This window comes from Gilliamella bombi (genome assembly GCF_900103255.1).
Taxonomy (GTDB): domain Bacteria; phylum Pseudomonadota; class Gammaproteobacteria; order Enterobacterales; family Orbaceae; genus Gilliamella; species Gilliamella bombi.
This window is the reverse complement of the sequence record NZ_FMWS01000032.1, coordinates 1-55,982: the sequence shown is the minus strand read 5'-3', so window position 1 is coordinate 55,982 and position 55,982 is coordinate 1. Positions and strand designations below refer to the sequence as shown.

Genomic DNA, 55,982 nt, shown 5'->3' with positions numbered 1-55,982 from the left:
TCTTTTGCGTTTAATCTTATTCATATTTGTTCCTTTTTTAGTTGTGATAAGTTTACCTTACCCCTTAAAAAAGTTGTATGAATTAGTGTAGCCGATCCAGCATTAAATGAATAATTGACCGAGCATCCGTCACCTTTAACTTTAAAATACACAAAATTTAGGAAGAGGGCGTTTATAGCTTATATTTTAAATTAACACTAAAAATAAGAATAAGGTTTAGGTATACGGCGTTTTTTCGGCGTTTTCTTTTTATATGCTTTGGGCTTCCATTGAGAATAATCCGTGACATAAAGTTCATTAAGTTTTAAATCATAGGGGATGTCTTTTATATTATCAGCGATTTCATCGTAAGGTGAAGGTAGTGTGAAAGATAGACCATAATCATCATCAACAATCAGCATGCCAAGTAAGATAGCTCGAAACTTAGTTAGATAGCACAACTCTTCCATGGTAATGCCAGCATATAACTCGTTTTGATATTTATTTATATATTTGCCTTGGTAATTTTGGTTACATCCTATTCCAATAATGTCTCCGTCAAAAGTGGTAGTGATTGTCAATGTGCCATCGTTTAACGAATAGAAGCACCATCTATTTTGCTCACCAGGTGGAGAATACAATTCACATTCTTGACATTTAACATCAAAACGTTGGTACATTTCATCCAAATAAGTGAGAATGTTATCACCAATTTGAATGTTTCCTATTGATTTATAGCTAATAATGTTAGCATTCAATGCGATCATGACTTACCATCTTGATATTTGCCCATCGTCGTCTAATATTTTAATCTCAGTCTGACTTCTTATCCATGTAAATAACTGCGCTAAATCTTTTTCGATCCTAGGCGGATGAGCACTTATTTCAATAAAAATTTGAGTATCTTCCAAAAATAGTCTGACATCGAACAATCTACTCTTACTATTATCCCAATATGGTGAGCCTGATAAACAGTATGCGCTATTTTTAGCAATATAAGTGGGTAATGATAAAATTTCATTGGCGATATCACAGGCATTTTGCTGATACCATGTGTGATTTATAAACACTAATCTAAACTCGGCTGACATTGAGTGGTGTTATCCCTATCATAATAAGTTTTATTACTAAAACGTATGGCTAAGTATTTGATATCCATTATTCAATAACTAAATAGTTAATCACCAGTAACACGTAATTGTTTAATATTTTTTTGTTTGAGCGTGATGATGATCCGTTGCAGTTCAGGAGTAAAATTTTCAATTTGTGACATAATTTGCGTTAAATCAGTTATCAATATTGCCAAATTGCTAGCATTAAACACAACATTAACGGTGTAATAGTCACGAATTCTTTTTAATTGTTTAAGACTTTTCCAGCAGGTTGATGTACTAAATATTTTTCCATGAAGATCTTCGCTCATGGTAAATATTTCTGATTGCTGATTGTCAAAGTTGATAATAAAATCTAGCGCCATAAATTTAAATACCTATTAGGTAATGAATAGTAAGATATTATCTTACATATTTACAAGATTACTGGATTAATATCTTTGTTTTTACCATAATTATCAGACAGATTAGAGGCTGTTAGATAAAAAAGGTTTATTCAGTTTTTTAGCTAATTTTTCTACACATTCTCTAGCTGCGATTTTGTAATTGATTGCATTTTCATAGGATTCATTTTTATCAACATATTCTTCAAATGTTTTAAGTGCACCTAAAAAACGAGCGGCAACAATAGTAAATTCATTATTGATCCAACAAGCGAAAATTGTTGAAGCAAACCCTTCAAGATTTTTATAATAAACAATATTTTCGATTTTTTCGATATCTAAAATCAGTACATGATTTACCTGTAAACTTTCTGGTAATCGTTTAATCTCTGTCTCATCAATGTATAAAGTTCCGTTTACGGATAAATTTTCGGGCAAGGTGTTAATTTTTTGATTTTGTAAACTTAGATAACCTCCAACTGATAAATTTTCTGATAATTTATTGATTTGCGTGTGAAATAAATCTAAATTACCACCTATAGTAAGATTACGTGGCAATGTTTGAATCTCAGTATATTCAAGTTCTAAACTTCCAGAAACAGAAAGGCCTTCAGGCAGGTTTGTTAATTTAGTGCCACTTAATGCTAAATTACCATTAATAGAGAACTTTTCTGGTAAACTTGTGATATTTGTATAGCTTAAATCTAATCCCCCACCAATTGATAAATATGTTGGTAATACTTCAATTTGAGTATCGTATAAATTTAAATTTCCCTTAACTGTGATATGTTCAGGTAATGCTTTTATCTTAGTATATTGCAAAATTAAGTTACCAAGTACGGTTAAGTTATCAGGTAACGATTCTATTTTTGATGAGTCTAAATCTAAATTTCCTCCACAAAAAAAAGTGTTAGGTAATGTTTTAATATCGCTGTAAGCTAAATATAAATTACCACCAACTGATAGATTATCAGGCAATGTCTGGATATGGGTATAATTTAAATTTAGATTGCCACCAATCGTTAAATTTTGAGGTAATTCTTCTATATGTGAATGAGCTAAATTTAGATGCCCACTAATTGATAAATTATTAGGAAGTGTCTTAATATTTGTATGATATAAGTCCACATTACCATTAATGGTTATTTTATTGTTTTTAATAAAATAATTTATTCCCTTTTTTTTAAGTAATATGAAAAATTCTTCCACCACTTATTTCCTTTTTTGTCAATGCGTTAATGGATTGTTGTGTACATAACTTGGCTTTTTTCTATACAGAATAGTTTTAATGATTAGTAATGTTTTAGTGCTATTGCTGTTGTCCTGCTTCAAAATGGTAGTGTTCCATTGAGGCACAGGTAAAAGATTCAATAAAGGCAGGTTTTGTATGCCACGTTTGTTTGGCAGTAAACAAATCATTAGCAATGGCCCAATCATACACCCCAGTATTCACAGGATAACGGGTTAATACACCAGATAATTGATGTTTTTCAATCCAAGTTTTAGCTTCAGTTAACGAGGTGAATATACCAGCAGGAAAGTTTGCTCCTTCACCATTAAATACCCATATTTCTTTCATTTTTGCTATCCTATTTAATCAATTCTGGTTGCAACATGGTATTATGCTATAAAATTAATATGTGATTTAAAACATGACAGTAGTTTAAGAGAAATGTTGTCGAAAATAGATAATTCAAAATTATTAAGATTATCTTGATATTCCATTACTTTATCCACACCATAATTTGAATAGACAAGGCAAGTTATATGTATCATATCGTTTGTGATGCAAATATTAACAATATCATTATCAAATAGTTCCATACTGTTAATTGATAATTTGAAACGCAGATAAATTTGTTGTTTCAAGATATTAACATGTACATAACTAGCCATATCAGTTAATTTAAACTGCCTAGCAATATTCGATTGTAATAAAATACCTAATTGATTGAGTTTATCAGATAAGTTTGATATCAAGTCAACTGTTTTTTTATTGTTATAAATCATCATACTGTAAAAAAGCATCGTTTTTAAAATAAAAGACAAAAGAGCTAAATAAATCCTCTAATGTTGGATTATCTAATTCATTGTTAGCTACGCTAATAATATCTTCAATTTCGGCTTTTTCTAGCGTTGGTATCCAACCTTCTTCTATAGCTTGTTTAGGCAGGTTTGAATCATCATCATCTAAAATATCTTCATCCTCAAGACTAAAAACTCCTTGGGTATCAAGTGTCCAAGATGAGTGATCAGCGGGAAGATAAAAAAAACTGTATGGCATGTCTTCTATGTTAGAAAGCATATCTCGTATAGTAATAAAATTCATCATTTTCAAAAAAATTAAAAGGTTAAGATACTTTCAATATTCAGACATCAGTATAATGGCATATTAAATGATTGTCAGTATATTTCAATAAGCAATGTATTCATTTAATCACCATCGGCAATAATCACTTCGTCTTCACTCACAGCTTGCTTAAGTAGCATAATTAGTTTTTGGATTTCGCTGTCGTTATGTTTTTGTAACAAGTTGATTAATATTTTTTGATGATCGGGATAGATTCTGTTTCGCCCATAGACATCAATCATGATGCCTGTTTTCCGCTTTAAATCGATAAAAGCTTGCTCAAGTAATTGCACTTTTTTATCACTTAAAACAAGAGATGGCTTACTGTCTTTTTGATCTGATAAGTAGGAAAAATCTAGCATCTTTTATATTCCTTGATATTGGTAATGCGTTGATTATTCTTGGTTACATAAATTAAGAATATATTGAGGTGTCTTTTTTCGATAACGTATGCTCTGTTTTAAACCGATGGAGCCTTGCCTTACACATTTTAGCAGATCCTCATCACTAATAATAAAATCACTATCTTCCAGAAAAATATCAATCACTGCTTCGGCAAATGAATCTGGAATATGATTTAAGACAAAGTTAAAAATACGATTTTTTGCATCGTTGTGTTGTAATATTGATTCAATGATGATCGATGCATTTTGCTGCCAATTTTCGGCAAACCGTAGAAAATCTTGCTCATTGAACGTATCTTGCAGAATGATTTTAGCTACCATTTCGCCTCTTTAGTAATATTGTAAGGTAAATATAATTGTTATTTAAAGATAAATCCTAACTCGCAACAACGATCATCGCTATATTGATTACCAATATTCAAAAAATATATAGATAATTTATTATAAACAATTTTTCATCTTAACAACTATCTAGTATTTCAATACAAAGATTTTAGTTAAGTGATATTTTATTCTTTTTAATCAAAAAATAGCGTTTGGAAGAAATTGGACGGGAAATGTAAGGTAGATATCTAAGTGCAAACGGAAAGGTTTTTATAGGTTTGTTAAAAAGTTCGAGTAACCAACCATCAGAATCCTTAAACGACATAAATTCAAAACTTATCGTATTATCGGATAAAATTTTAATATCATCAATACCATTCCCAGCAAACCAAGAAGAGTAGCCACCACCAATTCTAGCTCGATCGACAAATTTATTCCTTTTTAAATCAAGTAAATAAATAGATAAAATCTCTTCCCAAGCGTCACCATTTTGTGACAAAAAAAGTAAGATATAATCATCATTATAACTAAAAGCCGCTTCTAAATAGCCCCCTTTCAGTTTTTCATTACAGCAAACACCATCAACTTCAACAAGTGAATAGATTTCGCCAGGTTTCCTGAGAGGTAATCGCTTTACTACAACATTGGATATCATTTTTATCATACTTAATCTAAAAAATGTTATTTAAAATATCAATAGAAAGCCTATCAACACTAAACTTAATAAAATCACCACTTAAGTAAGCAAAATCATAAAATAAATCATCTTGAAAAACAAGATTCGATAGTATTAATCTATTTTCAAATAGATAACCATTAATATGATGAACAAAAGTATCAGCTTGTTGCATAATAGAAAAATGCTTATCTCCAGATAGTTCAGGCTTTATCTTGTCAATAAAACACAAATTAAGTTCTAATAGATAAATATTGTCCTGATTTAGCGCACAAGCGGAAGAATTGATAAAACAGCAAAGTTGATATTGACCAAAATCAAAAGTAGCCTGCTCCTCAATATATGGATCTATAGCAACTAGCTTTGCGTAATATTTCATTGTTTTTTCCATGTTTGATTGTGACTAGTGAGTGATCGCATAATTAGGGGATATAATAACAGAACATCCAGATGCATAAGATCACTAAAATTCAGTTGTATTATCCTATAATTATCTTGGTTTGTAATTGTATGATATTGATGCATTATTTCGTGAAATGAATGATTTGATATAAAAAATGAATTTAATAACCTTAACACTTTTCCCAAATCAAAATATTATCTTTGATCCTTTTGCTGGCCCCAATTGATCTATATCAATACCAATAGAGCCTAAATAATCTATCATTTGTTGATACAAATTGAATTCATGAATTTCATCAATAATCGTTTCATGTTCGTCGAAAAAATCCACACCATCGACTAGTTTTATAACTTCGTAAAGAACCCTATACTTTTTATTTTTAAAATTTATAGCAATAGTAGTAAATTGTGAAGCATTATTGGGAAGATCATCAATAATTGTTGTTTGTAATGTTCGCCCTAATCGAATATATTCATTTTTAGTATATTTCATATAACCATAACCTTTTTATTCAATATGATTTTAGAGCCTAATAGGTTTGTCATGCACTAAAGCATAAAAACAAATCATTTACTCAGTCTGATACGTTTTATACAATGCTATTTCAGCCGATATACATTGGCTAAATTTGCAATTTAAATTTTTTATTACGTCACCTTCTGTATAACAATAGACCATAGGATCATCATGTCTATCCATAAAGAATAGACTTGAATAACCTTGATGTAATAAAAAAGCAAAGAAATTAGTGGGAATAGAAATATTGTTCTCGACCAGTAAAACTAAAGAGCCTTGGTTTATATCATCAATTTCATGAAATAATATAGCTGTACCAAGTTTAAAATCACCTGCATTAATGCCTAGTTTTGACAAAAAAATTTTATAATATACAGGAAGCCGACCATATTGGTGTTCAAGTTGAGCCAATTGTTGGTCATTACAGCCTTTGGTAACAAAACCTTTGGAAGTCAATATAGCAATTAATTGATTGAGTTGATGATTAAACTCCCATTTATTCAATGTGATTTTACCTTTATTTTTCTAGTTGGTAGATGTTTTTAGCTTGTAATTGTATTTTAAGACAGTAATTAAAGTACTTCAACAGTTGCCACTTGTTTAGGTCCCTCATAAATAATTATTTTAAACCCTTTATTGAGTAAGTAACTGGGCGCATTTTTCATTAAAAAATGGGCTTCACCAAAACCTATTCTTTCATGAGTATTAATGTCCTCATTATTTTTAACATTTATTACCAATGACCAACTTGTCATATCACCCTGCTTATCTTTAAGCGGTTCAGTGATCGGATAGTATTTTGTATTTATAGGAAGCGTTTTTTTTCCACCTTGTTGTATGGATCGCCAATAAATTTTGACATTAACTGTCGAATGTAGCATTTTTAGATTCCTATTTAGTCATTTGTTATTCTGTTATTTTTTAATGTGTTTACCAATTTATTTAATAGCCTTCTTAATAATAAATTATCAAATTTTATTTAGCCATAAAGATTGTTTTTTGTTTAAAAAATCAGATTTTACATACTTTCATTGTGATAGGAAAATTTATATAGAAAATTACACTTGCTTCAATTTTAAGCTGGTAGGTGAATACCTTCTTATAAATACATCACTGTATTGCTCAATCAATTCTTTTGTGACGATATTATTTTTATAATCTGTTAAGTAACTTTTGTTTAATTTGCTATAACCATTTTTATCCAATGTATCCGTCTGCCAATTGCAAACAGGGCATATTTCAAAAATAGCATCTTCAGCATTTTCGAACACCACAAATTGGCAACAAGCACAAGCTACCCCTGATATTCCACTATCTGGGTGATCTATAATCTTTATTTTATTACCGGTAATTTGCTCTATTTTTGTTTCGAGATAACGATTTTTTAATAACGGTGAGGGTTTATAATTATCAAAAATATCATTATTAAATATTGCTTGTTTAGCATGCTCGCAAGATTGCTGGTTTATTATGCCATTTTCAAACAAATATGTTGTTCTAGCTTGTAAGCTTAAACTAAATAACGCATGATAACTTAAAAAATTGATGACCTCATTACGCAAAAAAGATATACACATAATGTTGCTATGCCTCTATTAAGCTCATAGTTAAATGAACGCTATAATGCTAATTATCTATTTAGCAAAAATATAATTATCACAAACGGTTATTTTTTGAAATAAATGTAAAGCGCAATTGAAGCAATAACCCAAACCCATATAAGAATATCTAGCTGGCGATCTTTCTTATATTTTTTGTCAAGAGATTGTAATACCTCATCCAAAAATAAAATAAAACAGTTAAATGATTCAAATTGCAGTGTTAATTTTTGCTCTACGACTGACCAGTAGTAAACACAACCATTATCTTGAGGCCTTAATGAAAGCAGGTAACAATTCAAGTATAGATCAGAAGCAAAAGGGAGCATATCTTGTAGCTGCGGGAAATCTCGTTTAAACTGCGCATAAATATTTTCTATTGTAAGGCCATATTTTATGCTAAAAAAATTAATCAAAAACTTGTCATCAACATAATTACTCATTTTACTATCAAGTTGTATAAAAGTTCCTCCGTTAAATTGGCGGTAAAAGTTGATAAAATCATCGGGAATTTTATTCCCAACGAATTGGCTAAATTCGTTGAGTTCTTCATCAGTTAATTGTTGTTGTGTTTCTTCAAGTTTCAATATCATTTGTTTTTTCTTTTTCACCCAAACCATATTAACTAAAAAGCATGACTTATTATTTTTTTGTTTAATAGCTTCATTATGGACTTTTTATTATTTGAGTTATAAATTGATTTCGTCGATAGTTTGCATTACTCGTGCTGTAATTAGAGGCTTAAGTATTGTATTCATGGTTTCAATTTTTCCTAAGTTGGTATCATTTTGATCATCTAAATAACCTTGCTCTCGTAGTGATGCGACTAATGTTGAAAATACACCTTTGTCGAAGAATTCTGGAGCATTAATACCATGCAAAACAGATAACCGTTCAGCAATGAGACGCGCCTCTTTTTCTAGTTTTGCACGGCTAATAGTTGGATCTTTTTGCAATAAAGAAAACGCAATAGCATAACGTTGTAAAGTATCTTTAGAAGATGAAGCAATTAATTGTAATCCCGAAATTTTTAAAGAATTTACTGTCAATTTATCTGTCGAGTCGCTAATTAAATTCAATTTGGCATAAGTTGCTATGATTTGTTGTACATATACAGTTAGCTGTTCATCATTATGATAAAGGAATAGTTCTGATTTTATTAAAGGGAAAAACCGTCTTACTTGTTCTAATATTTCGCCAGATGATATTTGGTTATATTTGAGCACAATTCTAGCTACGATTGCAGGAATAATCAGTAAATGCTGAATATTATTTCGGTAATAGGTCATTAATACTGCTTGTTCAGTTGTAAGTCCAACCATTTCACCAACTTCATCGGTAGTAATAATGAATTTACCCATTTGTTTGGCGTGTTCAAATAATTCTTCAGGTGTTTGATCTGGAATAGTTATCAAATCTGAATAAGGAATATTTTTTAATAATTTTAAAAAATAATCGATATGTTCCAGTAACCTTACTTTGGTTAGTGCGCGTTGGTCTGCGGCCAATAATATTGAACAGCATAAGTTCATCGCATTAATTGCAGCTGAAGAGTTAATATGCTCCATAATTTGTTTAGCAAGTAAATTGGTTGTTGGTGTTAACCAACTAGGGCGCTGTGTACCAGTTGGTTCTATTTCATTTCGCCAATCAGGAACTTGTTGGTTTAAAAATTGATTTAAAGGTATAGGTTGGCCAAAATTAACATAGCCAAACCCTAATTTTTTTAATTTGAAAAATGCTTTAATTGTGCGTCCTAAACTCTCTTTTTCTTTTTTTGCACCACGGAGTTCATTGGCATAAGTTGCAACTTCTAAAACATGTTCATAACCAATATAAACAGGAACAACAGTAATTGGGCGTGCATCACCACGCAATAATGTTTGGATTGTCATCATCAACATGCCTGTTTTAGGATCGAGTAACCGGCCTGTGCGTGAGCGTCCACCTTCAATAAAATACTCAACAGAATAACCACGGATAAATAGTTCAGCCAAATATTCACGAAAAACGGCAGTATAGAGCTTATTTCCTCTAAATGAGCGGCGAATAAAAAATGCACCTAATCGCCTAAAAATAGGACCTGCTGGCCAAAAGTTTAAATTAATGCCAGCAGCAATATGAGGAGGAACTAAACCTTGTCGATAAAGCACATAGGATAATAAAAGGTAATCCATATGACTACGATGACAAGGAGCATACACAATTTCGTGTCCGTTTTGCGCAAGCTCACGAACTGGATCTGCGTTTGTCACTTTAAGACCTTGATAGAGCCTATTCCATGCCCAAGTGAGAACAAAATCAGTTATTCTTAACATACGATAAGAAAAATTTGCGGCAATTTCGTTTAGCATTGCTAAAGCATTTTTTTTCGCTTTGTCAATATCAATATTTTTGCTTTTAGCCTCTTCTTGTATTGCTTCTGACAGTCCAGGATTATTTAATAATTTATTAAGCATTTCTTGGCGAATGGGTAGTTTGGGGCCGACAGAAGCTATCCTTTGCTTTGCAAAATGAATACGCGCAACGCGAGCCAATTTATGTGCTAACACTGAAAGATCTTGTTTATCGACATGAATATCTTTAAACGAAACAGTACGAGAAAAGCGTGTATAACAGTCTCTGCCTGATGTCATTATTTTTAATAATTTACTGGGTGCACCAAGTACTTGCAGTGAAAGTTTTTTTTCTCCTTCTTTATCAGGGCGGCGACCAAACATGACCGAAATAGGTAGCATCTGAATATCAAGATCATGATTATGTTGATGTGCAGAAATATAATCCCTTAAAATTTCAATCGCTTTACTTTTTTGTTGATTGGATGCAAAAATACCAGGTCCTTTATCAATATAGATATAAGCTGGAATAACTTTACCATTAATATCTATGCCAACTAATGGATCAGGTAAACTATATTGCAAACAAAGAGATCGAACCACCATCAAATCAATTTGAGAGTTATAAGGAAGTACGTATAAAATTGGCTTGTTGGTATCGAGGTCTAATTCTGTTATTGGATCGGTAGGAATTGGTTTGCTTTTAACAAAAAGCTTCACCAAAATTTGGATTAGAAAAAAATAAACTTTAGTCCACCAAGAAAACATAAAAAAATAAACCTCATACGTTTTTATTAATTATCCATTTAACTAACTTAGATTCTGCACTTTCTAACTAAACTGAGAAATGAATGTTTAAATTAAAAATTTAAAGCAGTTTTGTTTTTAGTCTGCAAAAGCATTTAATAGTTAATGCAGTATATACTTCTTACTGCTTATCTGTTAGTAAATTTGCACAATCTTTAGTCCATGTAATTAGCTGATAAAAACAACTTATATAACAATATCCAAGTCTAATATAAAGGTTTATTGATATCAACTACATGGCTCTCTCTGTTTTTTGCTTTCTTTAGCTAATTGATTAATAAAATAGTTTCAGTTGAATTAACTACGACTTTGGTATAATGCGTCTAAAATATATCGTAATTGTTTAACATCTAATTGACCTGGTGCCGATGCATTCTTAGCCGCTCCAAAAGTCATTGCTGAACCAAATGTCGAACCAGAAATACGACTAACAGTTCCAAGCCCAGCCATTGACATGGTAATAATCGGCGTGGTTGAGTGTTTTTTGTTCATTTCTGTGGTGGCAGCTAGTAAGGTTAATACATCATCCTCGGTGTTGGGCATAACTGCAATTTTGGGAATGTCTGCGCCAAGTTCTTGCATTTTTTTTAGTCGATAGACAATATCGCTCTTAGATGGCGTTTTTTCAAAATCATGATTTGATACCACAACAAATATCTGATGTTTGTGTGCGACATCGATAATATCTTTTACATAGTCATCACCAATAAACATCTCAACATCAATCAGATCGATAAGCCCACTACAAGCCATTTCTTTATTCAATTGGATATAAGATGTTAATGGCCATGGCTTAGCTCCACCTTCGTTTGCGGTTCTAAAAGTGAATAAAATAGGTTTATTTGGTAGTAAATCTGCTATTTTTTTAGCGACTAACTTTACAGTATTAAGATTATCAACGTGGATAAAGTGATCAACACGCCACTCTAAAACGTCAAAATCAATTGATTGTAAAAACTGTACTTCATCAATTAATTCTGCCTCAGTTTTACCGATAATTGGCACAATAATTTTGGGTGCGCCTGAACCGATTTCAAGTTTTTTGATGGTAAGTGTTTTCATTTTGTATCCTGTTAGCTAAAAATTCCGTTAATAGACCATAATTTTATCTGGTTTTAATTTTGTATTAAATAAAACAGTAGAATGAAGTCATTAGCATAAGAAATTATTTATTAATCATTAAAACCCATTTGCTCTTTCACATATTCAATAGGGGCATCTTCACCTGTCCAAATTTTTATTTGAGCTGCACCTTGCCATAACATCATGCCAATACCATTTAATATTTTACAACCTTGTTGCTCAGCTATTTCAAGTAGTTTTGTTTTACGCGGACTATAAATACAATCTGTAACAACAAGATCGGGGGGGAACATTGTTGGATCTGTAATTAAGCTTTTTCCTTCTAATGGTTTCATTCCTACACCTGTAGCATTGCAAAGTACAACACTATCTGAAATTTCTTTGCGTAGCTTATCTTTATCGGCCAGATCGATAACGCGTACATGACATTGAGTATTTTGATTTAATTTTTTTGCAATGGCCTCTATTTTTGTATAGCACTCATCCTTTTGATTAAAGACAGTGATCTCTTTTACGCCATCAAGAGCAGCTTGCACAACAATGGCTGTTGCAGCCCCTCCAGCGCCTAGGATGGTTATTTTTTTGCCTATCACATCAATGTTGGCTTCTTTGAGCATGCGCATGTAGCCCATTCCATCTGTGTTATAGCCTGTTAAAACACCATTATCGTTTGAAATAGTATTACACGCACCACTCATTTCCACAGCAGGTGTTAACTTATCAAGGTATTGGCAGACTAGTTGCTTGTTGGGCATGGACACGGCACTGCCGCGTAATCCTAATGCTCGAATTCCTTTAATTGCGTCAGGGAGTTTTTTTTGGTCAACTTCAAATGCTAAATAAACATAAGGTATCTTTAATTTAGAATAAATGGTATTTTGCATTTGAGGGGATAAGCTATGGCGAATAGGGTAAGCCATTAAACCAATCAATAAAAAATGTCCGTCGATATTATTTCTCATTAACAACTCTCCACAATAGCCCTACAGTTTAGTTAAGGGTTCTATTTTTAGAATTTTTTATTAACATATTTTTAATTTTATATATATTTATATATAGATGAAAGAGTGAGTATACACTATCGATTGCACTTTCAACATCTATCGCCTAAAATAATAAGTTTTCTTCTTAAATAAGAATTTATTTTATGAATACAGTGCTTGATTTGTTTTCTTCAATAAATGCGGTTGTAGTTGCGGTAATTTGCATGTTAATTTTATCTCTTTGCCGTGTTCATGTCGTTATTAGCTTAATAATTGGCGCATTTGTTGGTGGACTATTTAGCCATTTATCGTTAAAAGAAACCATTGATGCATTTAATACTGGGATCAGCAATGGAGCTAATATTGCACTTTCTTATGCTATGTTAGGTGCGTTTGCAGTGGCAATATCAAAATCTGGCTTACCCGAATTATTGGCTGATAAAGCTATTAAGCAACTTACATCAAGCGATGCCAAAAAACGTATCAAGTGGATTTTGATTGTTATTATTGGGTTAGTAAGTATTTCATCGCAAAATGTTATTCCTATTCATATTGCTTTTATTCCGCTTTTAATTCCACCGCTTTTATACGTGATGTCCCGCTTACAGCTTGATAGAAGAATGATTGCTTGTATTATGACATTTGGATTAATTACGCCTTATATGTTTTTACCAGTAGGATTTGGGAATATCTTTTTAAATCAAATTTTATTAAAAAATATTACCGCATCAGGAATGGATGTTAGCCATGTAAATGTAATGCATGCAATGGCAATTCCTGCATTAGGCATGTTTGCTGGTCTATTATGGGCTATTTTTGTTAGTTATCGTAAGCCTAGAGAATATAAAATTATTCGTGGAGAGGCAAATCAAGATGCTTTAAAAGATGTGAGTAAGCGCTCTCTTATTGTTTCATTATTGGCGATTATTCTATCTTTTACTGTTCAACTTTATACTGGTTCAATGATTTTAGGTGCCTTAATTGGTTTTATTTGCTTTATTGTGTCGGGTTCGATTAAATGGGGCGAAGCTGATGGCGTTTTTACGGACGGCATCAAAATGATGGCTATGATTGGGTTTGTAATGATTTCAGCGCAAGGTTTTGCCGAAGTGTTAAAACAGACTCATGAAATAGAACCTTTGGTTAACAACAGTGCAGCATTATTTGCTGGTAATAAAGTGATTGCCGCTTTTGTGATGATGCTAATTGGGCTGGTTATTACATTAGGTATTGGATCTTCATTTTCGACAGTTCCTATCATTGCTGCAGTATATGTCCCACTTTGTGTACAACTCGGTTTTTCACCAATTGCCACCGTATGCTTAATTGGTGCATCAGGTGCAATTGGTGATGCGGGATCGCCACCATCAGATACTATTTTAGCGACCTCTTCTGGGCTAAATAGTGATGGGCAACATGATCATATTCGTGATAGTGTTATTCCAACATTTACCCATTTTAATATTCCATTATTTATTGCTGGTTGGGTTGGCTCGTTAATTTTATAAGTTAATCCAATTAAATGAATTAAGGTCGTTATTCATTATGAATAAAAAATCATCCCAAAATATTAGAGCTATTTGTGCGCAAGCTATTTTTAATGTGCTAGAAGAAGGACAGTCATTAGGCGCTACATTGACAACTTTAAACCACAAAATAGCCGATAAAGATAAGGCGTTAGTACAAGAAATCTGTTTTGGTGTGATGCGAGTATTACCAGAACTCAACTTTTATATTCATACCTTGATGAGTAAAGTGTTAACGGGTAAAAATAGAATTTTACATGACCTATTGTTAGTGGGTATTTACCAGATTCTTTATACCCGTATTCCTGCACATGCTGCAGTTGGTGAGACAGTTAATGCGGTCAATACTCTCAAAAAAACACAGCTTAAAGGGGTTGTAAATGGTGTATTGCGTGAGTTTTTGCGCCAACAAACATCATTACAGCAACAATTTATGCAAGACAGCAAGCAACAAAACCAGCAGACATTACACCCAAGTTGGTTATTAACACGCCTTAAGCAGGCCTATCCAGAGCAGTGGCAAGCTATTGTTCATGCTAATAATCAAAAGCCACCAATGTGGTTGCGAGTTAATCTTAACCAATATTCAGTAAGTGATTACCAACAACTACTTGCTGAACGACAAATTGAATCTGATAGCTTTCCAGAGTTACCTAGTGCTCTGCGATTATTGTCGCCTGTCAATGTAAATAAATTACCCTATTTTGATGAGGGTGCTGTCACGGTACAAGATCTGTCTGCTCAATATGCCGCTTATTTGTTAGCACCGCAAAATGGCGAGCTCATTTTGGATATGTGCGCAGCACCTGGTGGTAAAACCACACATATTTTAGAAGTTGCTCCAAAAGCACAAGTTTTAGCGGTGGATATTGAGCCTAGCCGAGTGAAGCGCATTCACGAAAATTTAACTCGATTAAACTTACATGCCGAAGTTAAAGTTGGTGATGGATTAACCCCAGAACTATGGTGTGAAGGGCAACAATTTGATCGCATTTTACTTGATGCGCCTTGCTCAGCAACAGGCGTTATCCGCCGTCATCCAGATATAAAATGGTTACGCCGAGATAGTGATATCATGCAGTTGACCGAATTACAATACGCCATTTTAACTAAAATCTGGGTTTATTTAAAAACTGGTGGTACTTTGGTTTATGCTACTTGTTCAATCCTACCAGACGAAAATAAATTACAAATTGAGCGTTTTTTGCATGAAAACACCAGTGCCAAATTACAAGGTGAAATTAAACAATTTTTACCTACTGAAAATGGTGGTGATGGTTTCTTTTATGCAGTATTAAAGAAAGTATAATTTTCCCTTTTATTTTTGTTAAAAAGTTTCAGGTAACTATGTGTTTAAGTATAAAAAACTAAAAAAATCACACAATCCTAATTTGGACAATCTTTAGTAGTTGTGATAAATTTTGGGCTTGTTTTATCTTATAAAGATGTTCAGATATGGCTTATACTCTCACCTACAATGATTTACCTGAAAATATCCAACATTGGCAAGGTTTACCGCTGTCATTAAATGGCTGTGAAGTGGTTCCTTTAGATTATAATGCAGGTAAAACAGGCTGGATTATTTATGGTAAAAAGTTAAATAAAACAGTCTTATCAAAGTTCCAAGATCAACTTGCTATGCCAATGGTGATTGTTTCATCATGGAAAATCAAAACTTATCAGATTGTTCGTATTGCAGGGGTGATACCTAAAAAAGCTAAATCGATATCATTAGCATTAGGTATTGATGTTGCCCCAATCGATAATTTACCCACGCTACGCTCCCCGGGGTTACTTGTTATGGACATGGATTCGACAGCGATTGGCATTGAATGTATTGATGAACTGGCCAAATTGCATGGTGTAGGGCAGCAAGTTGCAGCGGTAACTGAACAAGCTATGCGTGGTGAACTTGATTTTGCCACAAGTTTGCGAAAACGTGTGGCAACCTTAAAAGGGGCGCATCAAGCTATTTTAGATCAAGTTAAAGATAATTTACCACTTACTCCTGGGCTTACTTATTTAGTAAAAGAACTGCATAAAAAAAATTGGCATGTAGCTATTGCCTCAGGCGGTTTTACCTATTTTGCGGATCATTTAAAGCAAAAGTTAAAATTAGTTGACGTTTATGCTAATGAATTAGAAATCAAACATGGAAAATTAACTGGTAAAGTTTCTGGTCAAATTGTTGATGCAAAATATAAAGCAAGGACATTACAACAACTAGCAGCATCGTTGGAAATTCCCATTGAACAAACTGTCGCAATTGGTGATGGAGCCAATGATTTGATGATGATTCGTATTGCTGGTCTAGGTGTTGCTTATCATGGTAAACCTAAAGTTGTCGAAAAAGCACGAATTAGTATTAATTATGCAGATTTAACAGGTTTATGGTGTATTTTATCCACTAGTTTATTAAGTGAAGGTTAGGAGATTAAATTGGCAAAAGCAGTAAAACGTGCTTATGTTTGTAATGATTGTGGAGCAGATTACCCACGTTGGCAAGGGCAATGTAGCTCATGCCATGCTTGGAACACCATTACCGAAGTTAGGCTTGCAAGCACCTCTTCACGTAACGACAGATTAACGGGTTATGCAGGTAGCGGGATTGGGCAAGCTAAAATTCAAAAATTGTCCGAGATCAGTTTAGAGGCACTGCCAAGATTTTCAACTGGTTTTTCAGAATTTGATCGTGTGCTTGGTGGTGGTGTCGTACCGGGGAGTGCCATTCTCATAGGAGGGAATCCCGGAGCAGGTAAAAGTACGTTGTTACTGCAAACCATGAGTAAACTCTCATCACAAATGAATACACTTTATGTTACAGGTGAGGAATCCCTCCAACAAGTTGCAATGCGTGCCCATCGATTAGGGTTACCTGCGGATAATATTAATATGTTGTCCGAAACCAGTATTGAGCAAATCTGTTTATTGGCTGATCAGTCCCAGCCTAAATTAATGGTGATTGACTCTATCCAAGTGATGCACCTTACTGATATCCAATCTTCGCCTGGTAGTGTTGCACAAGTACGCGAAACAGCGGCTTATTTAACTCGTTTTGCTAAAACAAAAGGCATTGCTATTATTATGGTGGGGCATGTTACTAAAGATGGCTCTCTTGCTGGCCCAAAAGTACTTGAGCACTGTATTGACTGTTCAATTTTATTAGATGGTGATGCTGATTCTCGTTTTAGAACTCTACGCAGTCATAAAAACCGTTTTGGAGCAGTAAATGAGCTGGGTGTATTTGCTATGACAGAACAAGGTTTAAAAGAGGTTAGCAACCCATCAGCAATCTTTTTAAGCCGTGGAGATGAAATGCTACCGGGTAGTTCGGTAATGGTATTGTGGGAAGGTACTCGCCCATTACTGGTTGAAATCCAAGCACTAGTCGATCACTCGATGTATGGTAATCCAAGACGTGTGACTGTAGGATTAGATCAAAATCGGCTTGCATTATTGCTTGCAGTATTGCATAGGCACGGGGGATTGCAAATGGCCGATCAAGATATTTTTGTTAACGTTGTTGGTGGTGTAAAAGTTACCGAAACAAGTGCGGATTTGGCATTGATTGCAGCACTTGTATCAAGTTTTCGCAATCGCCCGTTGCCACAAGATATCGTTATTTTTGGTGAAATTGGTCTTGGTGGCGAAATTCGACCAGTACCAAGCGGACAAGAACGAATCTCTGAAGCGGCTAAACATGGTTTTAAAAAAGCAATTGTACCTATTGCCAATATGCCGAAGAAGAAGCCCGAAAATATGCAGATTTTTGCAGTTAAAAAAGTGTCAGAAGCACTAGATATTTTAGGTGATTTTTAAAAACCAGATAAAATAGTAATAGTTAAAATTAATCCGCCAATAAGATTATCGGCGGATTAAAGTTGGATTCAATTTCTATTAAATGGGTTAATATTATTGTTTAATAACAAATTTCATAACAAGGTTGATAAGCGCTTCCTCCTGGCAATTTCATTCGGTTTTGTTTAACAAAACTACGCAATAAATTATCAAGTTGCTGCATAATTTCAATATCACCTTGTAATTTGTATCGACCATTTTCGGCAATTTGCTTCATACCAAATTCTTTAACATTTCCTGCAACAATACCAGAAAACGCACGACGCAAATCAGCGGCTAACAGCTCGACAGGTTGCTCACGATGAAGATTTAATGAGGCCATATTAGCGTGAGTAGGTTCGAAAGTATGTTGTAACGATTCATCAATTTTTAATAGCCAATTAAACCCATAAGCATCGCCTGTTTTTAAGCGTGAAGCTTTAACATGCTTAACACCCTCTTTCATAATACGAGCTACTTGTTCAGGTGAATCGATAATAATTTGATAAAGTTTAGTGGCCTCATCGCCTAATGTGCTACGAATAAAATTATCTATTGAAGCAAAATAATCTTCGCATTCTTTAGGTCCAGTCAGAATAAGAGGTAGGGTTTGGTGTTTATTTGCAGGGTTTAATAAAATACCCAGAATATAAAGCAACTCCTCAGCGGTGCCTGGTCCACCAGGGAAGATAATAATGCCATGAGCCATTCGCACAAACGCTTCAAGGCGTTTTTCGATATCGGGCATAATAATCAATTCATTGACTAATGCATTAGGCGGTTCTGCTGCAATAATTGACGGTTCGGTCATACCAATAAAACGGCTTTCTTTATAACGCTGTTGCGCATGACCAACGGCAGCTCCTTTCATTGGTGCTTCCATAACACCTGGACCACAACCAGTACAAATATTAAGTTCACGCAAACCAAGTTGCATACCTACTTGACGGGCATAATAGTATTCATTTTCGTTAATCGAATGTCCACCCCAGCAGACAACCAAATTTGGCTCTTCACCCACATGGAGCGCATTGGCATTGCGTAAAATAGAAAAAACAAGGTTTGTAATATAAAACGAATGATCCCTTTCAAATTTGAAATCGGAAATAAGCTCTTTAACTGCACTGATTTGACTATTCAAAAAAAGGATATCGCGTAACACTGCAAACAAATTAGCTTGAATTGAACGAATAATTCGACCATCAACAAAAGCGCTTTCTGGAGCATTAACCAACTCCAACTTGACGCCTCGCTCTTTACTAATCACATTAATTTCGAAAGACTGGAATCTATCTAATAGATCTTTCGTATTATCGGTTTTACTACCTGCATTTAGTGTTGCTAACGAACAATTTCTATATAATTTATAAAGTTCGCTATTGGCAGATTTTTTCAGAATATCGACTTCTGCCTGAGCAAGTAGATCCATTGATCCTAATGGGCTAATATGGGTGATCATTACAACCTCCATTTGACTATTTTATCAGCAAGGCGACTATTATATACTTAAACTGACTGAATAGGTAAAGTTGATAAATCTTCTTGATAACAGATTAACAGTTTAAAGTGATACAACAAAATCCAAATAGAATTAAACTCACTAAAGTCTTTACCACTAAACTATGAGTAGATTAAATTAGACTACCTATAATGAATAGAGTAAAGAAAGAGACTTTTATCTTATATCTTTATTAATTTTTTACTAAAACACATAGTAACCTGAAACTTTTTGACAAAAAGTCAATTTATCTTTATCCAATGCTTATTATTAATCAATTCGTTTAATAAAGTGTTTTATCTTAAATCCCATGGCAATCAATGATGCAAAATAGACTAAAATACCCACAATAACCAATAAAAATAATCGCCCGATACGAATCAACATTGAACCAGTTGACCAATCAGGTAATAACTGTGAACCGAACCACAATATTGCAGACATTAGAATTACCGCAATGACGATTTTACTCAAAAAGCAACGCCAACCAGGTTGGGGTTGATAAAGCTGTTTTTTACGCAACTGCCAATATAATAATCCAGCATTAAAGCAAGCGGCTAAGCCAATTGATAGCGAAAGACCAGCATGTTGTAATGGACCAATAAAAGCAAGATTCATTAGCTGTGTTAAAATTAATGTAATAATTGCAATTTTAACTGGTGTTTTAATATCCTGACGTGAATAAAAGGCTGGAGCTAGCACTTTAATCAAAATCAACCCAAGTAGACCTATAGAATAAGCAACTAAAGCTCGCTGGGTCATTAAAGTATCATTTAAGGTAAATTGTCCATATTCAAATAGCGTTGATATAAGTGGGCGAGAAATAACCCCTAATGCAATTGTACTCGGTAGAGCCAATAAAAAACAAAGGCGTAACCCCCAATCTAACAATTCACAATATTGTTTATGATCACCTTTAGAAAAGCTTTTTGCTAATGATGGCAATAAAATGGTGCCTAATGCTACACCAAGCACTCCAGCAGGAAACTCCATTAAGCGATCAGCATAATACATCCACGAAACCGAGCCTGAAACTAGAAATGAAGCAAAAATAGTATTAATAATTAAAGATATTTGCCCTACAGACACCCCTAAAATTGCTGGTCCCATTTGTTTTAAAACCCGCCAAACACCGCTATCTTTTAAGCTAATACGCGGTAATACTAGCATGCCAATTTTCTTTAAATAAGGTAGCTGGTAAAGCAATTGTAAAATCCCACCAACACCAACAGATACAGCAAGTGCCAATACTGGTGGATTAAAGTAAGGCGTTAAAAATAGGGTAAATACAATCATACTCACATTGAGTAGTGTTGGAACAAAAGCAGGGACAGAAAACCGATTCCATGTATTAAGGATGGCTCCAACAAGTGATGCCAACGATATAAAAAAGATATAAGGAAAGGTTATGCGTAGCATGGTAGTTGCAAGTTCAAATTTTTCAGTTGATTCTTGCATAAATCCAGGCGCAGTTAGCATAATGATAAAAGGCGCAGTGATAACTCCAATTAGCGTGACCAACGCCAAGACTAAAGTTAATAATCCAGCAATATAAGCAATAAATGTGCGAGTTGCCTCAGTTCCTTGTTGATTTTTATATTCAGCTAAAATTGGTACAAACGCTTGTGAAAAAGCGCCTTCTGCAAAAATACGGCGGAGTAAATTAGGAAGTTTAAAAGCAACAAAAAATGCGTCGGTGGCCATACCTGCGCCAAAAAAACGTGCAATAATGGCATCACGCACAAAACCTAATACACGAGACACCATCGTCATTGAGCTGACAGTAGCTAAAGATTTTAAAAGATTCATATTCAAATTATATACAAAGTATACAGCCTAAAACTGATAATGAAGCATAGTCTACAAACTATTACTTTAAATAACCATGCTTTTTTAATAAACTTAATTTTATACATGCCGCCAGCAAATACTGGTGATCTTCTTAAGGTGTAAACAGCACGAATTCAACTATATCTTTATAGGCATGGCGAATAACTGACAATCATCAAAATTGAGTTCTTCAATCCAATGAGCACACCACCCAATAATACAAGACATTACAAATAATGTCGTATAATCATCTTTTGATAAGCTAATCATGTCATAAACACAAAGCCGGAATAGAAATCAACATTGACACAAACGAGAATAAGCAAATAAAGCGCTATTTGAATATATTGAAATCTATTATAATCAAGTTCATCGACATTCCGCCAATGGTTGAATATTGTCACACAAAAATGAAATTAAGTTATATAAGGTGAATACTGCTTAATATTTGTTTTGGCGAAAATCTGAAAAAAGAGCATATACCAATTATGAAGATACCAAAAATAGTTATTCTAACCGGTGCCGGTATTTCGGCTGAATCGGGTTTATCAACCTTTCGTGCCCAAAATGGATTATGGGAAGGTTATGATGTTAATGATGTAGCAACTTACGAAGGCTATATACGCAACCCAACAGCGGTACATGATTTTTATAATATGTTACGCCGTAAATTACAAAATCCAGATGTTAAGCCTAATGCAGCCCACTTTGCGCTAGCTGAATTAGAACAGAAATTAGGTAGTGATAACCTCTTAATTGTGACACAAAATGTGGATAACTTACATGAACAAGCTGGATCTAAAAATATTATTCACATGCATGGTGAATTATTAAAAGTGCGTAATGAAAAAACAGGACAGATAATTGATTGCTTTAACGATGTGGATTATCAACAAAACAAATTCATTCGCCCACATATAGTCTGGTTTGGTGAAATTCCGCTACAAATGGAACAAATTTATGATGCACTTTCGCAAGCTGATTGTTTTATATCCATTGGCACATCAGGTAATGTCTATCCTGCTGCTGGTTTTGTACAAATCGCTAACCAAACAAGTGCTAAAACGGTTGAACTTAATTTAGAGCCCAGCTTAGGTGAAAGTCTGTTTCAAACCAAAATTTACGGACCAGCAAGTAAAATTGTTCCTGAATTTATCAAAAAATTCATCTAAAGCAAATTGCTACTTTAGTTGTTTAAGATAATTTTTGTTGCCTAAATTACTCATTTGGGCATGAATCCATTTGGTTCTCTTTTTTACTCGTTCACTTGGTTTAATTGGGCTCCAGCGTCTAGGATTAGGTAATACTGCCGCAAGTAAACTTGCTTGTTGTGACGTTAATTGATTGGCACTTACATTAAAATAATACTGAGAAGCCGCTTCAATGCCAAAAATACCTTCTCCCCATTCTGCACAGTTTAAATAGACCTCAAGAATACGCTCTTTTGACCAAAAAAGTTCTATCCATAATGTAAACCAAGACTCCATTCCTTTGCGAATCCAACTACGAGTTGGCCATAAAAAGATATTTTTAGCGACTTGCTGAGTAATTGTGCTAGCACCTTTAATATTTTTGCTATTTTGATTATGATTTAGCGCTAGGCGGATAGCGTTAAAATCAAATCCCCAGTGCACAGGAAAATTTTGATCTTCTGAAGCGATTACCGCAATTTTTATATTATCTGAAATTTCGTCCAAATCTTTCCAGATTCGTTGCTGTGGTGTATTCCAATGCATTATCTTACGTTCTATCATTAGCATAGAACCGAAAGGTGGATTCACCCAACGCATTACTAAGGTCGAAAAAATAGATAATAGCATAAATCCAATTATCGCTTTTTTAGTTATATTTAAAAATTTCCTGAATAAAAGCCTCATGCTGATTTAGATAAAATAACGTAAAAAATTAGCAAATAAGATACGATATATTATTGATTAAATAAATAACTTTTTATAAATTCAATAAGTTGAAGTGGGTTGTTTATATCCAAAATGGGTAAAAAAGCATCTAACGGCTCATCACTAGCAATAGCCAAAGTAAAATCATCAATAAAAAACGGTTTTTTAACGGAGCTTCGGTGACAAATAATTTTAGGAATTTGCTCATCTTTAAAGCCCTCAACTAAAATAATATCAACATCAGAAAATTGATTAATTAAAGTCTGCAAATCGGCAGGTTTATTGGGTGTTTCACAAATTAAAGCGTAACGGTTATCACAAGCCACAATTGTTTGTAACGATCCAGCTTTACGCAATTTATAGCTATCTTTTCCTGGAATATCAAATTCAACATCGTGATGCGTATGTTTTAAAGTCGCCACCTTAAAGCCCTGCTCAACAAGTAGCGGAATAACCTTTGCCAACAAGGTAGTTTTACCACTACCACTGTAACCACAAATAGCGAGCGTTTTTTTTATATTCATTATTTCTTGGTTCAAAATGGTTATAATCAATTTAAACCTAATATACACTATTTTCTACCTCGAAAGAGATAAAACCAATGCAAAAGCCGCTAAAATCACAACTCAAACAACACCACAGTCAACTATAACCGTTTGATTTGATTGGAAACAAAACTTCAATAAAATCAATAGTCTACCTGAACGATTTTAAAGTAAAAAACACACTTATAGCACCACAATATTAATATGCTTGCTTTATCACAGCATCAAAATATGCCGATAACGAAGTAAAGTTAGTACGCCAAACTGGGCTGTTGGGTGTGTTTGTGTTTTAGGTGTTATTAGCAATATTAATTATTCAACCAAAGGTCAAAATGTTTGAAATCTGACATCATAATTTAGTTAAAAAATTCACCTATTTTTATAACTGAATCATTTCTATCTTTATGTTTCTTTAAATTTATTTACATTTCTTTACAAAAAAGTCCGCCAAAAAACTAGCCAACTATTTTTTTTACGGCTATACTTTCACAGCTTTAGAAAAATAAGTGAATAATTATAAAAAATTGAAATAAAACAAAATATTACTTGACAGGTGAAACAAAATGCAGTACCCTTTTAGACACAGGCAAACCTATGTCTTAAATTTATCAAATAATCCTATTCGACAAGTTTTTACTCGAAACTCATTTATATCATCGAAATTATCTCTCGAATTATTATCGAAATTATCCACAAAACTATTTTCAAAAATTCCATTGGCATTAGCGCCGTTGTTGTTATTGCCGTACTCTTTAGAATCGCAGGCATTATCGGCCACGACTTCTGAGCGCATTCACGGTACTGCGCCTTATTTAACCTTTGATGGCGGTACTACCAAATTGACTACCACAGATGACTTATTAAGTATTAAGTTATCGGATGGTCGAACATTTACATTGCAAAATAATTCTTCATCACCGACAGCGCCAATCAAGTTACCGAATGTAGAGGATACTTTTGCTGATATTGAAATGATAGTCCCGTCATCAAGCAACTCAATAAATATAAATGACTTAGTGGCACAAGGTAAATGGGGCGATGATGATGGGGATGGACAGGGAGCAGGTGAAGTTACTGCATCAGGAAGTATATCGTTAGTAATAAAAGATAAAGATGGCAATACCGTTAATCGTAGTGATACATTAAGTCTATGTAATGCACCTTATAAGGTAACCTTAGATAGTTCAGGGGGAACTTTAACTACGCAGTATGGCATGCCGAATAGTAGTACTTTTAGTGGAGGAACAGCGGAGTATTATATCACTTTACCGTCACAGCCCGTTATTTGTGCGGTCAGGCCAAATCTAAATTATGGCACAGGCAAGTATGCAGGTCCACCTAGTATGTGGAACCCAGCAAAGGGTTTTTTAATTCAGTCCACTAATCCATCATCTTACGGTTTAAATTTTCCAACAACAGGTGCAGATGGATTGTATTTTGATTTGGATATAGTTGGGGTAGATGCAAGTCAGTTGAGTTGGTCTGTTACCACATATGGTGGTAGTGGTGATATAACGGCAACGGTGAGTTGGACAAGGCCACTTTCAGGGACATTCACGGACCCAAAAGGGTATACTATACCAGCTGATGAGTGGATTACTGATAAATCCAAGAACGTAACGAGGGTAACGTTGAATGGTCCTAAAGCTGATAGTACTCAGATAAATTCAGATAATCCAAGTTCACTAACACGTCCATCTTTACCGCAAACCTTTGAGTTAGTCGGAAGGGATAGAAGTGGTAATGAGGTTCGGTATGGATTTGAATTAAGGCAGTGGTTCGTTAATCGAGGAGGTCAAAGAACTAGCTATTCTAATCAAACTACATGGTGTAATAGTTTGGGTTATCGTCCTCCGCAGGTAAGGAATTTAACCAATTCAAACTATAATAATTTAGGCGCAGCACCTAGTTCATCAGATAATCATTACCAGCGTAACATAGGCGCTGGCTTTTTCACGGAGTGGGGCAGTATGCAATACTATGCTGATGTGGGATTCGTAAACGACGCTTACTTTTCAAGTGAATTAAAAGATGGTAAACGTTCGAACGTTGTTTCCGCGAATTTCGGCGCCACCGGTACTTTCGATCCTGTTTACGATGGTGGCTATACTATTTGTACTGCACCTTAATTTTTAGCGTTTATTTCTTAATCCTTTAGGTGCGGAAGGTGATTATGGTGCCTGAGAGGAAAATATAAAAAATAATAAAGCTCCAACGCAAGTTGGGGCGCTGAGTTTAATGACTAAAAGCCAAAACAACGCCTGACCGAAACAATTTTAAAGTTTGCGCTTTTGTTATTAACTAGCTGTTATTAACAAGTTGCCAATAATAGCTATTATCAAATAACAAAAGCGCTTTTATTAAAAAGTCAAATTCAATGTAATAAATAACTAGCCTATAAGTGTTTGATTTTATTTAGAAACGCAAATAAAAGTTCAATAAAATCAATAGCCTACCTGAACAATTTTAGAGCAAAAACACGCCTATAGCATCACAATATTAATATGCTTGCCTTATCAGAGCGCCAAAATATACCGATAACTAAGTAAAGCTAGCACGCCAAACTTGGCTGTTGGGTGTGTTTGTGTTTTAGATGTTATCAGCAATATTAATCATTCCGCAAAAGCCAAAATGTCCTAAAGCTAACACCATATTTTTTATGAAAATAAATGATTATTTATCTTCTTTCTGATTAAATGAATTAAGCACCTCTAGCGTGTTGATATTGCTAAAACAAACTGCTTTATCGCTAAAATCAACCGATTTAGCACTGATTTGTTCTAAAAACAGCATCAGCTTGCGTTCGCCTTGCTCTAAATAGATTTTTAGTTGTTGAGTAACTGTTTTATGAATAAGTAGAATGGTTGGATGGTAGTATTGTCCATCATGTGGATAAATAGCGCTGTTATTTGCAGTATAAACAGCTAAACGGTCAATTAAATCAGCTGGCAAAAAAGGCGTGTCACAACTGACAAATAAGTTCCAATCGGTTTTGCTGCGTAATAAACCGCTGTAAATCCCCGATAATGGTCCACAAAATCCTGCTAGGTCATCACTAAATATAGGATAACCTGCTTTTTGGTATTGTTCTGTGTGACGATTGCAATTAATCATGATTGCATCAACGTGAGGTTTGATGCAATCAATGACATGTTGATAAAGTGGTTTTTGATGTAATAATAATAGTCCTTTGTCGTTGCCATTCATACGGGTACTTTTACCTCCAGCTAGAATGATTGCAGTAATAGAGGGTTTTTTCATAAATTATTTCTCTTTTACGTTGCGAAAAAACAAAATAACATTACTATATAGTAATGTTATTGCAAGTCGTAGCGTATCATTTTTAATGATTGCTTAATTATCATTATCTTCGAAAGGTTTGAAGATTTACTAAAGGTAACAATTATGAAATGTCATCGTATTGATGAAGTAATGGAATTATTGCAACCCGCATGGGAAGGGGATTCTGATCTTAATTTATTACAATTTTTAGCTAAATTAGGTCAAGAGGCTGGTTTTGAAGGTGAATTAAAAGATTTGAGTGATGAAGTTTTAATTTATCATTTAAAAATGCGAGGTTCGGATAAGAATGATGTTATTCCGGGTCTAAAAAAAGATTATGAAGAAGATTTTAAAACCGCATTGTTAAAAGCTCGTGGGATTATAAAAGAATAAGGAGAATCATTAAAATGAAAAAAACACTTATCGCAATTAGTATTTTGCTTTTTTCTGTAAACTGTTTTGCAAATGAAAGCCCAACTATTACTAAAGCCGACACGTCAGCGAATGCATTTGAGCCGATTGAATTAGGTAAACAATATGCTGCGCTACCAACTAATCCATCGCCAGATAAAGAAGTTATTGAGTTCTTTTCGTTTAATTGCCCAAGCTGTTTTAGATTTGAAATTCAAAATCAAGGTCCTCAAACTATTAGCAAGGCTTTACCAGAAGGTGTTAAATTCAAACGCTACCATTTAGAAGATTTTGGACCATTAGCTAAAGATCTTGCGCAAGCATGGGCTGTGGCTAATGTACTAGGTATAGAAGATAAAGCTTCAGATGCACTTTATAATGCGGTTCAAAAAGATAAAACGATAAAAACAGCAGATGACATTAAAGCTGTTTTTGAAAAATTAGGTGTTAGTAATGAAGTGTATGATAAAACAAAAGATAGCTTTTTGGTTAAATCATTTATGGTACAACAAGCAGATGCGATTAAAGAGATGAAACCAGATTCAATCCCTACGGTTATTGTTAATCGTAAGTTTTTTATCATAGCAAATCAACTTAATGTAACTAGTGATGATGCATTTATTAATGATTATGCAAGAGTTACTGCATTTGTAGCAGGATTAGATCCTAATGCAAAAATAGAAGAAAAAGCGCATTCTGATAAAAAATAAATGGTTAACAAGTTTAGAAACAACATAAGTTAATCCCTTATTTTTGACGTTTTAAATCCCATTGTATCATTTTGTGCAATGGGATTTTTTATTATATCAATTGTTACTCTCGCTCTAAAGCATAAATTGGATCGAGTTTAGCAGCCCGTCTAGCAGGGAAATAACCAAAAATAATACCAATTATACTTGAGAAACTAAATGCTGCTATAATAGCTATTGCCGAGAAATTCATTGCAAATGATGTAACAACAGAATTAAAAATAAAGCCAATGGCAAACGAGAGTACAATACCTATTGTTCCGCCAATTAAACATACTAATACAGCTTCAATTAAAAATTGCTGTAATATGTCGCTTGATCGAGCACCAACGGCCATGCGTACGCCAATTTCTCGAGTTCTTTCTGTGACTGATACTAACATGATATTCATCACACCAATACCGCCAACAACGAGTGAAATCAGCGCAATAGCCGAAACCAATAACGTCATTACCCAAGCGGATGAGTTGATTGTTTCTCGTATATTATCGGAATTAAAGATGAAAAAATCTTTTGTACCATGCCGTTGTAACATAATTCGATTAATAGCTTGTTCAGCAACAGATAAATTAACATTATCTTTAACACGTACTGTAATGCTTTTTAACGAAGTTTGACCTACCATGCGGTTAATCACGGTAGTATAAGGTAACCAAACATTCAGGCTTTCATTGCTACCAAATCCTTGCTGTTGTTTAGTTGCAACACCTATTATTCTTACTGGTAACTGTCCAACCATTAAAATTTTTCCAATTGGGTTTTGATTTGCAAATAACCGTTTAACAGTATTGTCATCAATCACTGCATCTTGTGCTGAGGCAATAATACTTGCTTCATCAAAAGATTTTCCTTGAGAAATAGTGTAACCACGAACCGCAAAAAATTGCTCCCCTACACCATTTACTGTTCCAGTTACTGCTAAATTATTAATTCGGAAATAAACACTGGTTGCAAGGTTAGGAGTCGTACTGTGGACAAAGTTTTGTTGCGCCAAAAAATCTGCGTCTGATGAGCGTAATGTAGTAATTTTATCCGCATTACGATCACCAAAGCCCGATCCTGCATAGATTTCTAACGTGCTAGTTCCTAATGAGTTAATGTTAGATAAAATTTTCTGCTTTGTGCCTTGTCCTAATGCAACAACAGAGACTACCGAGGCAATGCCAATAATTATGCCTAACATGGTTAAAAATGTCCGTAATCGCTGCGAAAGCATTGATAGCATGGCCATTTTAAAAGCATCTCGAAAACGGTAATATTTTGCTAGTAGATTATCTTGGGTTCTGGTTGCTTCGATTTGCTTAACTTGCCGATTATCATTTTGTTTAGATTGATAATTAGGGTTAATAGAATCAGAAATAATATTACCGTCACTAATTTCAACAATCCTTTGGGCACTTTGGGCAATATTTGAATCGTGGGTAACAATAATAACAGTGTGACCTTGTTGATGTAACTCTTGTAAGATAGCCATCACTTCTAAACCACTTTTACGGTCAAGTGCTCCCGTTGGTTCATCAGCTAAAATGATTTGTCCACCGTTAATTAAGGCTCTGGCAATACTGACCCGCTGTTGTTGCCCTCCAGATAACTGGTTAGGTTTATTGTGGATTTTTTCGGCAAGCCCTAAACGTGTTAAAATTTCGTTCGCTCTTTTTTGACGTTGTTCATTGGTAACACCAGCATAAATAGCAGGGATTTCTACATTGCCTTGTGCGGTTAGTGCATTTAATAAATGGTAACGTTGAAAGATAAAACCAAAATGCTCACGGCGTAATTGAGCTAACTCATCAGGTGACAATTCACTTGTTGTGCGTCCTCCAATAGAATAAGTGCCTGAGGTCGGTTTATCTAAACAGCCTAAAATATTCATCAAAGTGGATTTACCCGATCCTGATGCGCCAATTATCGCCACCATTTCACCAGCATTAATTGTTAGATTTATGCTTTTAAGAACCTGTATGGTTGAATCGCCTGCTGGAAATTCACGAACAATATTCTCAAGCTTAATAAGAGGTATATTATTGACCATATTAGAATCGAATCCTTGGGGCTCTTGCATTATTACCACCTAGTGAAGCGCCATTAGTGCCACTGACCACAACCATATCACCCTCTTTAATCCCCGATTTTATCTCAACATTGACATTATTATCGATACCCAAAGTAACTTCATGTTCTTCGATCTCATTATGTTTATCTAACAGGTAAATAATGGCTTTATTATTGCCCAATTTTTTTTGAATTGCTTGAGATGGAATGGTTAGTACATCTTTTGCCTCAGACAAGACAATATAAACTTGCGCTGTCATTGAAATTCTTAACACATGGTCGGGATTATCTACATCAAATAATCCATTATAATAAATTGCGCTTTTTGTTGTTGATGATGAGCTTGACGAGGTTGTTTCAGTATTAATTGAGTCTGGTGCAGGCTCTATAGCTCGTAATGTTAAACCATCAAAGCGTCTATTAGGTTGACCTAAAATAGTAAAATAAACAGGCATTCCTTTTTTTACATTGATCACATCGGCTTCAGAAATTTGCGCTTCAATGGTCATTTTATCAAGTTGTGCGACTTTAACAATGGTTGGTGCACTTTGAACAGAGTTAACAGTTTGTCCTTCATTGACTGGAATTGCAACAATCACTCCATCGATAGGGGAGCGAATTTTAGTATATCCCAAATTAACTTTGGCGGTATCGACTGCAATTTGTGCTTTAACGATATCAGCATCAAGTGCTGTAATATCGGCTTTGATTGCATCGAGTTCGGCTTTTGCCGCATCTAAATCCGATTGAATGCCAACGCCTTTATGAACAAGTTTGTACTGGCGATCATAGGTTAATTGATTGTTAACTAATCTCGCTTTTTTTGCCTCACGTTGTGCCTCTAAACTATTAAGTGACGCTTCAGATTGTTTTAAATCATTGCTTTGTTTAAGATCGTCAATCTCAGCAATCATATCGCCTTGTTTAACTTCATCACCCAGCTCAACATAGAGTTTTTTAATTTGTCCAGAAACCTGCGCACCAACACTAACTTGTTTAAAAGCACTAATTGTTCCATCGGCTAGTACGGTTTTTTCAATATTACCTTTGGTAACTGGTGAGGTAATATAATTAGCTGTAGGCTCTGAATGAGATATGAATAAACATACAATATAAATAATTGTAAAGAAGATGGTAGCTATAACTAAATATTTAATTTTCATTAATTTTAACAATGTTTTTCACCCTTTATTTTCTTATTATAATTTTAACATTTTACCGTAATAACAAAAATGATATTGATAATTATTATTAATAAATTGTAATAATTATGAAATTTTAAATTTTAAACTAATTTATAGAAATTATTCGTGTTGTTTATAGTAATTTGAGGAACTATTGTAATAAACATGAATAAAAAAAGTAAAATTGATCAAACCTACCTATCCACAAATAAGTGGAAAAGTAAAAAGAGTGATACGTACTCAAATGAAGATGTGGTATTGTCAATAAACATTTAGCAACTCAAAAATAAAAAACAAATTTTTAAGTGATTTATTAACTATTATAATATGGCTAAACTGCATAAAATGATTGCGAGGAAAATAATTTATGAGTTTTTATAGGATTATTTTAACTTGAAGTGTAAACAACCTAGTGTTTTTCTACATTTTGTAATTAGAAAAAAATCTGACAAAAGAACAAGAATGGTCTCTTTTATTGAATACATTGGGCTTTATTCTAAAATAAGATAAAATGATCTTAGAAAATGTTATGGGATAATTATTTATGGTTGAACAAAAAAAAGAAGGGTTTTTCTCTCGTTTAAAAAAAGGTCTTTTTAAGACTAAACAAAATATTGGTTCAGGTTTTCTTAGTTTATTTAAAGGGAAAAGGATCGATGATGCTTTATTTGAAGAATTAGAAGAGCAGTTACTTATTGCTGATGTAGGTTTTGACACAACCCAAAAAATTATTGATTCCTTAACTAAACAAGCATCGAGAAAAGAGCTAAAAGATGCTGATGCATTACATGATCTTTTAAAACAGGAAATGAAATCTATTTTAGATGGAGTAGATAAGCCCCTAGATATAGAAAGCCATAAACCATTTGTAATATTGATGGTTGGTGTTAATGGTGTTGGAAAAACAACAACAATTGGCAAATTGGCTCGTCAATTTCAACAACAAGGCAAATCGGTTATGCTTGCGGCGGGTGATACCTTTCGGGCAGCGGCTGTTGAGCAATTACAAGTTTGGGGAGAACGGAATAATATCCCTGTTATTGCTCAGCATACTAATGCAGATTCCGCTTCTGTCATTTATGATGCAATACAAGCAGCAAAAGCAAAAAAAATAGATATATTAATAGCCGATACTGCAGGGCGCTTACAAAATAAATCTCATTTAATGGATGAGTTAAAAAAAATAGTACGCGTAATTAAGAAACACGATGAAACAGCACCCCATGAAATTATGTTGACTATTGATGCTGGTACTGGTCAAAATGCGGTTAGCCAAACCAAACTATTTAATGAGGCTGTTGGTGTCACTGGGATGACATTAACTAAATTAGATGGTACTGCAAAAGGGGGAATTATCTTTAGTATTGCCGATCAGTTTAATATTCCTATTCGTTATATTGGTGTCGGGGAGAAAATTGAAGATTTAAGGCCTTTTGTTGCTGATGATTTTATCAATGCTTTGTTTGATGAAACAGATGGTTAGAGAGTGTCATGATTCAATTTCAGCGCGTAAGTAAAGTGTATTCTGGCGGTAAACCAGCACTACAAAATATTAGCTTCACTTTATTACCTGGTGAAATGGCTTTTTTAACTGGACACTCAGGGGCTGGTAAAAGTACGTTAATGCGATTAATTTGTGGGTTAGAAAGAGCGAATGATGGCAAAGTGTTGTTAAATGGCGTTGATGTTTCAAGTTTAAGACGCCAAGAGATGCCATTTCTACGTCGCACAATTGGTATGATTTTTCAAGATCACCAATTACTGATGGATCACACTGTTTATGATAATGTAGCTATTCCATTAATTATTTTAGGTAAACCAGCTGAAGAAATTAAAAGAAGAGTTTCCGCTTCACTGGATAAAGTTGGATTACTTAATAAGATGGAATTTTATCCAATACAGTTATCTGGTGGTGAACAGCAGCGAGTAGGTATCGCTCGCGCTATTGTTAATCGTCCTAGTGTTTTGCTTGCTGATGAACCCACAGGTAATTTAGATGATAAACTATCAAAAGATATCTTAAAGCTTTTTGAAGAATTTAATCAAGCTGGTGTAACGATTTTGATGGCAACGCATAATATGGGACTGATACGACGCAAGCACCATCGAATATTGCATTTAAATCAGGGACGTTTAGAGATTAAAAATTAATGAGCTTAACTAATATCAAACCTAGTAAATCGAAGAAGAATGAAAATAGCTTTTTCTCTCGCTGGATAAGACAAATCGGTTATGCTTGGCGTAACACGTTTAATGACTTTTCTCAGCATATTATTGCTTCATTACTGACCATTTTTGTTATTGCTATTTCAATTACTTTACCAACTATCAGCTATTTACTTTGGAAAAACGCTAGTCAAACTGCACAGCAATGGAATCCAACTCCCAGTTTGACAGTTTATATCAATAAAGAATTAACATCAGAACAAACAACAGAATTGATTGCTAAAATTAAATCTTATTATGAAGTTGATCAGGTTGAATATCTTTCCAAAGATGAAACAAAAGAAGAATTCGAAACGTGGTCTGGGTTTAGTGATGCACTCGATTTGCTAGATGAAAATCCATTACCTGCAGTAGCAATTGTTATTCCTAAAGATGAGTCAAAAAAGACAGCTGTATTACATCGATTACAAAAAGAATTGCTTACCATTGATGGTATTGATGATATAAAATTAGATGATAGCTGGTTTACTCGTTTAACAGCACTAACTGATATGGTTAAATCTATCGTATGGATTATTTCTATATTTATGATTATAGCTGTATCCCTTGTGATTGGTAATAGCATCCGTTTAAATATATTCTCTAGAAAACAGACGATTATGGTTATGCAATTAATTGGGGCAACAGAAGGATTTATTTTGCGTCCTTTTCTTTATAGTGGAATGTTTATTAGTTTTATTAGCGCTATTATAGCGTTAGTGTTATCGGAAATATTTATTTATCAAATAGAGTTAATTATGTTGAATGTTTCTGATACATTTGGAACAATAATCCATATTGAAGGGCTATTATGGGATGAGAGTTTATTGATTGTCCTTATAACAGCTAGTATTGGGTGGCTTTCATCGTTGATTGCGACTAAGAAATACTTAAAAATAGCACAAATTGTCTAGTTATTTTGCTATAAATTGCCAAGATATATATCAATTTAATAAAAGGCTAATATTAAGTAAAACATTTTAAGTATTTTAGCTAAAATAGTGAACTAATTTATAATTCATTGGTCTAATATTGTAATAAACGCTAGTTTAACGTTTTTATTGTTACATATTTAATGTAACGAAATTTATTATTTAAGGGGGAATTAAATGAGTACTGATTTAAAAATGCAAGTAGGTGCTTTAATCCCACAAGGAAATATAGAATCATACCTTCGCATGATTAACACCTATCCAATGTTAACTGCAGAAGAAGAAAAATCATTAGGTGAAAAACTCTATTATCACGATGATGTAGATGCTGCTCGCCAGTTAATTTTATCTCATTTACGATTTGTAGCGCATATTGCCCGTGGTTATTCGGGTTATGGTTTACCACAAGCTGACTTAATTCAAGAAGGTAATATTGGCTTGATGAAAGCAGTACGTCGATTCAATCCTGAAATGGGTGTTCGTTTGGTCTCATTTGCTGTGCATTGGATAAAAGCTGAAATCCATGAATATGTATTAAAAAATTGGCGTATTGTTAAAGTTGCAACAACGAAGGCACAAAGAAAGCTATTCTTTAATCTAAGAAAGACTAAACAACGTTTAGGTTGGTTCAGTAATGCAGAAGTGGATATGGTAGCAGATGAATTAGGTGTAAGTCGTAAAGATGTACTTGAAATGGAATCACGTATGTCGGCACAAGATATGTCATTTGATATAGATAATGATGACGATGATAATTCAATTATTGCACCGGCACTTTACTTAGAAGATAGCAATTCTGATTTCTCAAAATCAATTGAAAATGATAATTGGGAAAATGATGCGACAGATAGGCTACATGATGCATTATTAAAATTAGATGAACGTAGCCAAGATATTATTAAAGCACGTTGGTTAGATTCTGATGAAAGCAAATCAACTTTACAGGTCTTAGCCGATAAATATAGTGTTTCAGCAGAGCGTATCCGCCAGCTTGAAAAAAATGCAATGAAAAAGTTAAGAGTTGCTATTGAAGCATAATTTTTTCATTTATAATTTTTTAATTAGTGTTAACTTCCTAAATCTTACTTTAAAAAAAGTAAGGTTTTTTTTATAACTTAAACTTATGAAATAAAAGGATATAAAATAAACACAGATATGATTAAGTTATATTTTCGATTGAATCAATCTGTAAATATAGTAGTGATTTAATTTTTAAACAGAAAAGAGACCTAAAAAAACAATCAAACCAACATAATTATTATTCATAAATGCGCTAAAACATTTGTTTCTTTCTCGATCTTTTATCAACCATTGTTGGTAAATAAATAATGCTGTAACTAGTAATAAAGCAATATAAACTATCAACGATAGTTGGTTGATTAAACTAATCAATAATAAACCAATAATAGAAGCTATCTGTAATAATCCAATGATTAATTTATCATAACGTCCAAATAAGATGGCAGTGGATTTTATACCTATTTTTACATCATCGTTGCGATCAACCATCGCATATTCGGTGTCATAGGAAATTGTCCAACAAATATTAACAAAGAAAAGCAACCAACAGGTTAATGGGAACTGCTCAATAGTTGCTGCATATACCATCGGAATGCTCCAACTAAATGCGATACCTAAGATGATCTGAGGTAAATGGGTATAACGCTTCATAAAAGGATAAATCAGCGCAGTTAATAACGCAAAACAACCTATCAACCATGATAGTTTATTCAAAGTTAGCAATAAGCAAAGAGCAATAAATAATAATACAAATAACGTCCATAATGCGTTCTTTTCTGTCAATGCTCCACGAGCCAGTGGGCGATTTTTAGTCCGTTCAACATGTGCATCAAAATGACGATCAGCATAATCATTCACTACGCAACCTGCCGAGCGCATTACAAATACGCCAAGTATAAAAATAATTGTTATGTAAATAGAGGGGTGTCCCGTAAGCCAAATTGCCCAAAGGGTAGGCCAGAGTAAAAGCAATGAGCCAATAGGTCTATCTAATCGCATTAGTTGTAAATAGGCTAGCATTAATTATTTACCTTGAAAAAAGCATAGCATGGATTATACCGATTAAGATAAAAGCTGCAATGTTACAGTATGACAAGTTACAATTCAGCATTAAGTAAAATAATCATTTACCTGAAATAACTATTTTTTCAAAAAATAGAAAATACAATTAAAGCATCTGCAAATATTGATCAGCAATCATAGCTAATGCCCGATAAAATGGACTTATCTCATTTTGCTTTAGTCTTTTTAAATAGGTTGAAGACCAGATCAATAAATGTTCATTGATTAACTGTTTTGCTGCTGTATAGTTATTATTTTCAAGCAACATGGCATACGCCATTAGCATTAATCCAAATTGATCTTCGGGTTCGTTCATTCCTGTATTGAGTGTCAAACCATGTTGCTGCAGAAATTGGCGGTAGCATTCTTGTGATTCGCCTAGTAATAAATGTTCTTTATCAAGGTAAAATGATCCCCATGGTGGTGCAGGCATTGTTCCTTGACCTTCAAATAGTAACGAAAACTGATAATTAAGTTCTGAGTCATCAATGTGATTTGCTAATATATTGCACTGTTCAGAAATAATATAAGGGTTTAACCATTTGACTAAATCATCAATATGCAATAATGCCTGTATTAATGGTGTAGTAACTTTATTATTTGGTGGATAATAAAAAAAAGTACTAAGTAGTTTTGCTAATGTGATTCTGGTTATGTTATCCAAATAAATATCCTTGAAGGTTTGGTTTTTGCGCCTAAAAACAATAAAGAGACAAGAGCTGCTGAACTTTTGTATTAATGATAACCCTCCTTTATGTTTTTAGCCATATCAAACAATGGTTAATGCAACCATATTGTAGAAATTAATCGTATTATTTGCAGTAATTTGAGAAACGGTGGTAATGAATATACATAAAAAAACTAATTTCTTCTCAATTGGTAAGAGATATGGCAATTATATCATTAAGAAAAAATAACTTTCACTAATTTGTTAGACGCTTTATGGTCAGTTGTCTAACTGCCTTATAAATTTTTATACTTAAACGTAGTGTTACCTGAAACTTTTTTATATTAATATAATTTTTCACCATATTAAACATAAATTAAGCTGTCATTATTTTATTTTTTGACATATGTCAAAGTTTATAAATTCATATCTGTTTATCCCTTTATTTCCATTTGATTAAAGATTATCATTACAGCTAGTAAGGATGTTAATCGCTTCCAATATAATAAATTAAAACGTAATGTCAGCTTTTTAAGGAGTCCATATGCTATTTAACCGTAGGCAGTTCTTTAAGATCTGTGCTGGTGGTATGGCTGGAACAACGGTAGCTACGCTTGGTTTTTCTCCAAATGTAGCGCTTGCTCAAACTCGCCAATATAAATTATTGAAATCAAAAGAAACTCGAAATAATTGTACTTACTGCTCTGTTGGCTGTGGTATGTTGCTATATAGCCGTGGCGATGGGGCTAAAAATGCCGAATCGTCTATTTTCCATGTAGAAGGAGATCCCGATCATCCTGTTAGTCGTGGTTCTCTTTGTCCTAAAGGTGCAGGTGTTCTGGATTATATAAAAAGCGAACAACGAGTTAAATATCCTGAATACCGTGCCCCTGGTTCAGATAAATGGCAACAAATAAGTTGGGATGAAGCCATTGATCGTATTGCTCGTTTAATGAAAGCTGATCGAGATAAAAATTTTGTTGAAAAAAATGCGGAAGGCACAACAGTCAATCGCTGGACAACAACAGGCTGGCTTGTTACCTCAGCGGCTAGTAATGAAACAGGTTGGTTAGCGTTCAAAGTTGCTCGCGCATTAGGTATGTTAAGCCTTGAAACCCAAGCTAGAGTTTGTCATGGTCCTTCTGTATCTAGCTTAGCGGCTACTTTTGGTCGCGGCGCCATGACTAACAACTGGAATGATATCAAAAATGCTAATGTTGTTATCGTAATGGGGGGAAATGCAGCTGAAGCTCATCCGGTTGGTTTTAAATGGGCTATAGAAGCAAAAATTAATAATGGTGCTGAACTAATTGCCATTGACCCTCGTTTTCATCGAACAGCCTCAGTGGCTGATTTGTATGTACCTATTCGCTCAGGTTCTGATATTGCTTTTCTACTTGGTATTATCAATTATCTTATTAGCAATAACGAAGTTAATTTTGACTACTTAGTTACTCATAGTAATGCAGGCCTAATTGTTCGTGATGATTTTAATTTTGATGAAGCTACAGGGCTATTTAGTGGCTATGAAGCTGATACCAAACAGTATGATCAGACAAGTTGGGCATATCAAAAGGATGACAACGGTTATGCTCTTCGGGATAAAACACTAAGTCATCCTCGTTGTGTATGGAATCTATTAAAACAGCATGTCAAACGTTATACACCCGAAATGGTAAATAAAATAACGGGAAGCCCTATTGAAGGTTTTTTGCATGTTTGTCGCTCACTTGCTAGCACTAAAACTAACGATAGAGCAGCCACATTTTTATATGCATTAGGTTGGACTCAGCATACTTATGGATCACAAATTATCCGTACTGCTGCCATGATTCAGCTTATTTTAGGCAATATTGGCGTAATGGGCGGAGGTATTAACGCACTACGTGGACATTCAAATATTCAAGGCTTAACTGATGTTGGTTTATTATCAAATCGTCTGCCTGCTTATCTTGATTTACCAAAAGATTCTCAAGTTTCACTTACTCAGTACCTAGATGAAAAAACACCAAAACCACTTGGTCCAAGCGAAGTGAATTTTTGGGGGAATTATCCAAAATTCTTTGTCAGCTTTATGAAATCAATGTACGGTGATAAATCGACTAAAGATAACGATTGGGGATTTGATTGGTTACCTAAATGGGATAAAACCTACGATGTTTTAAGATTTAGCAAAATGATGCGTGATGGTCAAGCCAATGGCTTTATTTGTCAGGGCTTTAACCCACTTGCTGCACTTCCCGATAAAAATAGTATTCGCGAAGGTTTATCTAACTTAAAATTCTTGGTGAGCATTGATCCAATGCCAACAGAAACAGCTGAGTTTTGGAAAAACCATGGCGAATCTAATGATGTAGATTCTAGCAAAATTCAAACCGAAGTATTTAGATTGCCATCAAACTGTTTTGCAGAAGAAAACGGTACAATAGTTAACTCATCTCGCTGGCTACAATGGCACTGGGCAGCAGCAAGACCGCCTTATGAAGCTTTATATGATCCTGAAATTATTGCGCGTATCTTTTTGAGAATAAAAGAGCTGTATGCTGAAGAAGGTGGTGCTTATTACGAGCCAATTGAAAACTTAGTTTGGGATTATAAGGAGCCAGAAGGCCCAGCGGCTGAGGAATTAGCCAAAGATTATAATGGACGAGCACTTGCTGATATAACCGACGAAAATGGCAATGTTATTCTTAAAAAAGGTCAATTACTAAGTGGTTTTTCACAATTAAAAGCAGATGGTACAACCTCATCGGGTATTTGGATATTCTGTGGTTGTTGGACAGAACAAGGTAACCAAATGGCAAGGCGTGATCCAAGCGATCCATCTGGTAAAGGCGTTCATGCTGGTTGGGCGTGGTCGTGGCCGATGAATCGACGAGTACTTTATAACCGTGCTTCAACGGATGAAAATGGTAAACCATGGGATCCTAAACGAGTTTTAGTAAAATGGAATGGCTCAAGTTGGGTAGGCAATGATGTACCTGATTTTACAGCAACATTACCACCAAGTAGTGGGGCTGGTGCTTTTATCATGAATAATGATGGTTTAGGTGGGTTATTTTGTTTAAATCGGTTAGTCGATGGGCCATTCCCAGAGCACTATGAACCGTTTGAAACACCTATTAGTAATAATCCATTGCATCCAAATCAAGTCAGCAGCCCTGTAGCTCGCGCATTTAAAGAAGATTTGGCTCGCTTAGGGAATGCTAGCGAATTTCCTTATGTTGGTACCACTTATAGTATCACTGAACATTTCCATTTTTGGACGCAACATGCAAGGCTAGCCTCAATTACTCAACCTGAGCAATTTGTTGAGTTAAGTGAAAATCTTGCCCTCAAAAAAGGAATCAAATTAGGTGATACGGTTAAAATCACTTCACATCGAGGTTATATTAAAGCTAAAGCAGTTGTGACTAAACGTCTTCCAACTTTAACAGTTGATGGTAAAGAGATCGAAACCATTGGAATCCCAATAGTATGGGGATTCACAGGTCAGACAAAGAAAGGTTTTTTGGTTAATGAATTGACGCCACATTTAGGTGATGCAAATTCACAAACACCAGAATATAAATCATTCTTAGTCAATATCGAAAAAGTTACTACAGCGGCATAAGATGGGAGGATAAATTATGTCATTACAAACTCAAGATATTATACGCCGCTCAGCAACTAATGCTTTAACTCCAGCGCCACGAGCTAGGGACTATCAACAAGAAGTTGCAAAACTTATTGATGTGACCACCTGTATAGGTTGTAAAGCATGTCAGGTTGCTTGTAGCGAATGGAATGACCTTCGTGCAGAAGTTGGCAATACTGTTGGTGTTTATGATAATCCTGCCGATTTAGAGCCAAAAGCATGGACTGTAATGCGGTATTCAGAAGTCGAGATAAATGGAAAATTTGAATGGTTAATTCGTAAAGATGGCTGTATGCACTGTTCTGATCCTGGTTGTTTGAAAGCATGCCCATCAGAAGGTGCTATCATTCAATATGCTAATGGTATTGTTGATTTTCAATCGGAACACTGTATTGGTTGTGGCTACTGTGTAGCAGGTTGTCCGTTCAATATTCCACGAATTAGTAAAGAAGATAATCGCTCCTACAAATGTACATTATGTGTCGATCGCGTTGCTGTTGGTCAAGAACCCGCCTGCGTTAAAACTTGTCCTACTGGTGCTATACACTTTGGTACTAAACAAGATATGATTCGCCATGCTGAACACAGAATTGTAGATTTGAAAAAACGTGGTTTTGAACATGCTGGTCTTTATGACCCACAAGGAGTTGGGGGAACACATGTTATGTATGTTCTTCATCATGCAGATCAGCCAGAATTGTATCACGGCTTACCAAAAAAACCTAAAATTAGTGAAATTGTCAGATTTTGGAAGGGTATTTGGAAACCGTTATCTGCAGCTGCATTTGTGGCAACTTTTAGTGGTTTGCTGTTCCATTACATGGGCGTTGGTGCAATTGAAGTTGATGAAGATGACATTGAAGAAGAAAAAGAAGCAGATAAACAAGCTCGAAAGCGTTTAGGCTTGCCTGTTTTAGAACAGAAAATTGACTCTAATTTATCACAACAGGAGAATCATCATGAATAAGAAAAGCATGATATTAAGAACACCACTTATTGTTCGCTTCTGTCACTGGTGTATGGTCTGTCTGTTTATTCTGACTGCGCTATCTGGCTTATCTTTATTTTTTCCATCTATAAAACTGTTTGGATTATTTCTTGGTACGCCACAATTAGTAAGAGCATTGCATCCATTTTTAGGGTGCATTGTTTTTGTTTTACTCATGTTTATGTTTATAAAACTTGCTCACCATAATATTCCAAATAAAAATGATCTTTTATGGATTAAAAACTTTAAACATGTCATTTTGGGCAAAGAAAGAGGCATTCCAATAGGCAAATATAATGTAGGACAAAAGTTTTTATTTTGGTGCATTATGGGGTTAATTTTAGTTTTATTTGTTACAGGCCTCATCATGTGGCGCCGTTATTTTGCGGATAATTTTTCTGTTCCAGTTGTCCGTATTGCGATATTTTTTCATTCTCTTGCTGCAATTGGCTTAATCCTGCTTGCAATTGGTCATGCTTATATGGCTATTTGGGTTAAAGGTTCCATTAAAGGGATGATAACAGGCTATGTTTCGCGTGCTTGGGCACAAAAAAATCATTCAACTTGGTATGAAGAAGAAATGGAAAAGATCTATCAAAATGAACTAAGGTTAAAGGCCAAATCTGAAGAAGAATCTACAGATATTAAACATAAACCAGCATAGTAATTTTCCTGCATCTATAATGGTATTTTCCGCTGATAATAACTATCAGCGGTGTCATTTTAATAGTAAAAAAATAAAAAGCAGTGATGAATAAAATCACAATCAATGAGCATTTATAATGAGTATAAAAATTATCCCCCAAGAACAACTTGAACAACAAGCTACAAACTCAGTTATTAGACAAATCCCGTTACTATTTTATCCATCACCTAAAACACTTTATGCTCATCGAGCAGAACGTTTAAAAACTCTTGCAAACAATAATCCAATTAGTGATTATTTGAATTTTTGTGCAATTATAGCTGAACAACAAGCCAATTTAATTAAACATAAGCCTATAGATATTGATGTAACGTGTTTATTAAATAGCGAATATCCTCCACTTAGTTTAGATAATTTACCTCTTAAAGATACTTGGCAAGATTACTTTACTCCATTACTCGACTCATTTTCTGATACCACGCAGCAAATCGCTATAGTCATTGAACAGCTTAAAAAAAATAGCGCTTTAGAATTACAAAATAAAGCATTACATTTGCTTAAAGGAGAATTTGATAAAGTTGATGGTAATGAAGCAATATTTATTTGGTCATCATTATCTGTTTATTATTGCCAACTGGCGAGTCAAATTAAAAGTAAAGCTATCGCAGAAAATACAGATAAACTCTGGTTATGTCCAGTTTGTAATAGTATGCCTACTGCTAGCATTATTCAATTAGGCGGTAACAACGGATTACGCTATTTACATTGTAGTTTATGTGAAAGTGAATGGTATGTACCTAGAATTAAATGTACCTGCTGCGATAATATGAAAGACATACAATACCTCTCTTTAGAAAAAGAACTCGCTGCAATTAAAACCGAGTGTTGTGATGCTTGCCATAGCTATTTAAAAATATTTGATCAAGATAAAGATCCTCATATTGAAGTCATTGCGGATGATATTGCTTCGCTGATATTAGATATCAAAACCGAAGAAGAAGGGTTTGCTAAAAGTGGGGTAAATCCTTTTATATTTGCTCAATAAAAAAACAAAGATACTGATAATATAGTTTTATAGGCATTATATCGAATATGAAATAATTCATTCAAAGCTCATTAATTATTTAACTATTTTACAATAACGATTATTTTGTAACATGATCATCAATTAAATAAAATACAACTTCACATTTTTGATTAATAAAGCTAGAATTAAACTAATGTACTAGTTTGAGAGTTTAATTCATGAAACGTTTTATTTTATTGGTAACAATATTATTGCTTACACCTTTTTTAAGTTTTGCAGATACAATTAAAAATGTGGCCATTACGGCAATTGTTGAGCATCCTTCATTAGATCAAATCCGTGATGGTGTTAAAGATGAATTGGCAGACAGCGGTTATACGTTAAACAAGAATTTAACTGTCCAATACAAAAGTGCACAAGGAAGTAGCGCTACTGCCGCTCAAATTGCAAGGCAATTTGTAGCAGCAAAACCTGATGTTATTGTGGCAATTGCGACACCAAGTGCACAGGCAACAGCTGCAGCGACCAAACAAATTCCTATTGTATTTGCTGGAATTACCGATCCTATCGCCGCTAAATTAATTAAAGATTGGCAACCTGCTGGCACAAACATTACTGGTGTATCAGATTATCAAGAAATTGGTCCACAAATCGAATTTATGAAAAAAATTGTACCTAATGTTAAATCAGTAGGATATATTTATAGTCCAAGTGAAATTAATTCAACTGTGGTATTAAAAAATCTACAAACTCTTTTATCTCAACAAAATATTAATTTTATTGCGGTACCAGCTCAACGAACTGCTGATATTTCAACTGCTGCCAATACATTAAAAGGTAGAGTAGACTTAATTTACACGACAACCGATAATAATGTTGTTTCAGCCTATGAGTCATTAGTCAAATTTGCAAATGAAAATAAAATTCCTCTTTTAGCATCGTTCCCTGATGCGATTGAACGAGGAGCCGTTGCTGCATACGGAATGAGCTACTATGATGTAGGACGCCAATCAGGTAAGCTTGTTGTGCGCATATTAAAAGGTGAAAAACCAGGAAGTATAACTCCAGAAATAGGGCAAGCATTACGCCTTGTTGTTAATACTGATGCAGCTAAAAAACAAGGGGTTGCTTTGCCTCCAGAGGTAATTCAATCTGCTGACAAAATCATAGGAAAATAATTAAGCCCTACTTCACTAAAATTAATTAAAAATTTTGCTCACTTAGTAGTTAGGTGAGCAAAAAAATGTAACCTACAGTAATCCAATAACTGGATTAACATCAATTAATCCAGTTTACCAAGTTAACATCAAACCACCGATAATGTGTAATAAAAAATTTACACTCATAGCTGTTTTTATACTAGAAAATTATCTTTTTTTGCTTTATAGTAACTCAATATTTAGCTTGATTGTAAAAAAAACATTACAGGAGTGCTCTATGCGTAATTCTATCATTAAACTTTGTATGTTACTTAGTTTATCGTTAGCAACATTTTATTCTTTCGCTGAGGCTAAAACCGAACAAAAATTTGTTGCCATTACAGCAATAGTTGAACACCCCGCATTAGATAATGTGCGTAAAGGTGTTGAGGATGAGTTAAAAGATAGCGGTTATATTGCTGGAAAAAATTTAAAGCTACAATTTTTAAGCGCACAAGGTAGTAGTGCAAATGCAGCCCAAATTGCTAAACAATTTGTAGCAAATAAACCAGATGTTATTGTAGGAATTGCCACGCCAAGTTCGCAAGCATTAGTTGCTACAACAAAACTTATTCCTATTGTTTTCACTGCCGTTACCGATCCCGTAGCAGCAAAATTAACCCCGAGTTGGGATGCATCAAAAACAAATGTAACAGGTGTATCTGACGCCTTATCACTAGATTCTCAAATCGATATGATGTTAAAAATAAAACCTGAGGCTAAAAACATTGGTTATGTTTATAGCCCTAGCGAAGTTAACTCAACAATCATACTAAAACAATTACAAAATGAGCTAGAAAAACGGGGTATGAAAATTATTGCTGCTCCTGCGCAACGCACATCTGATATATCTACTGCGGCTAGAAGTTTAAAAGGTAAGGTAGATATGATTTATACTACTACCGATAATAATGTGGTTTCTGCTTATGAAGCTTTAGCAAAAGTGGCTAATGAAAGTAAAATTCCTCTTATTGCATCCAATCCCGAATCGGCAGAACGTGGTGCTATTGCCGCTTTAGGCATGAGTTATTATGATCTTGGTCGCCAAGCTGGTAAAATTGTTATTCGTATACTTAACGGCGAAAATCCTGGTGATATTCCACCACAAGTGGGTAATGTCACTCAATTAACAATTAATAAAAAAGCGGCCGAACGCCAAGGTGTTATATTACCTGAAAATGTATTAAAATCAGCTACCAAAATTGTTGAAAAATAATTTTTATTTTTTTTATAACTAAGCCGCCAACTTTAGCGGCTAACTTTTATGGATTTTTTTCATGTCTTCTGAATTTTTATTAGGCTCAATTGGAATTGGGCTTATTTATGCACTTGTTAGTTTAGGTGTATTTATTTCGTTTCGTTTACTGGATTTTCCTGATCTTACAGCTGATGGTAGCTTCCCTCTTGGTGGGGCGGTATGTGGATTATTTATCTACATTGGAGTTGATCCTTGGATTGCAACATTCTTTGGCATGTTAGCAGGTTGTCTTGCTGGTGCGATGACAGGATTGTTATATGTCAAATTAAATATCTTACAACTACTCGCTAGTATTATTGTCATGATGGGGCTTTATTCAATAAACCTTAGGATTTTAGGTATTGGTCGTTATGTCACAGGTGAAGCTAATCAAATTGTGGGTACGCCAAACCTATCATTACTAGGTTCAGATACAATTTTTACATCACTTCCTTTTGAAGAATCCACCTCGCAATATCTTATAATATTAGGATTTGTCATTGTATTTTGGATGCTACTAAACCTATTTTTAAATACCCAAAAAGGCCTTGCTTTAAGGGCAACGGGAACTAACCAACGCATGGCAAAATCGCAAGGAATTCCGACTGATGGCATCATCATTTTAGGGATGGCGCTCTCAAATGGTTTAATTGCGCTAGGTGGTTCATTATTTGTACAAACACAAGGCAGTGCTGATATAACTATCGGCATTGGCACTATCGTTATTGGGCTTGCATCAATTATACTTGGAGAAAGCATCTTCCCCACAAAACGCATCTGGTCGATTATGTTTGCGATCATCTTAGGATCTATCTTATACCGTTTATTTATTGCTTTTGCATTAAGTAATGAATCCCTAAAAAGTATCGGTATTGGAACTGAAGATCTCAATATTATCACCGCATTATTAATGATATTAGCTCTTGTATTACCAAAACAAATAAGAAAACTCTCGAATAAAAGAGGAAAGTAAACATGATTAAAGCAGAACAATTACAATTAACCTTTAATCAAGGTACGCCGATTGAAAATCATGTATTACGAGGGTTAAATCTTAACATCAGCGAAGGAGAGTTTGTCACTATCATCGGTAGTAACGGTGCAGGGAAAAGCTCATTACTTAACGCAATTAGTGGTGATTTACTAACTGATTCTGGCTCTATTGTGATCAATGATAAAAATGTTACTCGCTGGCCAGCATGGAAGCGGGCGGGTATGGTTGCTCGAGTATTTCAAGATCCAATGGTTGGCACTTGTGAAAAACTAACGATTGAAGAAAACCTTGCTATTGCTTATAACCGAGGTAAAAAATTTACATTATCTTCCGCGCTTAACCGCAAAGCACGATCGATATTTAAAGAAAAACTAGCAACATTAAACCTAGGGCTTGAAAATCGACTAACTGACATGATGGGACTACTTTCTGGTGGGCAAAGGCAAGCCGTTAGCTTATTAATGTCAACTTTACAACCGTCTAAAATACTACTTCTAGACGAGCACACAGCGGCACTTGATCCTAAAACTGCGCAATTTGTTTTAGATCTTACTGATAAAATAGTATCACAAAACAAATTAACGACCATGATGGTAACCCACTCAATGAAACAAGCCTTAGAATATGGCACCCGAACGGTAATGCTTCATCAAGGACAAGTTGTGCTTGATGTATCTGGAGAACAACGAGCTAAATTAACTGTAACGGATTTATTAGATATGTTTGAAAAAACACGTGGTGAAAAAGTTACCGACGACGCTTTGCTTTTAGGTTAATAATAAATCAAAAAGCAATATTTCTATCAAAAATATTGCTTTTCCAAACTTATTGATGCAAATTTTATTCTGGTCATATCTTGCTATTCATAGAGCCATTATATTTACTTGTTAATACAAATTGTAATAAAGCTACTGATGTTTACGTATAAAATATTCTATAACATCAAAGAAATAATATTAAGTTAACAATCATTTAATCTTAAAACAAATTCAAAAATTCTAATTAGCTATTTTTAATAACACATTTTTAATTTTTGTCGAACTGCCATTAAAGCAAACCCTAATAAATTTTTACCTTGCCATGTCAATGGGTTATCTATATTCGGAGCATCTTGGGCTAAACCAATTCCCCAAATTTTATCAGTGGGACTAGCTTCAACTAAAACTCTTTGTTGAGTGGATAATAAAAAATCAGCTAATTGTCGATTTTGAGAAAATTTAGCGAAGTTACCCTCTATAACAATGGATAAACACTGTTCATCCCATATTTTATCAACAAATCCTCTGACTTGGCGTCCCAATGATTTAGCAAGGCCTGGATTGTTAGCTTTAAGGATCTCTTGTAATATTTCTTTATCCTCAAATAATCGTGCTTTTGCTGCCATCATATAATGTTCAGCTGTAGCATAATAAATATCATTAACAGTAAATCCGCTAGGGTACCATTGGCTAAAGCAAGATTTTGTAATTATAGACGAAGGCTCTCTTTGGTTATGTCCCCAAAAATATACATATTTAAATCTTTCTCCTGTTTTATAACGTTGGCATAACTCATCAATATCTACAATTTTTAGAAAAACATCGGGTTGATTATATTTCATAGTTAAAATAGTCCTTTAAAAATTCATAAGATATTTTTTTCGAAATCGCTTTATGGAGGAGTATTGTATTATAGATGATTTAATTAAACTTTTTCTGAAAAAAATTTACAAAAAAAGACGATTATTTTTATAACGCTCTTTTATTTTTTTTAAAAAAGATTATCTTATTAAGAATTCAAGTCAACATCTCTTTAATTACAAACAATGAAATTATATGGCCTTTCTGGTACAAAAATTAGCTGTGCATTTATATCTGCATGTATAAGTACCCCTTACAACACAACTCGTTTTATCAAAGATTTAATAGCTGGAATAACTGTTGGGATTATTGCTATACCACTAGCAATGGCACTAGCTATTGCTAGTGGTGTACCACCACAGCATGGTCTATACACAGCAATTATAGGTGGTTTTATCATTGCATTAACGGGTGGTTCAAGGTTTAGTGTTTCTGGACCTACAGCAGCATTTGTAGTTATTTTATACCCTGTATCATTACAATACGGATTATCTGGACTACTAATTGCAACATTGCTATCGGGTATATTTCTTGTATTAATGGGATTAATTCGATTAGGTAGATTAATCGAATATATTCCTTTACCCGTTGTATTAGGTTTCACATCGGGCATTGCCATAACTATAGCAACCATGCAAATTAAAGATTTTTTTGGTTTAACACTTGAGCACATGCCAGAAAGTTATATTGGTAAAGTTACGGAACTAGCTAAAACACTACCAACCATTAATATTGCTGACACTTTAGTCGGTGTAGTAACACTAATTGTGTTAATAGTATGGCCAAAACTTAGACTTAAAATATCAGGACACCTACCTGCTCTAATTGCTGGTATTGCTGTCATGTTTATTTTTAATCAATTTGGCTATCAAATTGAAACGATTGGTTCACGATTTACCTATACACTAGCTGATAATACGATAGGTCATGGTATACCCTCTGTTCTACCAGAGTTTATTTTACCTTGGCAGCACGCTGATTTTACTTGGGATTGGTCAACATTTACTGCCTTACTGCCAATTTCACTGACCATGGCAATGTTATGCGCAATTGAATCATTACTCTGTGCTGTGGTATTAGATGAAATGACACACACTAAACACCACTCAAATAGTGAACTCATTGGCCAAGGCTTAGGTAATATTATTGCACCATTTTTTGGTGGCATTTCAGCAACAGCGGCTATTGCGCGTTCAGCGGCAAATGTCAAAGCAGGTGCAACCTCGCCTATTGCAGCCGTTTTGCATTCTTTAGTTGTTTTACTTGCTCTTATTTGCTTCGCACCAGCATTATCATTTATCCCACTTTCTGCTATGGCGGCATTATTACTTATCGTGGCATGGAATATGAGTGCAGTTCAACGCGTCATTTATATTATCAAATGTGCTCCTAAAGATGATATTTTGATTATGCTTATTTGCATGTCATTAACAGTACTATTTGATATGGTGATTGCAATTACACTTGGGATTATACTTGCCTCAATCCTATTTATGCGCCGTATCGCCCGCATGACTCGCTTAGTTGAACTTAATCGCAGTAACGATAAAACATTAGTGCTACGTATTAACGGGCCACTATTTTTTGCTGCCGCTGAACGTACATTTTTAGAAATTTATCAAAAGATTAATGGATATGAACACATAGTGCTACAATGGGATGCGGTACCTATTCTTGATGCTGGTGGGCTCAATGCTTTAATTCATTTTATTGATGAACTACCTGAACAAGTTGATCTATCAATTTGTGAGTTACAGTTTCAACCATTAAAAACATTAGCTCGCGCAAAAATTGTTCCAATTCCTAACAAACTAATGTTCTATTCAACGCTAGAAGAAGCACTGAAAGATAAAGATTAATTCTAAAATTAGATTTATTATATTAACTAATTTATATGCACAGTAACGGTTTGAACAGAAACTAATTACTGTGCAATAAATTGTACCTTCACTACCTTTCTTTTCATTTACTAAATCACCATTGACAAACTATAAGTGTTAAAAAGTGATTTTAATTTGAAATCCAAAATTAACTTATAAAAATAGGTAAATAACATGATATCTAACGAAAACAATGTCTACAATCTTAAAGAAAAATCAAGTTGGTTTATTTTAGTTGGTGTTATTTTAATTATATTGGGGGGCTTAGCTTTAGGTTATCAGTTCATGGCAACCGTCTTTTCTGTCTATTTTATTGGTTCATTAATTTTAATTGCAGGTATTGCCCAAGCGCTACATTCATTTCGCATTAAAGATTTTGGTCAGTCAGCATTATGGGCAGTAATGGGGATTTTATACATTTTTATTGGTCTAATGTCATTTTTCCAACCTGTTGCGGTTTCATCAGCCTTAACATTGGTGATTTCATTCTTGCTAATTATGAGCGGCTTTACACAAATATTTGCGGCTATGAATAATCGCAATTTACCTCGTTGGGGATGGGTTTTAACCTCAGGGATTATTACATTAATTTTAGGATTTATGATTATTGCAGGTTGGCCATATGACAGTCTTTGGGTATTAGGTATGTTTTTAGGTATTGACCTTATTTTCCAAGGTTGGGCATATGTAGCTATTGGTTTTGCATTAAAAAAATAGATGTTAAATAACACATTCGTTGCTCACAATCTAGCAATGACTTTCAAGAGGTTACCACTAATTGTGAGCAGCAAGTAATTACAGTAATGACTCGAAAACAAATACAACTTATTTAATTTTGTTATAAATGAATTAAGCTGATTATTTATAGATTTTGTTAGTTTTTGCCTTAACTTCTTGCATTGTCTGTAAAATCCGATGATAGTTATCAAGCCTTGATGGTGCAATTTTACCGTCTTGTACTGCTTTTTGTAGTAAACAACCTGGCGTATCAAAGTGATTACAATCACGAAAGTGGCAACCGCCTAAATAATTATCAAATTCTTTAAAACCACTAATCACTTGTTCTGGCTCTAAGTGCCATAAACCAAATTCGCGGATCCCTGGTGAGTCAATAATATCTCCACCATTTGGTAAGTGGTAAAGCCGAGAGGAAGTGGTTGTATGTTGACCAAGTCCGGATATTTCTGAAATACCTCCAGTCATAACTGATTGTGATTGATGAGGTAACAGTAAATTAATAATACTTGATTTTCCCACACCAGACTGCCCAACTAAAATGGAAATCTTACCTTGCAAAGCTTCTTGTAATACAGCAATGCCTTGTTGATTTTGACATGAGACATACAAAACTTGATAACCGATATGAGTATAAATCGTCAATTTTTTTTCAACTTCAGTGCGTTGATCATCATTAAGCAAATCAATTTTGTTTAAAACAATAATAGGTTTTATATCAGTGCATTCACAAGCAACTAAATAGCGATCGATAATATTTAGTGATAATTCTGGCAAGACAGCCGAAATAATCACGATTTGATCAACATTTGCGGCAACGGGTTTAACGCCATCATAAAAATCAGGCCGGACAAGTTCAGAATGTCTCGGGTGAACCGCTTCAATAATACCATTGGTATTTGGCTCTAAACTTTCGCGCCATACTACTTTATCACCAGTGACTATCGACGGTAACGTGCGACGAATACTACAACGATAAATAAGACCTGCACTATCTTCAACATCTGCAGACTTACCAAAACGACTTATTACTACACCGTCACGAGGTGACGAAAAATTTGCCAGACTCTCATCTTGCTTTATTGCTAATCGTTGCTGATGTTTTGCCGCTACACGTCTTTTTTGATTATTGGATAGTTTATTTTTTGCCATAGTACTCATTTTTTACTAAAACAGATTGTCAGTTATGCTACACTACTCAGTATCAAAAAGAAAATCTCTATAGCAAATTATGAACAAACAATCTCAAATTAATAGTAACAATCTTATTTGGATAGATCTTGAAATGACTGGACTCAATCCAATAACTGATCGCATTATTGAGATCGCAACCATTGTTACCGATTCTAACTTAAATATTCTTGCTGAAGGACCTGTGATTGCAGTTCATCAATCTGATGAGCAATTAGCATTAATGGATGAGTGGAATCAAAACACCCATGGCAAATCAGGACTTATTGAGCGTGTTCGCAAAAGTACTATTAGTGAACAACAGGCCGAACAACAAACCATCGAATTTTTAAAACAATGGGTACCAGAAAACAGCTCGCCAATTTGTGGTAATACTATTGGGCAAGATCGTCGTTTTTTATTTAACTATATGCCTAATTTAGAAAGTTATTTTCATTATCGCTATTTAGATGTCAGCACTATTAAAGAATTAGCTAAACGTTGGAAACCTGAAATACTAAAAGGGATTAGCAAACAGAGTTCTCATCAAGCTCTTGATGATATTCGTGACTCAATTGCTGAACTTGTTTATTACCGTGAACACTTTTTTGATCTAACTAACTTATAATTAGTATGCAAATTTTATATACTTTTTTATTGTATTTGATTCAACCACTGGTTTGGCTAAGACTGCTTTGGCGTAGTCGTAAAGCACCAGCTTATCGAAAGCGTTGGCTTGAACGCTATGGTTTTTGCAAAAATAAAGTTAAATCTAACGGTATTTTAGTGCATGCCGTATCGGTGGGTGAAACGATAGCAGCCATCCCACTAATCAAAGCACTTAAACAACAATATCCTTGTTTACCTATCACAGTTACCACCATGACGCCAACAGGCTCAGAGCAAGTTAAATCATTACTTGGTGATAGCGTCAGCCATGTATATTTACCTTATGATTTGCCCTGCGCGATAAATCGTTTTTTAAATACGGTTAAGCCCAAATTAGTGATCATTATGGAAACTGAGCTTTGGCCTAATTTTATCTGTCAGTGTTATAAACAAAATATTCAGCTAATTATTGCCAATGCCAGATTATCAGAACGTTCAGCTAATCGATACAGTAAACTCGGGCGATCCATTAGCAATTTACTATCAAAAATTAGTGCAATTGCCGCACAAAATAAGCAAGATGGGGAACGTTTTATTTCACTGGGTTTACCCCGTGATCGCTTAACAATAACCGGTAGTATTAAATTTGATATTGATTTAACAGATCAACAACAGCAAAAAATCAAAATGCTAAAACAGCGGTGGCAATTAGACCGCCCTATCTTTATTGCCGCAAGTACACATAATGGAGAAGATGAAATCATCTTATCTGCCTTTAAGCGGTTATTACAAAAATATCCCGATTTGTTATTGATTATTGTCCCCCGCCACCCAGAACGCTTTAAAACCGTCGAAAAATTAATTAATGATTGCGGATTAAATTATATAAACCGCAGTAGCGGTCAAATTCCTGCTAAACAAACCCAAGTCATTTTGGGTGATACGATGGGAGAATTAATAGAACTTTATGGTATTGCCGATATCGCCTTCGTTGGTGGCAGTTTAGTGAAACATGGAGGGCATAATCCATTAGAACCCGCACTTCACCACATCCCAATCATTAGTGGCGAACATTTTTTCAATTTTAAAGTGATTTGTGAGCAACTTATTTCAGCTGATGGCATGATCATTTGTGCTAGCACAGCCGATTCCCTTTATTCAGCGATTAATGGGCTTTTAGAAAATAAAACGCGTAGTCAACAAATTGGCGAACAAGCGTATCAAGTATTAAAACAAAATCAAGGCGCACTACATAGGCTTTTTAACATTATCAACTATTATCTTTGCTCAAAATAAGGATTACTTGTGAATAAAAAACAAGGGTTATTGCTGGTTAATCTAGGTACACCAAACGCGGCAACACCAGATTCAATAAAACGGTACTTAACCGAGTTCTTACTCGATCGCCATGTCGTTGATTTACCGAAACTGTTTTGGTATCCGATTTTAAAGTACCTTGTAATACCTAAGCGAGTGCCTTATATTATCCATCATTATCAAAAAATTTGGATAGATGGCTCATCACCTTTACTTCATTACAGCCAATTATTATGTGATAAATTACAACTCCACTTACCAAATATTCAATGTGAATTAGCCATGACCTATGGTGAACCCAATATTCAATCTGCATTGAACAAGCTTCAATCATGTTCAAAAATTACGGTATTGCCACTTTTCCCACAATACTCAACGACCACAACACTCGCTGTACTTGATAAACTTAAACAAGTTATAGCAACCGACAAAATCATAAATAGTATTGACTATATTCGTGATTATGCCGATCATCCAAGTTATATCAATGCACTTTATTTACAAATTAAGCAAGCATTTCAATGCCAAGGTGAGCCTGAAGTGCTTATACTTTCTTATCATGGTATTCCAGAGCGTTATATTTACAAACGAAAAGATGATTATATTCAACGTTGTGAAATAACCACACAGTTAATAATCGAAAAATGCCGAACAAATAACATAAATATACCAATTCAAATGGCTTATCAATCGAAATTTGGAAAAGGCAAATGGGTTACACCAAGTACCAGCGATACACTACAAACATTAGCAAAAAGTGGTGTTAATAATGTGCACGTCATCTGTCCTGGATTTTCGGTAGATTGTATTGAAACTATTTACGAAATTGACGAAGAAAATCGAGAAATCTTTTTAAATGCAGGTGGAAAATCATTTTATTATATTCCCACATTAAATGACACAGACTTACAGATTAATTTAATCATGGCATTAATCAACCAAACTCAGCCACCTATACTTAATAATTTATACTGAAACACATAGTTACCTGAAACTTTTTGACAAAAACTACTATCTCTAATTCTAATGTGAAGGAATAGCGAAGCTATTACTATATGAAGCAGACTCTGTGCACTCAAACGTACTGTAGGAATTCAAAGAGCTAGAGGCTGAAAATCGCAAGCTTAAGCAGATGTTTGCCGTGTAAATACCCCAAACTTAGTACACAACTCACGTAGAAAATTAAGCTGTCTGTTTTAATGTTTTATATTCGAGCGGTGTCATGTTATTTAATGCCTCATGCGGTCTTTAGGTATTATAAATCGTTAACCA

The 55,982-nt window shown here is 34.3% G+C and carries 55 protein-coding genes and 1 pseudogene; 25 read left to right on the top strand and 31 right to left on the bottom strand.

Annotated features, from left to right (window positions below):
- Positions 1-197: 197 nt before the first annotated feature.
- From B9N71_RS06880 to B9N71_RS06790, 19 genes are all read right to left on the bottom strand, one after another.
- Positions 198-746, bottom strand: a complete 549-nt coding sequence (locus tag B9N71_RS06880; RefSeq protein ID WP_065589876.1) for a hypothetical protein — start codon at positions 744-746, stop codon at positions 198-200.
- 3 nt (positions 747-749) lie between these two features.
- Complete coding sequence (locus B9N71_RS06875; RefSeq protein WP_085165012.1) at positions 750-1,070, bottom strand: hypothetical protein; 321 nt, start codon at positions 1,068-1,070, stop codon at positions 750-752.
- Between the two features lie 86 nt (positions 1,071-1,156).
- Positions 1,157-1,456: a hypothetical protein gene (locus B9N71_RS06870; RefSeq protein WP_065575016.1), complete on the bottom strand. Its 300-nt coding sequence runs from the start codon at positions 1,454-1,456 to the stop codon at positions 1,157-1,159.
- A 102-nt stretch (positions 1,457-1,558) separates the two neighbouring features.
- Complete coding sequence (locus B9N71_RS06865) at positions 1,559-2,686, bottom strand: leucine-rich repeat domain-containing protein (RefSeq protein WP_143422075.1); 1,128 nt, start codon at positions 2,684-2,686, stop codon at positions 1,559-1,561.
- Positions 2,687-2,783: 97 nt separating this feature from the next.
- The gene (locus tag B9N71_RS06860) at positions 2,784-3,053 is read right to left on the bottom strand and encodes a DUF7710 domain-containing protein (RefSeq protein WP_085165008.1); all 270 of its coding nucleotides are present in this window, start codon (positions 3,051-3,053) and stop codon (positions 2,784-2,786) included.
- Between the two features lie 41 nt (positions 3,054-3,094).
- Positions 3,095-3,487: a hypothetical protein gene (locus tag B9N71_RS06855; protein WP_143422074.1), complete on the bottom strand. Its 393-nt coding sequence runs from the start codon at positions 3,485-3,487 to the stop codon at positions 3,095-3,097.
- Positions 3,474-3,803 (bottom strand): DUF7716 domain-containing protein, encoded by a 330-nt coding sequence (locus B9N71_RS06850; protein WP_085165005.1) that lies wholly within the window; start codon positions 3,801-3,803, stop codon positions 3,474-3,476. The genes B9N71_RS06855 and B9N71_RS06850 overlap by 14 nt, the downstream gene beginning before the upstream one ends.
- Before the next feature lie 104 nt (positions 3,804-3,907).
- Complete coding sequence (locus tag B9N71_RS06845) at positions 3,908-4,186, bottom strand: hypothetical protein (RefSeq protein ID WP_065575069.1); 279 nt, start codon at positions 4,184-4,186, stop codon at positions 3,908-3,910.
- Positions 4,187-4,219: 33 nt separating this feature from the next.
- The gene (locus B9N71_RS06840) at positions 4,220-4,549 is read right to left on the bottom strand and encodes a hypothetical protein (RefSeq protein WP_085165003.1); all 330 of its coding nucleotides are present in this window, start codon (positions 4,547-4,549) and stop codon (positions 4,220-4,222) included.
- Positions 4,550-4,721: 172 nt separating this feature from the next.
- Complete coding sequence (locus B9N71_RS06835; RefSeq protein ID WP_085165001.1) at positions 4,722-5,207, bottom strand: hypothetical protein; 486 nt, start codon at positions 5,205-5,207, stop codon at positions 4,722-4,724.
- 16 nt (positions 5,208-5,223) lie between these two features.
- The gene (locus tag B9N71_RS06830; RefSeq protein ID WP_085164999.1) at positions 5,224-5,607 is read right to left on the bottom strand and encodes a UCP019853 family protein; all 384 of its coding nucleotides are present in this window, start codon (positions 5,605-5,607) and stop codon (positions 5,224-5,226) included.
- 210 nt (positions 5,608-5,817) lie between these two features.
- Entirely contained in the window at positions 5,818-6,123 is a 306-nt protein-coding gene (locus tag B9N71_RS06825) for a hypothetical protein (protein ID WP_085164997.1), read from the bottom strand.
- 78 nt (positions 6,124-6,201) lie between these two features.
- A complete protein-coding gene (locus tag B9N71_RS06820; protein ID WP_085164995.1) occupies positions 6,202-6,651 on the bottom strand; it encodes a hypothetical protein in 450 nt (149 codons plus the stop codon).
- Between the two features lie 68 nt (positions 6,652-6,719).
- A complete protein-coding gene (locus B9N71_RS06815) occupies positions 6,720-7,028 on the bottom strand; it encodes a hypothetical protein (protein ID WP_208610458.1) in 309 nt (102 codons plus the stop codon).
- Between the two features lie 177 nt (positions 7,029-7,205).
- Complete coding sequence (locus B9N71_RS06810) at positions 7,206-7,724, bottom strand: CPCC family cysteine-rich protein (RefSeq protein ID WP_081296692.1); 519 nt, start codon at positions 7,722-7,724, stop codon at positions 7,206-7,208.
- Between the two features lie 89 nt (positions 7,725-7,813).
- Entirely contained in the window at positions 7,814-8,338 is a 525-nt protein-coding gene (locus B9N71_RS06805) for an SMI1/KNR4 family protein (RefSeq protein ID WP_085164993.1), read from the bottom strand.
- Positions 8,339-8,434: 96 nt separating this feature from the next.
- Positions 8,435-10,849 carry a glycerol-3-phosphate 1-O-acyltransferase PlsB gene (gene plsB / locus B9N71_RS06800; protein ID WP_085164992.1) on the bottom strand — a complete coding sequence of 805 codons (2,415 nt, stop codon included), beginning with the start codon at positions 10,847-10,849 and terminating at the stop codon, positions 8,435-8,437.
- Between the two features lie 336 nt (positions 10,850-11,185).
- On the bottom strand, positions 11,186-11,950 hold the full coding sequence (aroD, locus tag B9N71_RS06795) for a type I 3-dehydroquinate dehydratase (RefSeq protein WP_085164990.1): 765 nt from the start codon (positions 11,948-11,950) through the stop codon (positions 11,186-11,188).
- A gap of 110 nt (positions 11,951-12,060) precedes the next feature.
- Positions 12,061-12,933 carry a shikimate dehydrogenase gene (locus B9N71_RS06790; protein ID WP_085164988.1) on the bottom strand — a complete coding sequence of 291 codons (873 nt, stop codon included), beginning with the start codon at positions 12,931-12,933 and terminating at the stop codon, positions 12,061-12,063.
- 185 nt (positions 12,934-13,118) lie between these two features.
- Between B9N71_RS06790 and B9N71_RS06785 the strand changes: the two genes are divergently transcribed.
- From B9N71_RS06785 to radA, 4 genes are all read left to right on the top strand, one after another.
- The gene (locus B9N71_RS06785; protein ID WP_085164986.1) at positions 13,119-14,462 is read left to right on the top strand and encodes a Na+/H+ antiporter family protein; all 1,344 of its coding nucleotides are present in this window, start codon (positions 13,119-13,121) and stop codon (positions 14,460-14,462) included.
- Between the two features lie 37 nt (positions 14,463-14,499).
- Positions 14,500-15,789: a 16S rRNA (cytosine(967)-C(5))-methyltransferase RsmB gene (rsmB, locus tag B9N71_RS06780; RefSeq protein ID WP_085164984.1), complete on the top strand. Its 1,290-nt coding sequence runs from the start codon at positions 14,500-14,502 to the stop codon at positions 15,787-15,789.
- A 146-nt stretch (positions 15,790-15,935) separates the two neighbouring features.
- Entirely contained in the window at positions 15,936-16,910 is a 975-nt protein-coding gene (serB, locus tag B9N71_RS06775; RefSeq protein ID WP_065560868.1) for a phosphoserine phosphatase, read from the top strand.
- 9 nt (positions 16,911-16,919) lie between these two features.
- Complete coding sequence (gene radA / locus B9N71_RS06770) at positions 16,920-18,299, top strand: DNA repair protein RadA (RefSeq protein WP_065626240.1); 1,380 nt, start codon at positions 16,920-16,922, stop codon at positions 18,297-18,299.
- 100 nt (positions 18,300-18,399) lie between these two features.
- Here radA and ppnN read toward each other — a convergent pair whose 3' ends face one another.
- From ppnN to B9N71_RS13515, 3 genes are all read right to left on the bottom strand, one after another.
- Positions 18,400-19,776: a nucleotide 5'-monophosphate nucleosidase PpnN gene (ppnN, locus tag B9N71_RS06765; RefSeq protein ID WP_034913512.1), complete on the bottom strand. Its 1,377-nt coding sequence runs from the start codon at positions 19,774-19,776 to the stop codon at positions 18,400-18,402.
- A gap of 309 nt (positions 19,777-20,085) precedes the next feature.
- Positions 20,086-21,624 (bottom strand): murein biosynthesis integral membrane protein MurJ, encoded by a 1,539-nt coding sequence (murJ, locus tag B9N71_RS06760; RefSeq protein WP_085164982.1) that lies wholly within the window; start codon positions 21,622-21,624, stop codon positions 20,086-20,088.
- 159 nt (positions 21,625-21,783) lie between these two features.
- The gene (locus tag B9N71_RS13515; RefSeq protein ID WP_208610457.1) at positions 21,784-21,915 is read right to left on the bottom strand and encodes a citrate/2-methylcitrate synthase; all 132 of its coding nucleotides are present in this window, start codon (positions 21,913-21,915) and stop codon (positions 21,784-21,786) included.
- Between the two features lie 218 nt (positions 21,916-22,133).
- Between B9N71_RS13515 and cobB the strand changes: the two genes are divergently transcribed.
- Entirely contained in the window at positions 22,134-22,817 is a 684-nt protein-coding gene (cobB, locus tag B9N71_RS06755; protein WP_085164980.1) for a Sir2 family NAD+-dependent deacetylase, read from the top strand.
- Positions 22,818-22,826: 9 nt separating this feature from the next.
- On the opposite strand, the gene mtgA is transcribed toward cobB, so the two are convergent.
- Both mtgA and mobB read right to left on the bottom strand, forming a co-directional pair.
- Entirely contained in the window at positions 22,827-23,522 is a 696-nt protein-coding gene (gene mtgA / locus B9N71_RS06750; protein ID WP_065589894.1) for a monofunctional biosynthetic peptidoglycan transglycosylase, read from the bottom strand.
- A 50-nt stretch (positions 23,523-23,572) separates the two neighbouring features.
- Complete coding sequence (mobB, locus tag B9N71_RS06745) at positions 23,573-24,067, bottom strand: molybdopterin-guanine dinucleotide biosynthesis protein B (RefSeq protein ID WP_085164978.1); 495 nt, start codon at positions 24,065-24,067, stop codon at positions 23,573-23,575.
- 584 nt (positions 24,068-24,651) lie between these two features.
- Between mobB and B9N71_RS06740 the strand changes: the two genes are divergently transcribed.
- Positions 24,652-26,217, top strand: a complete 1,566-nt coding sequence (locus B9N71_RS06740; RefSeq protein WP_085164976.1) for a hypothetical protein — start codon at positions 24,652-24,654, stop codon at positions 26,215-26,217.
- A 544-nt stretch (positions 26,218-26,761) separates the two neighbouring features.
- Here the strand turns inward: B9N71_RS06740 and mobA are convergent.
- On the bottom strand, positions 26,762-27,349 hold the full coding sequence (gene mobA / locus B9N71_RS06735) for a molybdenum cofactor guanylyltransferase MobA (protein ID WP_085164974.1): 588 nt from the start codon (positions 27,347-27,349) through the stop codon (positions 26,762-26,764).
- A 144-nt stretch (positions 27,350-27,493) separates the two neighbouring features.
- On the opposite strand from mobA, the gene B9N71_RS06730 reads away from it, so the two are divergent.
- Positions 27,494-27,763, top strand: coding sequence for a YihD family protein (locus tag B9N71_RS06730; RefSeq protein ID WP_034911797.1), 270 nt, complete (start codon positions 27,494-27,496; stop codon positions 27,761-27,763).
- A gap of 14 nt (positions 27,764-27,777) precedes the next feature.
- Entirely contained in the window at positions 27,778-28,491 is a 714-nt protein-coding gene (locus tag B9N71_RS06725) for a DsbA family protein (RefSeq protein WP_051634209.1), read from the top strand.
- A gap of 103 nt (positions 28,492-28,594) precedes the next feature.
- On the opposite strand, the gene B9N71_RS06720 is transcribed toward B9N71_RS06725, so the two are convergent.
- Entirely contained in the window at positions 28,595-30,592 is a 1,998-nt protein-coding gene (locus B9N71_RS06720; protein ID WP_244178533.1) for a MacB family efflux pump subunit, read from the bottom strand.
- Entirely contained in the window at positions 30,564-31,745 is a 1,182-nt protein-coding gene (locus B9N71_RS06715) for an efflux RND transporter periplasmic adaptor subunit (RefSeq protein WP_085164972.1), read from the bottom strand. The genes B9N71_RS06720 and B9N71_RS06715 overlap by 29 nt, the downstream gene beginning before the upstream one ends.
- A 580-nt stretch (positions 31,746-32,325) precedes the next feature.
- Here B9N71_RS06715 and ftsY point away from each other — a divergent pair.
- The 4 genes and pseudogenes from ftsY to rpoH form a co-directional block, all read left to right on the top strand.
- A pseudogene (gene ftsY / locus B9N71_RS06710) lies at positions 32,326-33,249 on the top strand (signal recognition particle-docking protein FtsY); the annotation flags it as partial.
- Positions 33,250-33,257: 8 nt separating this feature from the next.
- Entirely contained in the window at positions 33,258-33,917 is a 660-nt protein-coding gene (gene ftsE / locus B9N71_RS06705) for a cell division ATP-binding protein FtsE (RefSeq protein WP_034911799.1), read from the top strand.
- Complete coding sequence (gene ftsX, locus B9N71_RS06700) at positions 33,917-34,885, top strand: permease-like cell division protein FtsX (protein WP_065590255.1); 969 nt, start codon at positions 33,917-33,919, stop codon at positions 34,883-34,885. The genes ftsE and ftsX overlap by 1 nt, the downstream gene beginning before the upstream one ends.
- A gap of 195 nt (positions 34,886-35,080) precedes the next feature.
- On the top strand, positions 35,081-35,941 hold the full coding sequence (gene rpoH, locus B9N71_RS06695; protein WP_065590254.1) for an RNA polymerase sigma factor RpoH: 861 nt from the start codon (positions 35,081-35,083) through the stop codon (positions 35,939-35,941).
- Positions 35,942-36,115: 174 nt separating this feature from the next.
- Here the strand turns inward: rpoH and ubiA are convergent, their stop codons facing one another.
- Together ubiA and B9N71_RS06685 are read right to left on the bottom strand one after the other, a co-directional pair.
- Entirely contained in the window at positions 36,116-36,943 is an 828-nt protein-coding gene (gene ubiA / locus B9N71_RS06690) for a 4-hydroxybenzoate octaprenyltransferase (protein ID WP_085164970.1), read from the bottom strand.
- A 148-nt stretch (positions 36,944-37,091) separates the two neighbouring features.
- On the bottom strand, positions 37,092-37,649 hold the full coding sequence (locus B9N71_RS06685) for a TorD/DmsD family molecular chaperone (protein WP_167370070.1): 558 nt from the start codon (positions 37,647-37,649) through the stop codon (positions 37,092-37,094).
- Between the two features lie 547 nt (positions 37,650-38,196).
- Here B9N71_RS06685 and fdnG point away from each other — a divergent pair.
- The 8 genes from fdnG (at position 38,197) to B9N71_RS06645 (ending at position 48,156) form a co-directional block, all read left to right on the top strand.
- A complete protein-coding gene (fdnG, locus tag B9N71_RS06680) occupies positions 38,197-41,265 on the top strand; it encodes a formate dehydrogenase-N subunit alpha (protein WP_085164966.1) in 3,069 nt (1,022 codons plus the stop codon).
- Between the two features lie 16 nt (positions 41,266-41,281).
- On the top strand, positions 41,282-42,256 hold the full coding sequence (gene fdxH, locus B9N71_RS06675) for a formate dehydrogenase subunit beta (RefSeq protein ID WP_085164965.1): 975 nt from the start codon (positions 41,282-41,284) through the stop codon (positions 42,254-42,256).
- Complete coding sequence (locus B9N71_RS06670) at positions 42,249-42,941, top strand: formate dehydrogenase subunit gamma (protein WP_085164963.1); 693 nt, start codon at positions 42,249-42,251, stop codon at positions 42,939-42,941. Before fdxH ends, B9N71_RS06670 begins: the two co-directional genes overlap by 8 nt.
- Positions 42,942-43,059: 118 nt before the next feature.
- On the top strand, positions 43,060-43,968 hold the full coding sequence (fdhE, locus tag B9N71_RS06665) for a formate dehydrogenase accessory protein FdhE (RefSeq protein WP_085164961.1): 909 nt from the start codon (positions 43,060-43,062) through the stop codon (positions 43,966-43,968).
- A 200-nt stretch (positions 43,969-44,168) separates the two neighbouring features.
- Positions 44,169-45,128 carry an ABC transporter substrate-binding protein gene (locus B9N71_RS06660; protein ID WP_085164959.1) on the top strand — a complete coding sequence of 320 codons (960 nt, stop codon included), beginning with the start codon at positions 44,169-44,171 and terminating at the stop codon, positions 45,126-45,128.
- 259 nt (positions 45,129-45,387) lie between these two features.
- The gene (locus B9N71_RS06655; RefSeq protein WP_208610455.1) at positions 45,388-46,365 is read left to right on the top strand and encodes an ABC transporter substrate-binding protein; all 978 of its coding nucleotides are present in this window, start codon (positions 45,388-45,390) and stop codon (positions 46,363-46,365) included.
- A 61-nt stretch (positions 46,366-46,426) separates the two neighbouring features.
- Positions 46,427-47,359: an ABC transporter permease gene (locus tag B9N71_RS06650; protein ID WP_085164957.1), complete on the top strand. Its 933-nt coding sequence runs from the start codon at positions 46,427-46,429 to the stop codon at positions 47,357-47,359.
- Between the two features lie 2 nt (positions 47,360-47,361).
- A complete protein-coding gene (locus B9N71_RS06645) occupies positions 47,362-48,156 on the top strand; it encodes an ABC transporter ATP-binding protein (RefSeq protein ID WP_085164955.1) in 795 nt (264 codons plus the stop codon).
- A 236-nt stretch (positions 48,157-48,392) separates the two neighbouring features.
- Here B9N71_RS06645 and ybiA read toward each other — a convergent pair whose 3' ends face one another.
- Positions 48,393-48,980, bottom strand: coding sequence for a riboflavin biosynthesis intermediates N-glycosidase (gene ybiA / locus B9N71_RS06640; protein ID WP_085164953.1), 588 nt, complete (start codon positions 48,978-48,980; stop codon positions 48,393-48,395).
- A gap of 204 nt (positions 48,981-49,184) precedes the next feature.
- On the opposite strand from ybiA, the gene dauA reads away from it, so the two are divergent.
- Positions 49,185-50,858, top strand: a complete 1,674-nt coding sequence (dauA, locus tag B9N71_RS06635) for a C4-dicarboxylic acid transporter DauA (protein ID WP_085164952.1) — start codon at positions 49,185-49,187, stop codon at positions 50,856-50,858.
- Positions 50,859-51,053: 195 nt separating this feature from the next.
- Positions 51,054-51,596 carry an HdeD family acid-resistance protein gene (locus tag B9N71_RS06630; protein WP_065590246.1) on the top strand — a complete coding sequence of 181 codons (543 nt, stop codon included), beginning with the start codon at positions 51,054-51,056 and terminating at the stop codon, positions 51,594-51,596.
- Positions 51,597-51,737: 141 nt separating this feature from the next.
- On the opposite strand, the gene rsgA is transcribed toward B9N71_RS06630, so the two are convergent.
- A complete protein-coding gene (rsgA, locus tag B9N71_RS06625; protein ID WP_085164950.1) occupies positions 51,738-52,766 on the bottom strand; it encodes a small ribosomal subunit biogenesis GTPase RsgA in 1,029 nt (342 codons plus the stop codon).
- A gap of 79 nt (positions 52,767-52,845) precedes the next feature.
- Here rsgA and orn point away from each other — a divergent pair, with 79 nt between their 5' ends.
- From orn to hemH, 3 genes are read left to right on the top strand one after another with little or no spacing between them, the layout of a single operon-like run.
- Entirely contained in the window at positions 52,846-53,412 is a 567-nt protein-coding gene (orn, locus tag B9N71_RS06620; RefSeq protein WP_034911832.1) for an oligoribonuclease, read from the top strand.
- Positions 53,413-53,417: 5 nt separating this feature from the next.
- Positions 53,418-54,689 carry a lipid IV(A) 3-deoxy-D-manno-octulosonic acid transferase gene (gene waaA / locus B9N71_RS06615; RefSeq protein ID WP_085164948.1) on the top strand — a complete coding sequence of 424 codons (1,272 nt, stop codon included), beginning with the start codon at positions 53,418-53,420 and terminating at the stop codon, positions 54,687-54,689.
- Positions 54,690-54,698: 9 nt separating this feature from the next.
- Entirely contained in the window at positions 54,699-55,685 is a 987-nt protein-coding gene (hemH, locus tag B9N71_RS06610) for a ferrochelatase (protein ID WP_085164946.1), read from the top strand.
- Positions 55,686-55,982 lie beyond the last annotated feature (297 nt).

Excerpts from the sequence above, each read along its gene's own strand:
- B9N71_RS06880 (WP_065589876.1), bottom strand. The coding sequence starts at position 746 with ATGATCGCATTGAATGCTAACATTATTAGCTATAAATCAATAGGAAAC.
- B9N71_RS06875 (WP_085165012.1), bottom strand. The coding sequence starts at position 1,070 with ATGTCAGCCGAGTTTAGATTAGTGTTTATAAATCACACATGGTATCAG.
- B9N71_RS06870 (WP_065575016.1), bottom strand. The coding sequence starts at position 1,456 with ATGGCGCTAGATTTTATTATCAACTTTGACAATCAGCAATCAGAAATA.
- B9N71_RS06860 (WP_085165008.1), bottom strand. The coding sequence starts at position 3,053 with ATGAAAGAAATATGGGTATTTAATGGTGAAGGAGCAAACTTTCCTGCT.
- B9N71_RS06855 (WP_143422074.1), bottom strand. The coding sequence starts at position 3,487 with ATGATGATTTATAACAATAAAAAAACAGTTGACTTGATATCAAACTTA.
- B9N71_RS06850 (WP_085165005.1), bottom strand. The coding sequence starts at position 3,803 with ATGAATTTTATTACTATACGAGATATGCTTTCTAACATAGAAGACATG.
- B9N71_RS06845 (WP_065575069.1), bottom strand. The coding sequence starts at position 4,186 with ATGCTAGATTTTTCCTACTTATCAGATCAAAAAGACAGTAAGCCATCT.
- B9N71_RS06840 (WP_085165003.1), bottom strand. The coding sequence starts at position 4,549 with ATGGTAGCTAAAATCATTCTGCAAGATACGTTCAATGAGCAAGATTTT.
- B9N71_RS06835 (WP_085165001.1), bottom strand. The coding sequence starts at position 5,207 with ATGATATCCAATGTTGTAGTAAAGCGATTACCTCTCAGGAAACCTGGC.
- B9N71_RS06830 (WP_085164999.1), bottom strand. The coding sequence starts at position 5,607 with ATGAAATATTACGCAAAGCTAGTTGCTATAGATCCATATATTGAGGAG.
- B9N71_RS06825 (WP_085164997.1), bottom strand. The coding sequence starts at position 6,123 with ATGAAATATACTAAAAATGAATATATTCGATTAGGGCGAACATTACAA.
- B9N71_RS06815 (WP_208610458.1), bottom strand. The coding sequence starts at position 7,028 with ATGCTACATTCGACAGTTAATGTCAAAATTTATTGGCGATCCATACAA.
- B9N71_RS06810 (WP_081296692.1), bottom strand. The coding sequence starts at position 7,724 with ATGTGTATATCTTTTTTGCGTAATGAGGTCATCAATTTTTTAAGTTAT.
- B9N71_RS06805 (WP_085164993.1), bottom strand. The coding sequence starts at position 8,338 with ATGATATTGAAACTTGAAGAAACACAACAACAATTAACTGATGAAGAA.
- plsB (WP_085164992.1), bottom strand. The coding sequence starts at position 10,849 with ATGTTTTCTTGGTGGACTAAAGTTTATTTTTTTCTAATCCAAATTTTG.
- aroD (WP_085164990.1), bottom strand. The coding sequence starts at position 11,950 with ATGAAAACACTTACCATCAAAAAACTTGAAATCGGTTCAGGCGCACCC.
- B9N71_RS06790 (WP_085164988.1), bottom strand. The coding sequence starts at position 12,933 with ATGAGAAATAATATCGACGGACATTTTTTATTGATTGGTTTAATGGCT.
- B9N71_RS06785 (WP_085164986.1), top strand. The coding sequence starts at position 13,119 with ATGAATACAGTGCTTGATTTGTTTTCTTCAATAAATGCGGTTGTAGTT.
- rsmB (WP_085164984.1), top strand. The coding sequence starts at position 14,500 with ATGAATAAAAAATCATCCCAAAATATTAGAGCTATTTGTGCGCAAGCT.
- serB (WP_065560868.1), top strand. The coding sequence starts at position 15,936 with ATGGCTTATACTCTCACCTACAATGATTTACCTGAAAATATCCAACAT.
- ppnN (WP_034913512.1), bottom strand. The coding sequence starts at position 19,776 with ATGATCACCCATATTAGCCCATTAGGATCAATGGATCTACTTGCTCAG.
- murJ (WP_085164982.1), bottom strand. The coding sequence starts at position 21,624 with ATGAATCTTTTAAAATCTTTAGCTACTGTCAGCTCAATGACGATGGTG.
- B9N71_RS13515 (WP_208610457.1), bottom strand. The coding sequence starts at position 21,915 with ATGATTAGCTTATCAAAAGATGATTATACGACATTATTTGTAATGTCT.
- cobB (WP_085164980.1), top strand. The coding sequence starts at position 22,134 with ATGAAGATACCAAAAATAGTTATTCTAACCGGTGCCGGTATTTCGGCT.
- mtgA (WP_065589894.1), bottom strand. The coding sequence starts at position 23,522 with ATGAGGCTTTTATTCAGGAAATTTTTAAATATAACTAAAAAAGCGATA.
- mobB (WP_085164978.1), bottom strand. The coding sequence starts at position 24,067 with ATGAATATAAAAAAAACGCTCGCTATTTGTGGTTACAGTGGTAGTGGT.
- B9N71_RS06740 (WP_085164976.1), top strand. The coding sequence starts at position 24,652 with ATGCAGTACCCTTTTAGACACAGGCAAACCTATGTCTTAAATTTATCA.
- mobA (WP_085164974.1), bottom strand. The coding sequence starts at position 27,349 with ATGAAAAAACCCTCTATTACTGCAATCATTCTAGCTGGAGGTAAAAGT.
- B9N71_RS06730 (WP_034911797.1), top strand. The coding sequence starts at position 27,494 with ATGAAATGTCATCGTATTGATGAAGTAATGGAATTATTGCAACCCGCA.
- B9N71_RS06725 (WP_051634209.1), top strand. The coding sequence starts at position 27,778 with ATGAAAAAAACACTTATCGCAATTAGTATTTTGCTTTTTTCTGTAAAC.
- B9N71_RS06720 (WP_244178533.1), bottom strand. The coding sequence starts at position 30,592 with ATGCAAGAGCCCCAAGGATTCGATTCTAATATGGTCAATAATATACCT.
- B9N71_RS06715 (WP_085164972.1), bottom strand. The coding sequence starts at position 31,745 with ATGAAAATTAAATATTTAGTTATAGCTACCATCTTCTTTACAATTATT.
- ftsE (WP_034911799.1), top strand. The coding sequence starts at position 33,258 with ATGATTCAATTTCAGCGCGTAAGTAAAGTGTATTCTGGCGGTAAACCA.
- ftsX (WP_065590255.1), top strand. The coding sequence starts at position 33,917 with ATGAGCTTAACTAATATCAAACCTAGTAAATCGAAGAAGAATGAAAAT.
- rpoH (WP_065590254.1), top strand. The coding sequence starts at position 35,081 with ATGAGTACTGATTTAAAAATGCAAGTAGGTGCTTTAATCCCACAAGGA.
- ubiA (WP_085164970.1), bottom strand. The coding sequence starts at position 36,943 with ATGCTAGCCTATTTACAACTAATGCGATTAGATAGACCTATTGGCTCA.
- fdnG (WP_085164966.1), top strand. The coding sequence starts at position 38,197 with ATGCTATTTAACCGTAGGCAGTTCTTTAAGATCTGTGCTGGTGGTATG.
- fdxH (WP_085164965.1), top strand. The coding sequence starts at position 41,282 with ATGTCATTACAAACTCAAGATATTATACGCCGCTCAGCAACTAATGCT.
- B9N71_RS06670 (WP_085164963.1), top strand. The coding sequence starts at position 42,249 with ATGAATAAGAAAAGCATGATATTAAGAACACCACTTATTGTTCGCTTC.
- fdhE (WP_085164961.1), top strand. The coding sequence starts at position 43,060 with ATGAGTATAAAAATTATCCCCCAAGAACAACTTGAACAACAAGCTACA.
- B9N71_RS06660 (WP_085164959.1), top strand. The coding sequence starts at position 44,169 with ATGAAACGTTTTATTTTATTGGTAACAATATTATTGCTTACACCTTTT.
- B9N71_RS06655 (WP_208610455.1), top strand. The coding sequence starts at position 45,388 with ATGCGTAATTCTATCATTAAACTTTGTATGTTACTTAGTTTATCGTTA.
- B9N71_RS06650 (WP_085164957.1), top strand. The coding sequence starts at position 46,427 with ATGTCTTCTGAATTTTTATTAGGCTCAATTGGAATTGGGCTTATTTAT.
- B9N71_RS06645 (WP_085164955.1), top strand. The coding sequence starts at position 47,362 with ATGATTAAAGCAGAACAATTACAATTAACCTTTAATCAAGGTACGCCG.
- ybiA (WP_085164953.1), bottom strand. The coding sequence starts at position 48,980 with ATGAAATATAATCAACCCGATGTTTTTCTAAAAATTGTAGATATTGAT.
- dauA (WP_085164952.1), top strand. The coding sequence starts at position 49,185 with ATGAAATTATATGGCCTTTCTGGTACAAAAATTAGCTGTGCATTTATA.
- B9N71_RS06630 (WP_065590246.1), top strand. The coding sequence starts at position 51,054 with ATGATATCTAACGAAAACAATGTCTACAATCTTAAAGAAAAATCAAGT.
- rsgA (WP_085164950.1), bottom strand. The coding sequence starts at position 52,766 with ATGGCAAAAAATAAACTATCCAATAATCAAAAAAGACGTGTAGCGGCA.
- orn (WP_034911832.1), top strand. The coding sequence starts at position 52,846 with ATGAACAAACAATCTCAAATTAATAGTAACAATCTTATTTGGATAGAT.
- waaA (WP_085164948.1), top strand. The coding sequence starts at position 53,418 with ATGCAAATTTTATATACTTTTTTATTGTATTTGATTCAACCACTGGTT.